52 protein-coding genes and 1 pseudogene (2 of these 53 cut by a window edge) are annotated in these 56,173 nt (G+C 72.1%); 29 read left to right on the forward strand and 24 right to left on the reverse strand.

What is annotated here, in order from left to right; genetic code table 11:
* Window positions 1–41: the 3' end of a TioE family transcriptional regulator gene (locus FHS37_RS15620; RefSeq protein ID WP_184821529.1), read on the forward strand. Its footprint begins 691 nt before the window's first position; 41 of the gene's 732 nt are visible here — the last part of the coding sequence; its start codon lies beyond the left edge, outside the window; the stop codon is at window positions 39–41.
* 238 nt (window positions 42–279) lie between these two features.
* Here FHS37_RS15620 and FHS37_RS15625 read toward each other — a convergent pair whose 3' ends face one another.
* The 3 genes from FHS37_RS15625 to FHS37_RS15635 form a co-directional block, all read right to left on the reverse strand.
* Window positions 280–465 (reverse strand): hypothetical protein, encoded by a 186-nt coding sequence (locus FHS37_RS15625; protein ID WP_229889871.1) that lies wholly within the window; start codon window positions 463–465, stop codon window positions 280–282.
* Entirely contained in the window at window positions 378–1,109 is a 732-nt protein-coding gene (locus FHS37_RS41045) for a helix-turn-helix domain-containing protein (RefSeq protein WP_375372305.1), read from the reverse strand. Before FHS37_RS41045 ends, FHS37_RS15625 begins: the two co-directional genes overlap by 88 nt.
* A gap of 73 nt (window positions 1,110–1,182) precedes the next feature.
* Entirely contained in the window at window positions 1,183–2,196 is a 1,014-nt protein-coding gene (locus FHS37_RS15635) for a LacI family DNA-binding transcriptional regulator (RefSeq protein WP_184821533.1), read from the reverse strand.
* A gap of 303 nt (window positions 2,197–2,499) precedes the next feature.
* Here FHS37_RS15635 and FHS37_RS15640 point away from each other — a divergent pair, with 303 nt between their 5' ends.
* The 4 genes from FHS37_RS15640 to FHS37_RS15655 all read left to right on the forward strand — a co-directional run bounded on the left by FHS37_RS15640 (window position 2,500) and on the right by FHS37_RS15655 (window position 7,367).
* The gene (locus FHS37_RS15640; protein WP_184821535.1) at window positions 2,500–3,804 is read left to right on the forward strand and encodes an ABC transporter substrate-binding protein; all 1,305 of its coding nucleotides are present in this window, start codon (window positions 2,500–2,502) and stop codon (window positions 3,802–3,804) included.
* Between the two features lie 94 nt (window positions 3,805–3,898).
* A complete protein-coding gene (locus FHS37_RS15645; protein ID WP_184821537.1) occupies window positions 3,899–4,894 on the forward strand; it encodes a carbohydrate ABC transporter permease in 996 nt (331 codons plus the stop codon).
* Between the two features lie 12 nt (window positions 4,895–4,906).
* Window positions 4,907–5,827: a carbohydrate ABC transporter permease gene (locus tag FHS37_RS15650; RefSeq protein WP_184821539.1), complete on the forward strand. Its 921-nt coding sequence runs from the start codon at window positions 4,907–4,909 to the stop codon at window positions 5,825–5,827.
* Window positions 5,828–5,927: 100 nt separating this feature from the next.
* Complete coding sequence (locus FHS37_RS15655; RefSeq protein ID WP_184821541.1) at window positions 5,928–7,367, forward strand: GH1 family beta-glucosidase; 1,440 nt, start codon at window positions 5,928–5,930, stop codon at window positions 7,365–7,367.
* A gap of 270 nt (window positions 7,368–7,637) precedes the next feature.
* On the opposite strand, the gene FHS37_RS15660 is transcribed toward FHS37_RS15655, so the two are convergent.
* The gene (locus FHS37_RS15660) at window positions 7,638–8,582 is read right to left on the reverse strand and encodes an aldo/keto reductase (protein ID WP_184821543.1); all 945 of its coding nucleotides are present in this window, start codon (window positions 8,580–8,582) and stop codon (window positions 7,638–7,640) included.
* Window positions 8,583–8,797: 215 nt separating this feature from the next.
* On the opposite strand from FHS37_RS15660, the gene FHS37_RS15665 reads away from it, so the two are divergent.
* From FHS37_RS15665 to FHS37_RS15675, 3 genes are all read left to right on the forward strand, one after another.
* Window positions 8,798–9,985 (forward strand): NAD(P)/FAD-dependent oxidoreductase, encoded by a 1,188-nt coding sequence (locus FHS37_RS15665; RefSeq protein ID WP_184821545.1) that lies wholly within the window; start codon window positions 8,798–8,800, stop codon window positions 9,983–9,985.
* A 139-nt stretch (window positions 9,986–10,124) separates the two neighbouring features.
* Window positions 10,125–11,039, forward strand: coding sequence for an AurF N-oxygenase family protein (locus FHS37_RS15670; RefSeq protein ID WP_184821547.1), 915 nt, complete (start codon window positions 10,125–10,127; stop codon window positions 11,037–11,039).
* 23 nt (window positions 11,040–11,062) lie between these two features.
* A complete protein-coding gene (locus tag FHS37_RS15675; protein ID WP_184821549.1) occupies window positions 11,063–12,610 on the forward strand; it encodes an FAD-dependent oxidoreductase in 1,548 nt (515 codons plus the stop codon).
* Window positions 12,611–12,635: 25 nt separating this feature from the next.
* Here the strand turns inward: FHS37_RS15675 and FHS37_RS15680 are convergent, their stop codons facing one another.
* From FHS37_RS15680 to FHS37_RS15690, 3 genes are all read right to left on the reverse strand, one after another.
* Window positions 12,636–13,373 (reverse strand): hypothetical protein, encoded by a 738-nt coding sequence (locus tag FHS37_RS15680; protein WP_184821551.1) that lies wholly within the window; start codon window positions 13,371–13,373, stop codon window positions 12,636–12,638.
* A 566-nt stretch (window positions 13,374–13,939) separates the two neighbouring features.
* On the reverse strand, window positions 13,940–14,746 hold the full coding sequence (locus FHS37_RS15685) for an ABC transporter permease (protein WP_184821553.1): 807 nt from the start codon (window positions 14,744–14,746) through the stop codon (window positions 13,940–13,942).
* Window positions 14,743–15,753 (reverse strand): ATP-binding cassette domain-containing protein, encoded by a 1,011-nt coding sequence (locus tag FHS37_RS15690; protein ID WP_184821560.1) that lies wholly within the window; start codon window positions 15,751–15,753, stop codon window positions 14,743–14,745. The genes FHS37_RS15685 and FHS37_RS15690 overlap by 4 nt, the downstream gene beginning before the upstream one ends.
* 480 nt (window positions 15,754–16,233) lie before the next feature.
* Here FHS37_RS15690 and FHS37_RS15695 point away from each other — a divergent pair, with 480 nt between their 5' ends.
* Both FHS37_RS15695 and glpK read left to right on the forward strand, forming a co-directional pair.
* Window positions 16,234–17,079 (forward strand): MIP/aquaporin family protein, encoded by an 846-nt coding sequence (locus FHS37_RS15695; protein WP_184821562.1) that lies wholly within the window; start codon window positions 16,234–16,236, stop codon window positions 17,077–17,079.
* Window positions 17,080–17,103: 24 nt separating this feature from the next.
* Window positions 17,104–18,621 carry a glycerol kinase GlpK gene (gene glpK, locus FHS37_RS15700; protein ID WP_184821564.1) on the forward strand — a complete coding sequence of 506 codons (1,518 nt, stop codon included), beginning with the start codon at window positions 17,104–17,106 and terminating at the stop codon, window positions 18,619–18,621.
* A gap of 198 nt (window positions 18,622–18,819) precedes the next feature.
* On the opposite strand, the gene FHS37_RS15705 is transcribed toward glpK, so the two are convergent.
* Window positions 18,820–19,959: a glutathione-independent formaldehyde dehydrogenase gene (locus FHS37_RS15705; RefSeq protein ID WP_184821566.1), complete on the reverse strand. Its 1,140-nt coding sequence runs from the start codon at window positions 19,957–19,959 to the stop codon at window positions 18,820–18,822.
* A 206-nt stretch (window positions 19,960–20,165) separates the two neighbouring features.
* On the opposite strand from FHS37_RS15705, the gene FHS37_RS15710 reads away from it, so the two are divergent.
* The gene (locus FHS37_RS15710) at window positions 20,166–20,357 is read left to right on the forward strand and encodes a hypothetical protein (protein ID WP_184821568.1); all 192 of its coding nucleotides are present in this window, start codon (window positions 20,166–20,168) and stop codon (window positions 20,355–20,357) included.
* Between the two features lie 109 nt (window positions 20,358–20,466).
* Here FHS37_RS15710 and FHS37_RS15715 read toward each other — a convergent pair whose 3' ends face one another.
* Window positions 20,467–21,612, reverse strand: coding sequence for an RNA polymerase sigma factor (locus FHS37_RS15715; protein ID WP_184822128.1), 1,146 nt, complete (start codon window positions 21,610–21,612; stop codon window positions 20,467–20,469).
* A gap of 8 nt (window positions 21,613–21,620) precedes the next feature.
* Window positions 21,621–22,028, reverse strand: coding sequence for a YciI family protein (locus FHS37_RS15720; RefSeq protein ID WP_184821570.1), 408 nt, complete (start codon window positions 22,026–22,028; stop codon window positions 21,621–21,623).
* Window positions 22,029–22,256: 228 nt separating this feature from the next.
* Here FHS37_RS15720 and FHS37_RS15725 point away from each other — a divergent pair, with 228 nt between their 5' ends.
* From FHS37_RS15725 to FHS37_RS15735, 3 genes are all read left to right on the forward strand, one after another.
* Window positions 22,257–22,559 (forward strand): ArsR/SmtB family transcription factor, encoded by a 303-nt coding sequence (locus tag FHS37_RS15725; RefSeq protein WP_184821572.1) that lies wholly within the window; start codon window positions 22,257–22,259, stop codon window positions 22,557–22,559.
* Complete coding sequence (locus FHS37_RS15730) at window positions 22,556–22,948, forward strand: VOC family protein (protein WP_184821574.1); 393 nt, start codon at window positions 22,556–22,558, stop codon at window positions 22,946–22,948. Before FHS37_RS15725 ends, FHS37_RS15730 begins: the two co-directional genes overlap by 4 nt.
* A gap of 510 nt (window positions 22,949–23,458) precedes the next feature.
* Window positions 23,459–26,251: an ATP-binding protein gene (locus tag FHS37_RS15735; RefSeq protein ID WP_229889869.1), complete on the forward strand. Its 2,793-nt coding sequence runs from the start codon at window positions 23,459–23,461 to the stop codon at window positions 26,249–26,251.
* 94 nt (window positions 26,252–26,345) lie between these two features.
* On the opposite strand, the gene FHS37_RS15740 is transcribed toward FHS37_RS15735, so the two are convergent.
* The 5 genes from FHS37_RS15740 to FHS37_RS15760 form a co-directional block, all read right to left on the reverse strand.
* Window positions 26,346–26,798: a hypothetical protein gene (locus FHS37_RS15740; protein ID WP_184822132.1), complete on the reverse strand. Its 453-nt coding sequence runs from the start codon at window positions 26,796–26,798 to the stop codon at window positions 26,346–26,348.
* A gap of 390 nt (window positions 26,799–27,188) precedes the next feature.
* Window positions 27,189–27,350 (reverse strand): DUF2267 domain-containing protein, encoded by a 162-nt coding sequence (locus tag FHS37_RS39375; protein ID WP_229889868.1) that lies wholly within the window; start codon window positions 27,348–27,350, stop codon window positions 27,189–27,191.
* Window positions 27,351–27,433: 83 nt separating this feature from the next.
* Entirely contained in the window at window positions 27,434–27,970 is a 537-nt protein-coding gene (gene grpE, locus FHS37_RS15750) for a nucleotide exchange factor GrpE (RefSeq protein ID WP_184821575.1), read from the reverse strand.
* On the reverse strand, window positions 27,967–29,841 hold the full coding sequence (dnaK, locus tag FHS37_RS15755; protein WP_184821582.1) for a molecular chaperone DnaK: 1,875 nt from the start codon (window positions 29,839–29,841) through the stop codon (window positions 27,967–27,969). Before dnaK ends, grpE begins: the two co-directional genes overlap by 4 nt.
* A 55-nt stretch (window positions 29,842–29,896) precedes the next feature.
* Window positions 29,897–30,262: a J domain-containing protein gene (locus tag FHS37_RS15760; protein ID WP_184821584.1), complete on the reverse strand. Its 366-nt coding sequence runs from the start codon at window positions 30,260–30,262 to the stop codon at window positions 29,897–29,899.
* Between the two features lie 579 nt (window positions 30,263–30,841).
* Here FHS37_RS15760 and FHS37_RS15765 point away from each other — a divergent pair.
* Both FHS37_RS15765 and FHS37_RS15770 read left to right on the forward strand, forming a co-directional pair.
* Window positions 30,842–31,231: a hypothetical protein gene (locus tag FHS37_RS15765; RefSeq protein WP_184821586.1), complete on the forward strand. Its 390-nt coding sequence runs from the start codon at window positions 30,842–30,844 to the stop codon at window positions 31,229–31,231.
* 209 nt (window positions 31,232–31,440) lie between these two features.
* A complete protein-coding gene (locus tag FHS37_RS15770; RefSeq protein WP_184821587.1) occupies window positions 31,441–31,593 on the forward strand; it encodes a hypothetical protein in 153 nt (50 codons plus the stop codon).
* 480 nt (window positions 31,594–32,073) lie between these two features.
* Here FHS37_RS15770 and FHS37_RS15775 read toward each other — a convergent pair whose 3' ends face one another.
* Window positions 32,074–32,496, reverse strand: a complete 423-nt coding sequence (locus FHS37_RS15775; RefSeq protein WP_184821588.1) for an Hsp20/alpha crystallin family protein — start codon at window positions 32,494–32,496, stop codon at window positions 32,074–32,076.
* Between the two features lie 402 nt (window positions 32,497–32,898).
* Between FHS37_RS15775 and FHS37_RS15780 the strand changes: the two genes are divergently transcribed.
* Window positions 32,899–33,321, forward strand: a complete 423-nt coding sequence (locus tag FHS37_RS15780; RefSeq protein ID WP_184821589.1) for an Hsp20/alpha crystallin family protein — start codon at window positions 32,899–32,901, stop codon at window positions 33,319–33,321.
* A 46-nt stretch (window positions 33,322–33,367) separates the two neighbouring features.
* The gene (locus FHS37_RS15785) at window positions 33,368–33,556 is read left to right on the forward strand and encodes a hypothetical protein (protein ID WP_184821590.1); all 189 of its coding nucleotides are present in this window, start codon (window positions 33,368–33,370) and stop codon (window positions 33,554–33,556) included.
* Window positions 33,557–34,494: 938 nt separating this feature from the next.
* Here the strand turns inward: FHS37_RS15785 and FHS37_RS15790 are convergent.
* The 3 genes from FHS37_RS15790 to FHS37_RS15800 all read right to left on the reverse strand — a co-directional run bounded on the left by FHS37_RS15790 (window position 34,495) and on the right by FHS37_RS15800 (window position 36,494).
* Window positions 34,495–35,157, reverse strand: a complete 663-nt coding sequence (locus FHS37_RS15790; protein ID WP_184821591.1) for a class I SAM-dependent methyltransferase — start codon at window positions 35,155–35,157, stop codon at window positions 34,495–34,497.
* A gap of 277 nt (window positions 35,158–35,434) precedes the next feature.
* Window positions 35,435–35,815 (reverse strand): VOC family protein, encoded by a 381-nt coding sequence (locus tag FHS37_RS15795; protein WP_184821592.1) that lies wholly within the window; start codon window positions 35,813–35,815, stop codon window positions 35,435–35,437.
* A 283-nt stretch (window positions 35,816–36,098) separates the two neighbouring features.
* On the reverse strand, window positions 36,099–36,494 hold the full coding sequence (locus FHS37_RS15800) for a RidA family protein (protein WP_184822134.1): 396 nt from the start codon (window positions 36,492–36,494) through the stop codon (window positions 36,099–36,101).
* Between the two features lie 135 nt (window positions 36,495–36,629).
* Between FHS37_RS15800 and FHS37_RS15805 the strand changes: the two genes are divergently transcribed.
* The 3 genes and pseudogenes from FHS37_RS15805 to FHS37_RS39380 form a co-directional block, all read left to right on the forward strand.
* Window positions 36,630–37,607, forward strand: a complete 978-nt coding sequence (locus FHS37_RS15805; protein ID WP_184821593.1) for a helix-turn-helix transcriptional regulator — start codon at window positions 36,630–36,632, stop codon at window positions 37,605–37,607.
* A gap of 225 nt (window positions 37,608–37,832) precedes the next feature.
* Window positions 37,833–38,393, forward strand: coding sequence for a GlcG/HbpS family heme-binding protein (locus FHS37_RS15810; RefSeq protein ID WP_184821594.1), 561 nt, complete (start codon window positions 37,833–37,835; stop codon window positions 38,391–38,393).
* A 230-nt stretch (window positions 38,394–38,623) separates the two neighbouring features.
* Window positions 38,624–39,140 (forward strand): annotated as a pseudogene (locus FHS37_RS39380) (YncE family protein); the annotation flags it as partial.
* An 89-nt stretch (window positions 39,141–39,229) separates the two neighbouring features.
* On the opposite strand, the gene FHS37_RS15815 reads toward FHS37_RS39380, so the two are convergent.
* Both FHS37_RS15815 and FHS37_RS15820 read right to left on the reverse strand, forming a co-directional pair.
* Window positions 39,230–39,892 carry a response regulator gene (locus FHS37_RS15815; protein ID WP_184821595.1) on the reverse strand — a complete coding sequence of 221 codons (663 nt, stop codon included), beginning with the start codon at window positions 39,890–39,892 and terminating at the stop codon, window positions 39,230–39,232.
* Complete coding sequence (locus FHS37_RS15820; RefSeq protein WP_184821596.1) at window positions 39,889–41,016, reverse strand: sensor histidine kinase; 1,128 nt, start codon at window positions 41,014–41,016, stop codon at window positions 39,889–39,891. The genes FHS37_RS15815 and FHS37_RS15820 overlap by 4 nt, the downstream gene beginning before the upstream one ends.
* 230 nt (window positions 41,017–41,246) lie before the next feature.
* On the opposite strand from FHS37_RS15820, the gene FHS37_RS15825 reads away from it, so the two are divergent.
* Window positions 41,247–41,621 (forward strand): DUF6223 family protein, encoded by a 375-nt coding sequence (locus FHS37_RS15825; RefSeq protein ID WP_184821597.1) that lies wholly within the window; start codon window positions 41,247–41,249, stop codon window positions 41,619–41,621.
* A 460-nt stretch (window positions 41,622–42,081) separates the two neighbouring features.
* Here the strand turns inward: FHS37_RS15825 and FHS37_RS15830 are convergent, their stop codons facing one another.
* Complete coding sequence (locus FHS37_RS15830) at window positions 42,082–45,117, reverse strand: 3-keto-alpha-glucoside-1,2-lyase-like domain-containing protein (protein WP_184821598.1); 3,036 nt, start codon at window positions 45,115–45,117, stop codon at window positions 42,082–42,084.
* A gap of 628 nt (window positions 45,118–45,745) precedes the next feature.
* Here FHS37_RS15830 and FHS37_RS15835 point away from each other — a divergent pair.
* The 6 genes from FHS37_RS15835 to FHS37_RS15855 all read left to right on the forward strand — a co-directional run bounded on the left by FHS37_RS15835 (window position 45,746) and on the right by FHS37_RS15855 (window position 52,505).
* Window positions 45,746–47,050, forward strand: a complete 1,305-nt coding sequence (locus FHS37_RS15835) for a beta-propeller fold lactonase family protein (protein ID WP_184821599.1) — start codon at window positions 45,746–45,748, stop codon at window positions 47,048–47,050.
* Window positions 47,051–47,464: 414 nt separating this feature from the next.
* A complete protein-coding gene (locus tag FHS37_RS15840; protein ID WP_184821600.1) occupies window positions 47,465–48,052 on the forward strand; it encodes a hypothetical protein in 588 nt (195 codons plus the stop codon).
* A gap of 215 nt (window positions 48,053–48,267) precedes the next feature.
* Window positions 48,268–48,474, forward strand: coding sequence for an e9imm peptide (locus FHS37_RS39385; protein ID WP_229889882.1), 207 nt, complete (start codon window positions 48,268–48,270; stop codon window positions 48,472–48,474).
* A 430-nt stretch (window positions 48,475–48,904) separates the two neighbouring features.
* Window positions 48,905–50,551 (forward strand): ribosomal protection-like ABC-F family protein, encoded by a 1,647-nt coding sequence (gene abc-f, locus FHS37_RS15845; protein ID WP_184821602.1) that lies wholly within the window; start codon window positions 48,905–48,907, stop codon window positions 50,549–50,551.
* Between the two features lie 738 nt (window positions 50,552–51,289).
* Window positions 51,290–51,724, forward strand: a complete 435-nt coding sequence (locus tag FHS37_RS15850; RefSeq protein WP_184821604.1) for a hypothetical protein — start codon at window positions 51,290–51,292, stop codon at window positions 51,722–51,724.
* 610 nt (window positions 51,725–52,334) lie between these two features.
* Window positions 52,335–52,505 carry a hypothetical protein gene (locus tag FHS37_RS15855; RefSeq protein WP_184821606.1) on the forward strand — a complete coding sequence of 57 codons (171 nt, stop codon included), beginning with the start codon at window positions 52,335–52,337 and terminating at the stop codon, window positions 52,503–52,505.
* A gap of 72 nt (window positions 52,506–52,577) precedes the next feature.
* On the opposite strand, the gene FHS37_RS15860 is transcribed toward FHS37_RS15855, so the two are convergent.
* On the reverse strand, window positions 52,578–53,999 hold the full coding sequence (locus FHS37_RS15860; RefSeq protein WP_184821607.1) for an amino acid permease: 1,422 nt from the start codon (window positions 53,997–53,999) through the stop codon (window positions 52,578–52,580).
* Window positions 54,000–54,594: 595 nt separating this feature from the next.
* Here FHS37_RS15860 and FHS37_RS15865 point away from each other — a divergent pair.
* Entirely contained in the window at window positions 54,595–55,134 is a 540-nt protein-coding gene (locus FHS37_RS15865) for a peptidoglycan-binding domain-containing protein (protein ID WP_184821608.1), read from the forward strand.
* Window positions 55,135–55,280: 146 nt separating this feature from the next.
* Here the strand turns inward: FHS37_RS15865 and FHS37_RS15870 are convergent, their stop codons facing one another.
* A protein-coding gene (locus FHS37_RS15870; protein WP_311136966.1) for a cellulase family glycosylhydrolase crosses the window boundary here: on the reverse strand, window positions 55,281–56,173 show its 3' end. The gene runs 1,195 nt beyond the window's last position; 893 of the gene's 2,088 nt are visible here — the last part of the coding sequence; its start codon lies off the right edge, out of view; the stop codon is at window positions 55,281–55,283.

Here is a 56,173-nt window from a genome sequence, read left to right on the forward strand (position 1 = left end):
GGGCCGCCGAGCTGGAGGCGTACCTCCGCGAGCGCGGATGAGGAGCCGGCCGTCAGCCGGAAGGACTCCCGGGACGGACACACCCGGCGGCCCGGCGACGGCGGACGCCGGCCCGGACGGCGATCGGCAGGTCAAGACGCAGGACATGACGGTCGGGCGCAGTGCGGGCCGGACCGCTGCCGAGGCGGCTTCACCGTCCCCCACGACCGCACCGGGTGGCGAGGGCGCGGAGCCGCTCCGAGCGGCCGGAGCAGCACGCGACGACGCCGTGGTGCCCGGTCAGGCCCCGTCACGGCCGTACGCGGGGCCCGGCACGAACAGGCTCAACCGGTAGGTGGTCGGCTGCAACCGGCGCCCGCAGAGCGTGTCGATCCGGGTCATCGTCCAGTCGATTCGCTCACCCCCCTCGCGCAGGCCGCGGAGGTGGGCATGCCATTCCGACTCGTCCTGGGTCTCGAAGACCACTTCCCACCGGCCCCTGTCCGAAGCGGTGCGGGTGGCAGCACGCAGCCTCGCGTCCTGCTCCTGACGTTTCCGTTTCCGTTGCCCCGGCACCACCCCAGCATCGCTGCCCCGGCGCTGCCGGGGCAAGGCCGACGGTGCCCCGGCAGCGCCGGGGCACCGTCGGCCGCATCGGCGGAGCGCAGCGGGCGCAGGGACGCCTTCACGCCCGCGACGATCTCCCGGCCGTCGGCGAGGGGTTCACCGTGACCCGAACTCCCTGCCCGGCGCGGCGATCCTGCGGTCCGCCCCCTTGATCCGCTCGTACGTGCTCGTGGCCGCCGCACCACGCGGGTGAGCTGCGGAAGAAGCGCCCCGGGACTGTCCGGAGGGTCACGCCGGGGACGCAGGGGGGACGCCGGACGTCGGCGGTACCTCCCCGGCGGGATGCCGTACTCGCGCCTGAACGCCTTGGCGAAGGCGAACTCCGAGGGACGGCCCAGGCGTTCCGCCACGACGCGCAGCGGCGTGTCGCCCGAGCGCAGCAGTCGGCCCGTCGCCGTCCCGCGCAGCCAGGCCGGGTGGGCCAGGGGCGGTCTGCCCGCCGGGGCGGTGAAGCGGCGCGCCCATGCGGCCCGGACGGGCCGCCACGGGAGGTGGCCCCCCACCGGCCAGGACCGGAGCCGTCGGCGGACCGGACGACGGCGGGAACCCGGCGCCGATCCCGGTCCGCGGCACGCTTCAGGACGACTCGCGCACCACCAGCTCCGTCGGCAGCGTCAGCTGCTGCCGCGGCGCGCCGTTCCGGGTGATGTCGGTGAGGATCCGGACCATCGTCCGGCCCAGTTCCTCCACCGGCTGGCGCACCGTCGTCAAGGGCGGGTCGGTGTGGCGGGCGAGGACGGAGTCCTCGAACCCGACGACGGCGACGTCCCCGGGCACCTGCCGTTTCCGGCGGCGCAGTTCGGCCAGGGCACCGACCGCCATGAGGTCGGAGGCGGCGAAGACGGCGTCCAGGTCCGGGGCGCGTTCAAGAAGCGAACGCATGGCGCGGCCGCCGCTCTCCTCGGTGAAGTCACCCGCCTCGACCAGGAGTTCGTCCGCAGGCACCCCCGCCTCGCGATGGGCGGTGCGCCATCCGGCGAGGCGGCTGCGGCCGACGTCCATGTCCTGGGGGCCGGTGATCGTGGCGATCCTCGTCCTGCCGCTGCGCAGCAGGTGCCGGACGGCCTCGGCGGCCCCTCCGGCGTTGTCGGAGTTGACGTAGCTCAGCCGCTCGCCCGCGTCGCGGCGGCCGGCCAGCACGGTGGGCAGCCCCATCTCCTCCAGCATGCCGGGCAGCCGGTCCTCGGCGTGGACGGAGACCAGCAGGACACCGTCCACGCGGCGCGTCGCCACCGACTCGGTCAGCTGGTCCCGTTCGGCCTGGTCGCGCACGAGCATGAGCTGCAGCTGGGTCCGGCTTTCGGCGAGGGCGCCGCTGACGCCCCGGATCAGCGCGGCGAAGAACGGTTCCGAACCGAGCCGGCTCTCCGATTCCGGGATCACCAGGGCCACGGCGTCGGTGCGGTTGGTCACCAGGCCGCGGGCGACCGAGTTGGGAACGTAGTTGAGTTCCTTGATGGCCGCGAGCACCCGGGCCCGTGCGTCGGCACTGACGAGGTCCGAGCCGTTGACGACCCGGGAGACCGTGGTGCGGCCCACGCCGGCGCGGGCGGCGACCGTTTTGATCGTGGGACGGCGGTTTCCGGTCATGCGTTCCCCCCTCGGCGACCGCGGCGGCGGTGCCTGCCGCGGAGGTGACCTGCGGCAATTCTTGCAGACGCGGCCGTCGGCGGAGCACCCCCCACGGCCCGGGAGGCGTGCGCCGGCTCCCGAACGCGGTGACGAGTTGCTTTCAAGTCATTGACAGATCCCTCCGCTCCCAGGAGTCTTCGATGCGTCGGTGGGAACGTGCCCACCAAAATTGGGCACGTTCCCACCCCTGAGTCAGAGCCGCTGTAGTCATCGCAGAACTCGTCACTCCGGTGTGTCAGCGCCGTCGCTAGGAGGAGATCCATGGGCAGTCTCGGTTCGTCGCGTACGAGGGCGGTGGCGGTCGCGGCCGTCGGCGCGCTGACGCTCGTCGTCGGCTGCAGCGGCGGTGACGACTCGGTCACCGGTGGCGGCAAGAAGGACGGCAAGACCGTCATCACCATGGGCCTGTACGGGGTGATGGGCATCAAGGAGACGGGCCTCCTCGAGAAGTACGAGAAGGAGAACCCCGACGTCGACATCAAGGCCGAGATAGCCGGTGACGAGCAGACGTACTACACCGCGCTGCAGACCAGGCTCGCCGCCGGCAACGGCCTGAAGGACATCCAGGGCATCGAGATCGGCCGGGCCAAGGAGATCACCGAGACCCAGGCGGACAAGTTCGCGGACTTCGCCGGCATGGCGGGCACCGACCACTTCCTGCCCTGGAAGGAGTCGCAGATCACCACCGAGGACGGCAAGGTGCTGGGCCTGGGCACCGACATCGGCCCGATGGCCGTCTGCTACCGCAAGGACTACTTCGAGCAGGCCGGCCTGCCCACCGACCGCGAAGAGGTCGGCAAGCTGTGGGAGGGCGACTGGAAGAAGTACGTCGAGGTCGGCCGCACCTTCAAGAAGGGCTTCAAGGGCGGCAAGGTGGCGTTCACGGACTCGGCCAGCGGCCTGTTCAACGCCATGGTCTACGGCTACCCCGAGCAGTACTACGACGAGAAGGGCGGCCTGATCTACGACAAGAACCCGGCCGTCAAGGAGGCGTGGGGCCTCGCCTCCGACGCCGCGGAGGAGGGACTGACCGCCAAGCTCCGCCAGTTCCAGCCGGGTTGGGACCCCGGCCTGGCCAACAGCACGTTCGCGACCGCCGTGTGCCCGGCCTGGATGCTCAGCCACATCAGCGAGAAGGCCGGTGGGGCCAACAAGGGCAAGTGGGACGTCGCCCGGGCGCCCAAGGGCGCCAACTGGGGCGGGTCCTTCCTCGGCGTGATCGAGAAGAGCCCGGTGAAGGAGGAGGCCAAGAAGCTCGTCGCCTGGCTGACCGCGCCGGAGCAGCAGGCCCACATCTTCAAGGAGATCGGCAACATCCCGTCCTCCGAGAAGGCCCTGGAGAACCCCGACGTGAAGAACGCCACGTCGGAGTACTTCGACAACGCCCCGATCGGCCAGATCTTCGGCGCCGCCGCCCAGGAGATCCCGGACAAGCAGGTCCTCGGCCGCAAGGACGGCACGATCAAGGACACCTTCTCCCAGGGCCTGGCCCTGGTCGAGCAGGGCACCCCGCGCGACGAGGCGTGGAAGACCACCGCGGAGCGCATCGAGAAGGCGGTCGGCTGACCCGACGCCTCCCGCAGCCGTCCGGGCCCGCTCGGCGTCCCGCCGACGGGCCCGGGGCCCGGCTCACCCATCTGCTCTCAGGAAGGAAAGTCCGGTGGCCACCTCCACCACCAAGGCCCTGACCGGCGAGGAGCCTCCCGGCCCGCCCGGCACGCCGGGCGGCGGGAAGACCGCCTCGCGGCGCAGCGCGCTGCTGCACCGACTGGACGTCAAGGGCGCGCCGTTCGCGTTCGTCGCGCCGTTCTTCATCGTCTTCGCCGCGTTCAGTTTCTACCCCCTCGTCTACACCTCGTGGATCTCCCTGCACGACGTGGAACTGGCCACCCTCGACGTCATGGAGTGGGTGGCGTTCGACAACTACGTCGAGCTCTGGGGCGACTCGCAGTTCTGGAACGCGCTGCAGAACACCGTCACCATCGGCGTCCTCTCCACGGTGCCGCAGCTGCTGATGGCCCTCGGCCTGGCACACCTGCTCAACTACCGCATGCGCGCCTCGCTGTTCTTCCGCGTCGCCTCGCTGGTCCCGTACGCCACCTCGGTCGCCGCCGCCGCGCTCGTCTTCACCATGATCTTCGAGCGTGACTTCGGCATGATCAACTGGGCGCTCGGCGCGGTCGGCGTCGACCCGGTGGACTGGGAGGCCGACAAGTGGCCCGCCCAGGTCGCGATCTCCACCATCGTCATCTGGCGCTGGACCGGCTACAACGCCCTGCTCTACCTGGCCGCCATGCAGGCCATCCCCGCCGACCGGTACGAGGCGGCCTCCCTCGACGGTGCCTCCCGGTGGAAGCAGTTCACCCACGTCACCGTGCCCGGGATCCGCTCCACCATCGTCTTCACCATCGTGCTCTCCACCATCGGCGCCACCCAGTTGTTCGGCGAGCCGCTGATCTTCGGCCAGGGCCCCAACGGCGTCACCGGCGGCGCCGACAACCAGTACCAGACGCTGGGCCTGCTGCTGTACGAGGAGGGCTGGAAGAACTACCAGATGGGCCGCTCGGCGACCGTCGCCTGGGTGATGTTCCTGCTGCTCGTCCTCGCCTTCGCGGCGCAGCGCCTGATCAGGCGCCTGCGTTCCCGCACGTCCTGACCTGGAGTCGCCATGACCACCCACAGCCTCCCGGTCCGGACGGACACCCCGGCCCGGACCCCCGCCGAGAAGCCGGCCGGCCGCGGCCGCCGGCTGCTGCGCCAGCGCGCCGGCCGTCAGCACCACGCGGGCCCGCTCGCCTACGTCCTGCTCGTCATCATGGCGGTGCTGTCGATCTTCCCGTTGTACTGGACGATGGTGGCCGCCTCCACCGACAACACCCGGGTCAGCCAGACGCCGCCGCCGTTCCTGCCCGGCCCGAACCTGTTCAGCAACCTCGCCCGGGCCTGGGACGAGGCGGCCATGGGCAAAGCCATGATCAACAGCCTGATCGTGGCCGGGGTGATCGCCCTGTCCACGGTGATGTTCGCGACGCTGGCCGGATTCGCCTTCGCCAAGCTGCGGTTCAAGGGACGCAACGTCCTGCTCATGCTGGTGATCGGCACCATGATGGTGCCGCCGCAGCTCGGCGTCGTGCCGCTGTTCATGATGATGTCCGAGCTCGGCTGGTCGCAGCAGCTGCCCGCCGTCATCTTCCCCACGCTGGTGAGCGCGGTCGGCGTGTTCTTCATGCGGCAGTACCTGTCCGAGGCGCTGCCGGACGAGCTCGTCGAGGCCGGACGCGTGGACGGGGCGCACTCGCTGCGGATCTTCTGGAGCATCGTGCTGCCCGTCGCGCGGCCCGCGATGGCGGTCCTGTTCATGATCACGTTCGTGCACGCGTGGAACGACTTCTTCTGGCCGTTCGTGGTGCTCGACATGACCAACCCGACGGTCCCCGTCGCCCTCACCCAGCTCAGCGCGGGCTACGTCCGCGACCAGTCGCTGATCATGGCGGGCGCGCTGCTGGGCACGCTGCCGCTGCTGGCGATGTTCGTCGTCTTCGGCCGCCAGATCGTCAGCGGCATCATGGCGGGCGCCGTCAAGGGCTGACCCACCGCCCCGCGGGCCCGGACCCGGTCCGCCGGACCCGCACCACCTCACCTTCCGGCCTTCGCGCGCTCGCGAACACCTCCGCTTCGAAAGGACTCACGTGGTCACCGCAGCACAGCAGACCGCGTCCGCCCCGGACGCCGCCCGTACCTTCCCCAAGGGCTTCCTCTGGGGCTCCGCGACCGCCTCCTACCAGATCGAGGGAGCCGCCGCCGAGGACGGACGCACGCCGTCCATCTGGGACACCTACGCCCGCACCCCCGGCCGGGTCCGCAACGGCGACACCGGTGACGTCGCCACCGACCACTACCACCGCTGGCGCGAGGACGTCGCCCTCATGGCCGAACTCGGCCTGGGCGCCTACCGCTTCTCCCTCGCCTGGCCCCGGATCCAGCCCACCGGCCGCGGCCCCGCCGTGCAGAAGGGCCTGGACTTCTACCGGCGCCTCGTCGACGACCTGCTGGACAAGGGCATCCAGCCCGTCGCCACCCTCTACCACTGGGACCTGCCGCAGGAGCTGGAGGACGCCGGTGGCTGGCCCGAGCGCGCCACGGCCGAGCGGTTCGCCGAGTACGCGGCCCTCGCCGCGGACGCCCTCGGCGACCGGGTGAAGACCTGGACCACCCTCAACGAGCCCTGGTGCAGCGCCTTCCTCGGCTACGGCTCCGGCGTGCACGCCCCCGGCCGCACCGACCCGGTCGCCGCCCTGCGCGCCGCCCACCACCTCAACCTGGCCCACGGCCTGGCCGTCCGGGCGCTGCGCGACCGCGTCCGCGCCGACGCCCAGTGCTCGGTCACGCTCAACATCCACCACGTCCGCCCGCTCACCGGCAGCGACGCCGACGCCGACGCGGTCCGCCGGATCGACGCGCTCGCCAACCGGGTCTTCACCGGCCCGATGCTGCAGGGCGCCTACCCGGAGGACCTGTTCAAGGACACCGCGGCGCTGACCGACTGGTCCTTCGTCCGGGACGGCGACCTGGGGCGGATCCACCAGCCGCTGGACTTCCTCGGCGTCAACTACTACACGCCCACCCTCGTGTCCGAGGCCGACGGCAGCGGCACCCACACCTCCGACGGACACGGCAGGAGCGATCACAGTCCCTGGCCGGGGGCCGACCGGGTCGCCTTCCACCAGCCGCCCGGCGACACTACCGCCATGGGCTGGGCCGTCGATCCCACCGGCCTGTACGACCTGCTGCGCCGGCTGGCGTCGGACTTCCCGAGGCTGCCGCTGGTCATCACGGAGAACGGCGCCGCGTTCGACGACTACGCCGACCCCGCCGGTCAGGTCAACGACCCCGCCCGGATCGCCTACCTGCGCGGCCACCTGGCCGCCGTCCACCAGGCCATCGTGGACGGCGCGGACGTGCGCGGCTACTTCCTGTGGTCGCTGCTGGACAACTTCGAGTGGGCCCACGGCTACAGCAAGCGCTTCGGCGCCGTCTACGTGGACTACCCGACCGGCACGCGCATTCCCAAGGCCAGCGCCCGCTGGTACTCCGAGATCGTCCGCTCCGGCGTCCTGCCCGGCGCCTGACCGGGCCCGGGGCGGTACCCGGCCGCCGCTTCCGCGGGCCCGTCCCCGCGCCCCGCACGCCGGGGGCGCGGGGACGGGCCCGTTCCTCCGCGCCGGATCCGGGCGCCGCCCCGGACGACGGGCACCGATGCGCGCGTACCGCGTGCGACCGGCCCCGGACGGCCGGCTCCGTCCCCCGCGGCCGGGCGCCGCCCGCGGGTCGTTCCGGCCCCGGAGGCCGGCTCCCCGGGCGGCTGGCCCCCACCGCCGTGCGGGGAACCGCGGAGGCCGTCAGGCGGAGGCCTCGGTGAGGACGGCGAGCTCGTCGTCCGTCAGCCGCAGCTCCACCGCCTTCAGCAGGGCCGGGAGCTGGTCGGCCTTCCTGGCGGAGGCGATCGGCGCGGCGACCGTCGGCCGGGCCGCGAGCCAGGCGAGGGCCACGGAGGCGACCTCGGCGTCGTGCGCCCGGGCGACCTCGTCGAGAGCGGCGAGGACCCTCCGTCCCCGCTCGGTCCGCAGGTGCCTGGCGGCGCCCTGGGCCCGCGCGCTCTCCACCGTGGCGCCCGGCCGGTACTTGCCGGTCAGGAAGCCGGAGGCCAGCGCGTAGTACGGGACGGCGGCGAGACCGGACCGTTCGGTGACGCGCTGCAGCTCACCCTCGTAGGTGTGGCGCGAGACCAGGTTGTAGTGGGGCTGGAGGGCCACGTAGCGGGCCAGCCCCTCGCGCTCGGAGAAGTCCAGGGAGGCCTGCAGGCGCTCGGCGGAGATGTTGGAGGCGGCGATGTGACGGACCTTGCCCGCCTTCACCAGCTCGTCCAGCGCGCCGACGATCTCCTCGACCGGCACGTCCGGCTTGTCGAAGTGCGTGTAGTACAGGTCGATGTGGTCGGTGCCCAGGCGCCGCAGGGAGGCGTCGGCCGCGGCCTTGATGTTGGCGGCTGTCAGGCCCTGGAACTCGGGATGCTGGCTCACCTTGGTGGCGATGACCACGTCGGAGCGGTTGCCGCGCTTCTTGGTCCACTTGCCGATGATCGTCTCGGACTCGCCGCCCCGGTTGCCCTCGACCCACGCCGAGTAGGAGTCGGCGGTGTCGATGAAGTTGCCGCCGGCGGCCGTGTACGCGTCCAGGACGGCGAAGGACCGGGCCTCGTCGGCGGTCCAGCCGAAGACGTTGCCGCCGAGGGCGAGCGGGAAGACCTCGAGGTCGGACGTGCCCAGTTTCCGTGCAGAAGTCATGCCGGACGTCAACGACGGCGCTGGATCGTTCCATTCCGTGGGCGGCGGCGAGGATCGCGCGATCGCCGCGTCGCCCGCTCACTCCCACACTTGCCGTCGCTATCGAATATCGATAGGTTCCCATCGTTATTCGATCGAGGTGGATGCGTGCCGCTGCCTTCGGCGGGAGCCGGGCGATGGCACGACGAGCACCCGCCGCGCACCGAGGGGAACCCATGACCGACGACGCGAGGGACGCGACCGTGCCGACCGCCGCCGACGACCCGCACCGCCCGGGGGCCGCGGCCCGTACCGACGTCCTGGTGGTGGGGGCCGGGCTGGCCGGCCTGCACGTCGCCACCCTCCTCGCCCGGCGGGGCCACGACGTGCTCCTGGTCGAACGACGGGCCACTCTCGCCGCCGCGATCCGCACCACCGGGATCTTCGTGCGCAAGACGCTCGACGACTTCCCGCTGCCCTCCGAGCACCTCGGCCCGCCGATCCGGCGCGTGGTGCTCTATCCCCCGGGGATGCGCCGCCCGGTCAGCCTGGTCAGTGACCGTGACGAGTACCGGGTGGGCGACATGGCGCCGCTCTACGAGGCGGCGGCCGCCGTCGCGACCGACGCCGGCGTGCGGATGGCGCTGGGCACGCGCTACGCGGGCCGGCGGGGAGGCGCCTTCCACCTGGTCGGCCGTGACGGACCGACGGAGGTCCGGGCGCGCTTCGTCGTCGGCGCCGACGGAGCGCGCTCGAGAGTCGCCCGCGACCTCGGCCTCGACCGCAACCACCACTTGTTGGTCGGCGCCGAGGAGGTCTTCGAAGTGCCCGCGAACGGCGAACCGCCGACCTTCCACTGCGTCCTCGACCCCTCGCTCGCCCCCGGATACCTGGCCTGGGTGGTCAACGACGGGCGGCACGCCCACGTCGGTGTCGCGGGCTACGCCGACCGCTTCCCGGAGGGCCTGCGCCGGGCCCTGGCGCGGTTCGGCGCCTCGGCGCCCGGACTGGCCGGCGTGGACCGTCCCGAGGCGGTGGAGCGACGCGGGGGGCCGATACCCGTGGGCGGCGTGCTGCGCCGTATCGGTTGCGCCGACGGGCTCCTGGTGGGGGACGCGGCGGGTGCGGTCTCCCCTCTCACGGCCGGCGGGCTGGACCCCTGCCTGCGGCTCTCGGAGTTGGCCGCCTCCGTCCTCGACGACGCGCTGCGCTCCGGGAGGACGGAGGCGCTGGCCCGCTACGGCGGAGCCGCTCTGCGCGCTCACTTCCGAGGACGGCTCGCGCTGCGCAGGGGATTGGCCCTCGTGCGGACGCCGGCCGCGGCGACAGCGGCGTTCACCCTGCTGCGCACGCCGTTCGGCCGGGCCGCGGCCGGCCGGATCCTCTTCGGCGACAGGTCCTTCCCCGACTCCGCCCGTGCGTGAGCGCGGACCGGTGGATCGCCCGAGGGTAGGCAGGCGGCGCCTCTTGCTATAAGGTCCGTCAGCAAGCAAAAGCTGTTACCGCTGGTAATGGCAGCCGATGGACGAGGTACTTCCCGGACTCGACTCGAGGAGCCCCCGCATGGCCACCAGCATCTCGCGGCCGGAGAGCAAGAGCCGCACCCCCGAGGACGGCATCGCGCGACGACTGCTCGACTCGGCCGCGCAGCTCTCGTACGATCCGCTCACCGAGGTCGACTGGGAGACCCCGCTCGACGAGGACTTCCACGGCGCCAGCCCGGAGTGGAGCACCCTCTACGGGACGCCGTACTGGGAGGAGTTGAGCGAGGCGCAGCGCAAGGCGCTGACGCGGCAGGAGGCCGCCTCGGTGGCCAGCACCGGCATCTGGTTCGAGATGATCCTGCAGCAGATGGTGCTGCGTGACATCTACGCGAAGGACCCGACGGACGACACCTTCCAGTGGGCGCTCACCGAGATCGCCGACGAGTGCCGCCACTCGATCATGTTCGCCCGCGGCGCGAAGAAGCTCCAGGCCCCGGCCTACCGCCCGCACCGGGTCGCGGTCGAACTCGGCAGGGTCTTCAAGACCGTCGCGTTCGGCGAGGCGGCGTACGCGGCGATCCTGGTCGCCGAGGAGGTGCTCGACGTCATGCAGCGCGACTGGATGCGTGACGAGCGGGTCGTGCCGTTCGTCCGCACCATCAACAACATCCATGTCGTCGAGGAGTCGCGGCACATGAAGTTCGCCCGAGAGGAGACGCGCAGGCACCTCGCGCGCGCCGGACGGGTGCGCCGCCAGGTCCACGCCCTCCTGATCGCCGTGGCCTCCTACGTCATCGTCACCAGCATGGTGAGCCGGAAGGTCTACGCGAACGCCGGACTGGACGAGGAACGCGCTGTCCGTGAGGCGAAGGCCAACGAGCACCACAAGTCGATGATGCGCTCGAGCTGTTCCGGCCTGATGGAGTTCCTGACCTCGGTGGGCCTGCTCACCAGGCCCGCACTGTACTTCTACAAGCGCGCCGACCTGATCTGACGACCTCCAGCCGAGCGGACGACATGGCCTTCGCGATCACCCAGACCTGCTGCACCGACGCCACCTGCGTGGCGGTCTGCCCGGTCAACTGCATTCACCCCACGCCCGAAGAGCGGGCCTTCGGCAGCACGGAGATGCTGTACATCGACCCGAAGGCCTGCATCGACTGCGGCGCCTGCGCCGACGCCTGCCCGGTGGACGCCGTCCTCCCGGTCGACGGCCTGACCGGCGGACAGCGGGAGTACGCCGACATCAACGCGGCCTACTTCGCGTACCCGGAGGCGAGGCCGCAGGAGGAGGCGGAGTCACCGACGGCGTCCGAAGGAGCCGACCTCGGCCCGAACTTCCACGCCTGGGGCAGGCCGGCCTTCGACCGCGTCCTGCCGTCGGACTTCCGGCCGCTGCGGGTGGCGATCGTCGGCACCGGGCCGGCCGGCATGTACGCCGCCAAGGACCTGCTGCTGCACACCCGGGCCGAGGTGACGCTCGTCGACCGGCTTCCGGTCGCCGGTGGGCTCGTCCGGTACGGAGTGGCGCCGGACCACCCGGCGACCAGGAGGATCGGCGACGCCTTCGCCCGCTTCCACACGCATCCCCGCGTGCGCATGCACCTCGGACTCGAGGTGGGCGAAGACGTCACGGCCGAGGAGATCGCCGCGCATCACGACGCGGTGGTCTACGCCGTGGGAGCCGCCGCGGACCGGCGGCTCGGCATACCCGGCGAGGACCGGACGCGCAGCGTCTCCGCGACCACCTTCGTCGCCTGGTACAACGCGCATCCGGACGTCGCACCGGACGCCGTCGACCTCTCGGCCGAACGAGTCGTCGTGGTCGGCAACGGCAATGTCGCCCTCGACACCGCCCGGATCCTGGTCTCCGACCCGGAGGCGCTGGCCGACACGGAGATCGCCGACCACGCGCTGGCGGAGCTGCGTCGCAGCAAGGTGCGGGAGGTGGTGCTGCTCGGCCGCCGCGGCCCGGAACACGCGGCGTGCACCAGACCCGAGTTGCTCGCCCTCAAGCACCTCCCCGGGGTGGACCTGCTCGTGGACGACCACGATCCGCGCGTCGGGGCGGCGATCGACTCCGCCGGGCCGAGGGACAAGGCGGGGGTGCTGCGGGGCGTGGCGCGGGAGGCCGTCGACTGGTCCGTGCCCCCGGGGGCGGCAGGGCGGCGGCGCATCGTGTTCCGCTTCCTCTCCGCACCCGTGGAGGTGTGCGGGGACGGGGACGTCCGCGCGGTGCGTGTCACCGGCGGCTCCGGTGAGCTGGAGATCCCGGCCGGCATGGTGCTGCGGGCGATCGGCTGCCGCGGAGTGCCCCAAGCGGGCCTGCCGTTCGACGAGGCCACCGGGACCGTTCCGCACGAGCGCGGCCGGGTGACCGGCAGGCCCGGGACGTACGTCGTGGGCTGGATCAAGCGCGGACCCTCGGGAGGCATCGGCGCGAACCGCACGTGCGCGGCCGAGACGATCGGCACCCTGCTGGCCGACGCGGTCGCGGGCGCACTGCCCGCGCCGACCGGCGGACCGAAGGCGTTCCGCCGCCTCGTACGCCGTCGACGCCGCTGAGTCCACGGCCGTAGGGGGGCGCCCCTCACTGCGGTCGCATGAGGTCGAGGTCCCCGCCCCATGCGTCCAGCACCTCGCCGTGTCCGGCCTCCCGGGCCGCTGCCTCGACGAGGGCGAAGAGGCGCCGCTGCAGGGATGCGCAGCCTGTCGCCGAGACGCGGTCCACGGCGCGGAGCAGTACGTCGGTGTCCCAGCCCGGCAGCGGGTACCGGGCGAGCTCCCACTCCAGGTACTTGTTGTAGGGGCAGGGGCGACGGTCGAGAGCGAAGAGCAGCTCGAGCAGGGACCGGATGCTGTCGGCGGCGTCGAGACGGGCGGCGAGGGCCTGGCCGTCCCGGTGGTTCTTGACGGAGCGGTAGAGCGAGTTGGCGTAGGCGTCGAGCCAGCCGCCGGAGCTCTGGAACGCCTCATCGGCATCCAGGCGAGCCTTGTCGGCGAGGATCCGGGCGATGCCTCCGTCGAGCCGGTCGAGGACGACCCGGGCACGGGCGAGGGCGTAGCGCTCGAAACCGGGCATCCCGGCTGCGCGGAACTCGGTGAGAGAGACGACGACGAGGTCGAGTTCGGGGGTGCGGTGGCCCGCGAACCGGGTGAGACCGGTCGTCGCGTCGTCGGCGAGGACCACGTACAGGTCGTGGTCGGAGTGCCGGGTGGCCATGCCGTCGTGGGCCCGGGAGCCCTTGAGGACGAGGCCGACGACGGCTGGATCGGCGGCGGCGAGTTCGACGAACGCGTCGTAGGGGAGAGGCTGCCGGGCAGTCATGGTGTGGATCTCCGTTGGGATGGTGACGGGCGTGCCTGCAGGGGCCACCCCCGTGACGGAAGGCGCCCCGCACCGTCTGCGGCTGCGCGTGGCGGCCGCCCGGAAGATCAACGCACACCCTGACCCTATCGCCCGGCCGGCCGTGAGGCAGGGCATTCGGCAGGGGGCGGGACGTCGCCGAAATCCACCCGGCCAAAGGGCTCCCAAAAGAACATAAAGCAGTCGTAAAGTACTCACCATGGAGAGCGACCGGAAACACAGGGCGGCCCGGTCGTCCACACATGTCTGCCGCTCCTGCAAGCAGCCGGTGGACACCGTGGTGGAACGGCACAAGACCATGGGCGTCTACGTCCCCGTCTGGACCGCAGGACCCTGCCACAACCCCCAGTGCGAGCGATGCCGGCCCGAGGAGGCGCCGCTCCGTCCGGCGCGCGGCGCGACCCGGTACGAGCCGGACGGACGGAAGGAGCCAGCGACCGACACCCCTGGGCGACAGGGCGGCGAGGAACGGACCGGCCGGCCCACCTGACCGACCGCCGGGAGGGGCGTCCTGCCGCAGTGAGGGCTCAGGCCTTCGACCGGTACGCCCGCATCGCCAGCGGGCCGAACACCGCCGCTGTGCCCACCGCCCACAGCAGCGACCACAGCGCCGGCTCCGCCACCGGACCACCGACCAGCAGCCCGCGATACGCGTCGGACAGATGGGTGACCGGGTTGACGTCGCTCCACGCCTGGAGCCAGCCCGGCATGGTGTCGACGACGAACGCGCTGCTGGTGAAGGTGATCGGGAAGATCACGGTGAACGAGAACGCCTGTACCTTCTCCGCGTCGCCGGCGAGCATCCCGATGAGCACCGCGCTCCAGGAGGCCGCCGCGGCGAAGACGACCAACAGCACCGCGCCCAGCAGGAAGCCTCCGAACCCGCCGGTGATCCTGAAGCCCGTCAGCAGCCCGATGCCGATCATCAGGAGCATCGCCCACACGTGCTTGGCGAGGTCGGCGGTGATCCGGCCGATGAGCGGCGCGGAACGGGCTATGGGAAGGCTGCGCAGCCGGTCGAAGACACCTTTCGTCAGGTCGGTGTTGAGCGCCATGGCCGTGTACACCGTCATGAACAGGGTGTTCTGGACGATGATGCCGGGCAGCGCGTACATCAGGTACGCGTCCGTCGACCCGGCCATCTGACCGCCCAGCACGTAGGTGAACAGGAAGACGAACATGATCGGCGTGACGCTGTAGTCGACGAGCTCCAGCGGGTTGTGCCTCACCGCCACCAGACTGCGCCACGCCATCGTCAGGGTCTGGCCCACCCACGCCAGGGGCCGCACCCGGCCCGACGCCGTGAGCGGAACGGCGACCGTCACACCGGTCACGGCGAACTCACCGCCTCCTCCGGTTCGGATGCGTCCCGGCCTCCGTCGTCCTCGGCCGCGCCGCCGGAGTCCTCCGGCTCCGCCCGGTGACCGGTCAGGGCGAGGAAGACCTCGTCGAGTGAGGAGCGCCGCAGCGCCAGCTCGCCGACCCGTATCCCCGCCCGGTCGAGCCCGCGCACGACCGCGGGCATCAGCTCGGGGTCGTTCACCGGGGCCGTGATCACCTCCCCCTCGATCCGGGTGCCCGGCCCGGCCGCCTCGGTGACCAGTCCGTGCGCGGCGGTGATGTCCCCGGGGGCGAGCGGGCGGACCTCCAGCACCTGGCCGCCCACCTCGGACTTCAGCTCGTCGGGCGTGCCCCGGGCGATCACCCGGCCCCTGTCGACGACCACGATGTCGTCGGCGAGCACATCGGCCTCGTTGAGGTACTGAGTGGTCAGCAGGGCCGTGGTGCCGTCGGCGACCAGGGCGCGCAGCATGTCCCACAACTCTCCCCGGCTGCGCGGGTCGAGACCGGTCGTGGGCTCGTCCAGGAAGAGGATGCTGGGCCGCCCGACCAGGCTGGCCGCGAGGTCGAGGCGCCGCCGCATGCCGCCGGAGAAGGTCTTCGCGGCGCGTCCCGCCGAGTCCGCGAGGCGGAACCGGTCGAGCAGCTCGCGCGCCCGTGCCCGTGCGTCGCGTCTGCTCATGCCGAGCAGGCGGCCGATGAGCAGCAGGTTCTCCGTGCCGGTCAGGTTCTCGTCGACCGCCGCGTACTGGCCGGTGAGGCCGATGAGGGCCCGCACGGCTGCGGCCTCCCCGACGACGTCGTGCCCGGCCACGCTCGCGCGTCCGCCGTCGGGCGGCAACAGCGTGGCGAAGATCCGCACGGCCGTCGTCTTGCCGGCCCCGTTCGGGCCGAGCAGGCCCAGCACCGAGCCGGTGCGGGCCGCCAGATCCACTCCCGCCAGGGCCTCGGTCTCCTTGAACCGCTTGACCAGGCCCTCCGCCTGGATCGCGTAGGTCATGGGATTCCCCTGGTGACTTCGCGGTGTCGCGGACGTCACGGGCCGGCGTCCACCTCTTCCCCCACTGTGACGCACACCACTGACATTCCTCCCGGTGCCGACCGCCACCGCCGGCCGGCGGGTCATGCGGCGCTCCCGGTCCGCGCTCGCCGCTTCGAGCCCGCCGGTGACTCGTCCTCCCCTGCGGGGTGCGCCTCCGCGCCGTCCGGGCGCAGCGGGAACAGGCCGGCTTCGACGCGGACGGCGGGGTGCGGCCGGCCCGAGGCCCGAGACGGTGGACAACCCCGGGCTGCCGCGGAAGAAGACGGTGCGACCGCGCGGCACCGTCCGAGCCGTCGGACAGTCGCGTGATGGATCCGGCGATCCGGGACATCGGAGTGAAAAGCTCTGTATATGCGGTTTGCCCAAGTTCCCCTTAGCCTGTCAGATGAACGGCTCGGGGAGTCGACGGTCGGTTGAACCGGCGGAAGGCGGGCCTCCATGGCTGAGCGGCGAACAGGGTCCGGATTGATCGGTGAGCTGTCGGCCGAATTCGCAGGCACGATGATCCTCATCCTCTTCGGCTGCGGCGTGGTGGCCCAGGTGGTTGCGGGCGGGGCCCTCACGGATCCGGCGGGCGGCCTCGGGGACCACGACAGCATCTCCTGGGCATGGGGCCTCGGCGTCACCCTGGGCGTCTACGTGGCGGCACGGTTGAGCGGCGCCCACATCAACCCCGCGGTGACGGTCGCCCTCGCCGTGTTCAAGGGATTCCCGTGGCGCAAAGTGGTCCCCTACGCGCTGGCCCAGACGGCCGGCGCCTTCGTGGCGGCCCTCCTCGTCCGCTGGAACTACACCGAGGCGCTGGCGAAGGCCGATCCCGGCCACACGATCAAGACACAGGTCGTGTTCTCCACACTCCCCGCCAACGGCAACCCCAACCTCCCGGTCCACGAATGGGGCGCGTTCCGTGACCAGGTCATCGGCACCGCCATCCTCATGCTGCTGATCATGGCCATCACGGACCTGCTCAACAACCCGCCGGGCGCGAACCTCGCGCCCTTCGTCATCGGCTTGGTCGTGGTCGCGATCGGGATGGCCTGGGGGACCAACGCGGGCTACGCGATCAATCCGGCGCGTGACTTCGGTCCCCGGCTGGCCAGTTTCCTCACGGGATACGGCGGAGCGTGGCGGGACCAGTACGGAAACTTCTACTTCTGGGTGCCGATCGTCGGCCCGTTGATCGGTGCTCTGCTCGGCGCGGGTCTGTACAAGGCCTTCGTCGGCCGGTTCCTGCCGAAGGCGGAGCCCGAGCCGCCGGGGCGCGTCCCGGCACCCGGGGGCTGACACCGGCCGGAGAGGCGGCGCATCATGGCGGACTTCGTCGGTGCGGTGGACCAGGGAACCACCAGTACCCGATTCATGGTCTTCGACCACGGCGGCAACGAGGTGGCCAGGCACCAACTGGAGCACGAGCAGATCCTCCCGCGCTCGGGATGGGTGGAGCACGACCCGGTGGAGATCTGGGAGCGGACCAACTCGGTGATGCAGACCGCGTTGCGCTACGGCGGCCTGTCGGGGACCGACCTGGCGGCCATCGGCATCACCAACCAGCGGGAGACCACGGTGGTCTGGGACCCGCGCACCGGCCGCCCCTACTACAACGCCATCGTGTGGCAGGACACCCGCACCGCCTCCATCGCGGCGGAGCTGGAGCGCTCGGGCAGGGGCGATGTCATCCGCCGCAAGGCCGGACTGCCGCCGGCCACGTACTTCTCCGCCGGCAAGCTGCAGTGGATCCTCGAGAACGTCGACGGCGTCCGCCGGGCGGCGGAGGAAGGTCACGCCCTCTTCGGCAACACGGACGCCTGGGTGCTGTGGAACCTGACCGGAGGTCCCGACGGAGGCATCCACGCCACCGACGTGACCAACGCGAGCCGCACCATGCTGATGGACCTGGAGACCCTCGACTGGGACGACGAACTGCTCGGGTTCTTCGGCGTCCCCCGGGCGATGCTGCCCGCCATCAACCCCTCCTCCCACCCGGAGGCGTACGGGGTGACCCGGACCTCCCGGCCGCTGCGCGCCGCCCTCCCCGTCAGCGGGGTGCTCGGCGACCAGCAGGCGGCCACCGTCGGACAGGTCTGCTTCGCGCCGGGCGAGGCCAAGAACACCTACGGCACCGGGAACTTCCTGGTGCTCAACACGGGCACGGAGCTGGTCCGCTCCCAGCACGGCCTGCTCACCACCGTCGCCTACCAGTTCGGCGGTGATCCCGTCGTCTACGCGCTGGAAGGTTCCATCGCGGTGACCGGGTCCGCCGTGCAGTGGCTGCGCGACCAGATGAAGATCATCAAGACCGCGGCCGAGAGCGAGGACCTCGCCCGCAGCGTCGACGACAACGGCGGGATGTACTTCGTGCCCGCCTTCTCCGGCCTGTTCGCACCGTACTGGCGCTCCGACGCCCGAGGGGCGATCGTCGGCCTCGCCCGCTACAACGACAACGCGCACCTGGCACGAGCGACCCTGGAAGCCATCTGCTACCAGAGCCGCGATGTCGCCGAGGCCATGGAACAGGACTCCGGAGTCCACCTCGACGTGCTCAAGGTCGACGGCGGTGTCACCGCCAACGACCTGTGCATGCAGATCCAGGCCGACGTCCTCGGCGTCCCGGTCAGCCGCCCCGTCGTCGCCGAGACCACCGCACTCGGCGCCGCCTACGCGGCAGGACTGGCCACCGGATTCTGGCGGGACACCGACGAACTGCGCACCCACTGGCGGGAATCCAAGCGCTGGCAACCCCAGTGGTCCGACGACCGGCGCGCAGAGGCCTACGCCGGCTGGAAGAGGGCGGTGGAACGCACCCTCGACTGGGTCGAGGTCCCCTGACCGGACACGTCCGACCGGACACGTCCTCGTGAACCGCGCGTCGCACGACGCAGTCGCCGGACCGGCTGAAGGAGCGGACGGGACCGCAGCCGACGCGGGGGAGGACCGAGCTCAGGACGCGGGAGGGCCGGGGCCGGGAAGGGGCGGGCGAGGAGGCACACGGTCGACGCGCCCGCCCCCGGAAACGGCGCGGCGTCCTCAGGCGTGCGGGTGCAGCACGACCTTGGTGTAGCCCTCGATCCGCTTGTCGAACTTCTCGTACGCCGTCGACGCCTGGTCGAGGGGCAGCTCGTGCGACACGACGAAGCTGGGCGTCGCACGCCCCTCGATGATCAGGTCCCGCAGCTGACGGTTGTACCGCTTGACGTTGCACTGCCCGGTGCCCATGCGCAGTCCCTTCTCGAAGAGACGTCCGACGGCGACGACCAGCATGCCCTGCTTGGCCTGGTCGTCGGGCCCGCCGGGATCGCGTGGCACGTACAGCCCCGGCACGCCGAGAGCGCCTGTCGGCCGGACCGTCTCGACGAGCTGGTTCAGTACGGTCGCCGGCTCCTCGCGGTCCTCGCCGTGCGCCTGTGCCTGGTAGCCGACGGCGTCGATGCCCTTGTCCGTGCCTTCGCCTCCGGTCTGCTCCCTGATCTGGTCCACGGCGCTGCCTTCGGTGAAGTTGATCGGCACGGCGCCTATCTCCTCCGCCTTCTGCAGGCGTTCCGCCACCCGGTCGACCACGAACACCTTGCTCGCGCCGCGCAGCATCGCCGAGTAGGCCGCCATCAGGCCGACGGGGCCACCGCCGTAGACGGCGACGCTCTCACCCGGACGGACGTCGGCCAGTTCGTTGCCGTGGTAGCCGGTCGGGAAGATGTCGGCGAGCAGGACGAAGTCGGTCTCCTTCTCGGTGCCCTCGGGGAGCTTCAGGCAGTTGAAGTCGGCGGACGGCACTCGCACGTACTCGGCCTGACCACCCACGTAGGGTCCCATCGCGACGTAGCCGTAGGCGCCTCCCGCGAAGCCCGGGTTCACCGTCAGGCAGAAGCCCGTGAGGCCGGCCGTGCAGTTCCTGCAGAAGCCGCAGGCCACGTTGAAGGGCATGACGACTCGGTCGCCGCTGCTGAGCGAGGTCACACCGTCACCGGTCTCCTCGATGACGCCGAGGTTCTCATGACCGAAGACGATGCCCGGCTCGGCGGCGGTGCGACCCTCGTACATGTGCAGGTCAGAACCGCAGATGGCGGTGGATGTGACACGGACGATCACGTCGTTCGGGTGCTGGATCCGGGGATCCTCCACTTGCTCGACCGCTACTTCGAACGGTCCCTTGTACACGACGGCCCTCATCCTCGGGCACCTCCACTCGTGTGTTTGCTTGCTCACGTCCGGGAAGGGCGGTGCCGGGGCCGCTGCGTGAGAGGGGGAGCGGGGCCCGGTCCGTAGCCCGACCGGTCTCGTGTGCTGTGCCTCATACTCCAGATTGCGGCATGATGAGACAGTTTGCGCGAGGGCTGCAATGACCCCCTTTGCGCATTCCGGAAGGACCCAGAACCTTGTCACGACGCCTCGGCACCCTGCTCGTCCCGGTCTCCGGCCTGTCCGGCGTCACGTATCCGGAAGGGACCCGCGTGGCCATACGCGGGACCGGCGGATCCGTCGACGGCTTCGTCGGCGGGGACTGGCTTCCGCTCGCCTGGTGGGAATTCGCCGACCTCCCCCAGGAGGACGCCGCCGACGGCAGGTAGACGGCACCGGCCGCATCCCGAGCGGTCAGGAGATCGTTCCGGGACGGGCGCCGCTCACCGTGAGGCGACCGTTCCGGCCACGGGCCACGGGGAGTCCGGACGTGACCCGTCAGCGACACCGGCGGGCGTTGAGCCGGGCGGCCCGGCGCGTCAGGTAATCGCGCTCGGCGAGGTCGGGTGCCTTGTGGGCCGCCTCGGCGTACAGCCGTGCCGCCGTCGCCAGGTCGCCGTCGCGCTCGTGGAGGTGCGCCGCCACCGCGGTGTGGCGGGGCAGTGAGTCGTCCAGTGCCGCGAGCGCCGCCAGGCCGGCGCGCGGGCCGTCGGCCTCGCCGACGGCCACGGCGCGGTTGAGCCGGACGACCGGGCTGTCGGTCAGGCGCACGAGCTCGTCGTACCACTCGACGATCTGCACCCAGTCGGTCTCCCCGGCGGTGGGTGCGTCGGCGTGGAGTGCCGCGATGGCGGCCTGGGCCTGGAACTCGCCCAGCCGGTCGCGGGCGAGGGCCGCCTGCAGGATCCCGACGCCCTCGGCGATCAACTCGGTGTCCCACCGGCCGCGGTCCTGCTCGGCGAGCGGTACCAGGCTGCCGTCGGGTGCGGTCCGGGTGGCGCGCCGGGCGTGGTGGAGCAGCATGAGGGCGAGCAGCCCCGCCACCTCGGGGTGGTCGATCGCGGCCGCGAGCCGCCGGGTGAGCCGGATGGCCTCGGCGGCGAGGTCGACGTCGCCGGAGTAGCCCTCGTTGAAGACCAGGTAGAGGACGCGCAGCACGGTGGCGACGTCGCCGGGCCGGTCGAACCGCACGTCGGAGACGGCGCGCTTGGCGCGGCTGATGCGCTGCGCCATGGTTGCCTCGGGCACCAGGTAGGCCTGGGCGATCTGGCGGGTGGTGAGCCCGCCGACGGCACGCAGCGTGAGCGCGACCGCGGACGACGGCGTCAGCGACGGGTGGGCGCACAGGAAGTAGAGCTGGAGCGTGTCGTCCGCCGCGGGCGCGGGGCCGGGCACCGGTTCCCTGTCGACGAGGTCCTCACGCCGGCGGCGGGCGGCGTCCGCCCGGGTCGCGTCGAGGAACTTGCGCCAGGCCACGGTGATCAGCCAGCCCTTCGCGTCCCGCGGCGGACGGGCCGGCCAGACGCGGACCGCCTCGACCAGTGCGTCCTGCACGGCGTCCTCGGCCGCCGCGAAGTCGGCTCCGCGGCGGACGAGGACGGCGAGGACGCTCGGCGTGAGGCTCCGGAGCGCGGCTTCGTCCATCGAAGGGGTCACTCCGTGATGGTGGGCGGTGCGGTCAGGAACGGGCGCACCTCGAGCCACTCGTGGATCGGCTTCCCGCCGGCCCCGGGGGCGGCCGAGAGCTCCCCGGCCAGCTCGACGGCGCGTTCCTGACTGTCGACGTCGATCACCATCCAGCCGGCGATGAGGTCCTTGGTCTCGGCGAACGGTCCGTCGGTGACCGGCGGGCGGCCCTCGCCGTCGTACCGGACGAACGTTCCCTCGGGAGCGAGTGCCTGGCTGTCGACGAACTCGCCGGTCCTCTCGAGCCGGGCCGCGAAGTCGTTCATGTACTGCACGTGGGCCGAGATCTCCTCCGGCGTCCACCGGTCCATGGGCACGTCGTTGACCGGGGCCGGGGCACCGCGGTAGTGCTTGAGCAGCAGGTACTTGGCCATCGTGTTTCTCCTCGGTGCTGGTGCGACCCATTGTGGTCGCGTTCCTTGCGGGGACGGAGCCCATCACCGGTTCTCGACATCGCCGTCCGATCTTTTTCCGGGACTCCCGCAGGTGAGCCCGGGCGGGGCCGTCCCGCGGTGTCCGGGTCCACGGCGTGGCGCGGGGCGAGGCGGAACCCGGACCACCGTGACTTGATAGGCAAGTGAATACTTGCCTATTCTGTGGCCGTGGCCGACGACCTCTTCAAAGCCCTGGCCGACCCCACCCGCCGCACCATCCTCGACGAGCTCACGGAGAGGTCCGGACAGACACTGTTCGAGATCTGCTCGCGGCTGAGCATGAAGCACCGGCTCAGCATCTCGCGCCAGGGTGTCTCCCAGCATCTCGCCGTGCTGGAGGCCGCCGGTCTCGTCGAGACCAGGCGGGAGGGCCGCTACAAGTTCCACGACCTCAACACGGCCCCGCTGCGGCAGATCGCCGAACGATGGCTCGTGCCCCACACATCCGGACCGGAGGACGACACCCCATGAAAATCCATCTGACCAGCGTCTTCGTCGACGACCAGGCCAGGGCCGAGCACTTCTACACCGACATCCTCGGCTTCGTGAAGAAGCACGACGTCCCGGTGGGCGAGAAGGACCGGTGGCTGACCGTCGTCTCGCCCGACGAGCCCGACGGCACCGAACTCCTCCTGGAGCCCGCCGGCCACCCGGCCGTCAAGACCTACCGCGACGCACTCGTCCAGGACGGCATCCCGCTCGCCCAGTTCGCCGTCGACGACGTGCGGGCGGAGTACGAGCGCCTGCGCGGCCTCGGCGTCCGCTTCGTCCAGGAGCCCCTGGAGACGGGCCCCGTCACCACCGCCGTCTTCGACGACACCTGCGGCAACCTGATCCAGATCGCGACCGAGCCGCAGTAGGCGGCTGCCCGCGCGCACAGCTCGACCACGACCCGGCCGGGCTCCCCTTCCGGGTCCTGGCCGAACGCTTCGACGGAGGCCGCGGCTGCGTGGAGGACCCCCGGCCCGGGCTTCTCGCAGCCGGCCTCCTCGGAGACGACCCGGCCCTGAACGAGCCGGTGGAGTCCCGTACGGCGGATCCCGGCTTCCTGCCGGGCCGCGCGGCCGTGGGTGACGTTCACGCGAGCCCAGCCCCCGGTCAGGGCGTTGCCCACGACTTCGCGGGAGGCGTCCGCCGGCACGACACGATCGGCGGCGCCGCGGTCGAGCAGGGTACGGACGGCCGTGACGGGCACCGCATCCCCGTGTCGGTCGGTCATGGCCGCGGCGACATCGGGACGGGTCGGTTCTGAGTCCGGCGTCGACGGGGTCGGCGAGGCGGACGCCGCGGATCGCGCGGGCGGGTGCCCGCAGCCGCAACTCCGGCTCACCGCAGGCGGGATGCCGGGAGGAGGCACGGATAATGACCCGGTGCCCACTCCGATGATCTCGGCTCGGGAAGCCGAAGTGCTCGCGCTGCTCGGGGAGTACCTCAGCAACGCGGAGATCGCCGCGCGGCTGTTCATCTCCGTACGCACGGTCGAGTCACACGTCTCCTCACTCCTGCGCAAACTGGAGCTGCCGGACCGGCGGGCGCTGTCCCGGCGCGCGGTCGAACAGGCCTCCGCCGGACAGCCGCGCCCGGCACACGTCCTGCCGTCACCGTTGACGGCGTTCGTCGGCCGGGTGCGTGAGCGCGGTGAGCTGGCCGAGGCGGTGAGAGGACACCGGCAGGTGACCGCGGTCGGTCCGGGCGGGGTGGGAAAGACACGGCTGGCGCTCGCGGTGGCCGCCGAGACGGCCGGCGGCTTCCCCGACGGGGTGTGGTTCGTCGACCTGGTTCCGGTCACCGACCCGCGGCGCGTGGGCGCCGCGGTCGCGGCGGCCGTGGGCGTGGGCGAGCAGCCCGGACGCGACATCGACGACGCGGTGCTGGCCGCGCTGGCGGATCACCGGGCGCTGCTGGTGCTGGACAACTGCGAGCAGGTGCGCGACGGGGTGGCGCCGTTCCTGGAACGGCTGCTGACGGGCTGTCCGCGGGTACGGGTGCTCGTGACGAGCCGGGCCCGGCTGATGGTGCCGTTCGAACGGGTCTTCCCCGTCCCGCCGCTGTCCCGGGCCGGCGGTGACGAGTCGGATGCGGTGGCCCTGTTCATGGACCGGGCCGCGGCGGTCGGCTGGCCGCCGGGTCCGGCGGTGAGCGAGGGGGTCGTGGCCATCTGCGAACGGCTCGGCGGCATGGCGCTGGCGATCGAACTGGCGGCGGCACGGTGGCCCACGCTCGGCCTCGACGGCCTGACCGCCGGTCTCTCCGATCAGCTGCGGATCCTCACCGGCGGGGTCCGTGCCGACGACCGGCACCGATCGGTGCGGGCGGTGCTGGACTGGAGCCACGACCTGCTGCAGCCGCAGGACCGGGCGCTGCTGCGCCGGGTGTCGGTGTTCGTCGCGCCGTTCACCGCCGAGGCGGCCGCCGAGGTCGCCGCCTTCGCCCCGCTGGACGCGTCCGCGGTCGCCGACGGGCTCGGCAGGCTCGCCGAGCAGAGCCTGCTCGCCGTGGCGCCGTCCGCCGCCGGCACCCGCTACCAGGCGCTGGAGACCATCCGCCAGTACGGGACGGAGCGGCTCGCCGACACCGGTGAGCTGACCGTCGCCCGCTCCCGGCACGTGGCGTGGTGCCTGGCCGGCGCGACCGCCCTCACGGGAGCCGCCGGCGGGGACTGGCGCGCCCGGTTCGACGCGCTGGCCGACGACCTCCGATCCGCTCTCGCCTGGGCCGCCGATCAGCCGGAGCGACGTGCGGACGCCTGTCGTCTCGCCTCGTCGCTGGCCGGACTGGCCTTCACCCGCAACCTGCTCGGCGAGGCCCAGCAACGGTACGAGCAGGCGGCGGAGCTCGCCGGTGACGCTGCCGGTGCCGCGGCGCTGCGGCACGCCGCGGCGGTGGCAGGGTGCCGCAGGCTCGGTGACGACATGTACCGCCTGCACCGTGCCGCCGCTCAGGCCGCCCGCCGTGCCGGGGACGACGTCGGGGCCGGCCGTGACCTGGCGGCCGCCGCCACCGTCGCGTACCGCTTCTCCACCTCGTTCACGCGGATACCCCCCGTGGACGAGGTGGCGGCCGTGCTCGAGGAGGCGCGGAAGCTGTCCGGCGACGCCCCGGCGGCCGAGGCGGCCGTGGCGCTGGCCGAGGCGGCGGTGGTCACGGACGCCTTCGGCGCGCTCCAGGCGGACGCCGGGAACACCGTGCGGGAGGCGGTCCGGAGTGCCGAGCGGGCCGTCGGGCTCGCCCGGCGCACCGGGGACCCGGTGGCGCAGTCCGCTGCCCTCGACGCGCTCTCCGGCGCCCGCAGCTGGGCCGGCGACGCCTCCTCCGTCGCGGCCGCCGCCCGGTGCCGGATCGACGTCCTGGCCTGCGCACCGGCCACTCCCGCCGGCACGCACGAGCTGATGGACGCCCTCGCCATGGCCGCCGCGACCGCCCTCGGCGTGGGCGAGCTGCCGGAGGCCCGACGGTGGGGCGGACAGCTCGCCGACCACCCGCTGCTGGCCGAGGCGGGCCACCACGCCACGTCCTGGGTCCTGGCCGCGGACGCCTTCGCCGGCCACGCCGACGACGTGCTCGCCCGCAGCGTGCGGTTCCTCGACGCGTGGGAACACAGCGGCCGTCAGCGGTCGCTCTCCCTCGGAGCCGCGGCCGCGTCGGTGGCCATGGTCCACGGGCTGCGCGGCGATCACGACGCCCGGGCGGCCTGGCTCGCGGTCGTCGGCCGGGCGGACACGGCAGTGCAGCACCGACACGGCTACGGCGCGGTCCTCGACGCCATGGTCCTGCTCCACCACGGGGACGTGAACGCGGCGCTGGAGCGGGTCGCGCCGGAACCGGACCAGGTGTGGAAGTGGGTGTGCTGGATCTGGCTGCACTGGTACGTGGCACTCCGCGCGGAGACGGCGGTGCTCGCCGGGCACCCGGACGCCCGAGCCCGCATCGGAGCCGCCCGGGCCGTGGTCACCGGCAACCCGGTCGCCACCGCCCAGGTGGACCGCGCGGAGGCGATCCTCGACGGCGACCTGCCGCGCCAACTCGCCGCCGCGAAGGCATTCGACGCGGCCGGCTGCCCTTACCAGGCGGCGCGCACGCTGCTGCTCGCCGGGGGCGGGCACACGGCCGCCGGCACGACCGCGCTGGCCGCCCTCGGCCTCGCGCCCCGGGCCGCCCGGTAGCCGCAAGGCGGTGACCGCGCAGGCGGTGTGACGGACCGCCGGCGGAAGGGTCCCCCGCACCCGGTGGACCCATCCGTTCGCCGCACGCGCCGCCCTAGCTGACGGCCTGCTCCACCAGCGCGGTGATCCGCTCCTCCACCTCGGCCGTCACCTCGGTCAGAGCGAAACCGGCTGCCCACATCGTGCCCTCGTCCAGGTTCGCGTGGTCGCTGAACCCGAGCGTCGCGTAGCGGGCCTTGAACTTCGCCGCGCTCTGGAAGAAGCAGACGACCCTGCCGTCCAGGGCGTAGGCGGGCATGCCGTACCAGAGCCTCGGCGCGAGCGCCGGGGCGGCGGCCATGACGGCGGCGTGGACACGCTCGGCCATGGTCCGGTCCGAGTCCTGCATCCCGGCGATCTTCTCGAGCACGTCCCGCTCCGCCTCCGCGGCCTTCTCCGCACGCGAACCGCGCCGCGCCGCCGCCCTGCGCTCCTGGGCGTGCTCCTTCATCGCGGCCCGCTCCTCGGCCGTGAACCCCTCGTGGGCGCCGCTCCTGGTGCTGTTCATGGTTCCTCCCGTAGCCCGTGGGTCACGATCGGCCCGTGTGTCCGGCCGGGCCCGACCCCCTGTGCTCACAGCCTCTCCCGCCCGGGGCGCGGACCGCCTCCGTGCCCACCACGGAAACCACCACTGACTTCCGCACCGGGGTGGGAGGTGGGCCTGCCCACCGCACGTCGTCACGTCTCGCCGGCCAGGAACCGGATGAGGAAGTGGCGTAGCAGGTGACCAGCGCAGCCGGAGAGGCCAAGAGACGGCGCCGGCCAGGGTGGTCAGGACCGCGCCGGCGTCCCACTCCGCGGTGCGCGGCCGGGCACCGGCGCGCTCGGCGACCCTGCGGTGGAACTCCTCGATCCCGAAGCCCTCGGCCCGGGCCGGCCCGGCCTCGGCCGGCGCCTGTCAGAGCGGGCCGGGCAGCCGGGAGGCAAGGTCCTCGACCTCGCCAGGGCTGATCCGCCGGGCCGGCACGCTCGGCACCGCTTCGGTGATCTTCGCGGCTTCGTCCTGGCTGTCGTATGCGCCGAGCTCACGTACGCGAGCGAGGGACTCGTGGTGCTGCATCGTTTCGTCACCTCCGCTTGCCGGCGATCCCAGGGCGTCGAAGGCGATGCCCTCCTCCCCGGCACCCAGGTGGGGCGAGCCTGTCAGCTGCGTGCGACAGGCAGGGGTGCCGGGGCGGATGCCCCCCGTCCGCCGCACTCCCGCCCCGAGGCACTTCTCGCGGGCGGGGCCGGCCCGGTGACCTCGACAGCGGCCGGGCGCAGCAGGTGCTCGCCGAGTCGGTAGCCGGGCCTGAGGATCTGCGAGCACACCAGGCGGTCCGACGCGGAGGCGACACGGTGGGAGAGGGCGTCGTGGCAGGCGGGATCGAACGGGTCGCCCACCTCGCCGAACGAGGTGACGCCCAGCGAGCCGAGCTGCTCCTTGAGGCTGTCGGCGATGTCCTTGAGACCGGGCGTGGGCGGTTCGCCGGCGCACGTCCGGTCGACGGCGTCCAGCACGGGCAGCAGCGCCTTGAGCACGTTGACCACCGCGATCTCACGCACGGCCAGACGGTCCCGCCGCACCCGCTTGCGGTAGTTGTCGTACTCGGCCTTGACCCGCTGCAGGTCGGCGGTCCGCTCCTGAACCAGACGCCGCAGCTGTTCCAGCTCGGTGCTCTGCGGACCGCTCCCGGTCATCGTCGGCCTGCCTCCGGCTTGTCGTCGTCGACGATCTCGGCGTCCACCACGTCATCACCGGACGAACCACCGCTCGGGCCACCTGCTGCGGACGCGCCGGCCGCGCCCGCCGGCTGCTCGGCCCGGGACCGCTGGTACAGGGCCGTGCCGATCTTCTGCGCGGCCTGTGCGGTGCGGTCGATCGCCTGCCGGATCGTGGTGGTGTCCTCGCCCTTCAGCTTCTCCTTCAACTCGGCCAGCGCCGTCTCCGTCTCGGACCTGGCGTCCGCCGGGATCTGCTCGGCGTTGTCCTCCAGAAGCTTTTCGGTGGAGTGGACGAGCTGCTCGCCCTGGTTGCGGGTCTCGGCCGCCTCGCGCCGCTTGCGGTCCTCCTCGGCGTGCTGCTCGGCCTCGCGGACCATGCGGTCGATGTCGTCCTTGGGCAGCGCCGAGCCGCCGGTGACGGTCATCTTCTGCTCGCGGCCGGTGGCGAGGTCCTTGGCGGAGACGTGCATGATGCCGTTGGCGTCGATGTCGAAGGTGACCTCGATCTGCGGCACTCCGCGGGGCGCCGGGGGCAGGCCGGTCAGCTCGAACATGCCGAGCTTCTTGTTGTACGCGGCGATGTCCCGCTCGCCCTGGTAGACCTGCACGGTCACCGACGGTTGGTTGTCCTCGGCCGTGGTGAAGACCTCCGAACGCCTCGTCGGGATGGTGGTGTTGCGCTCGATCAGCTTGGTCATGATGCCGCCCTTGGTCTCGATGCCCAGGGACAGCGGGGTGACGTCCAGCAGCAGGACGTCCTTGACCTCGCCCTTGAGGACACCGGCCTGCAGCGAGGCACCGACGGCCACGACCTCGTCGGGGTTGACGCCCTTGTGCGGGTCCTTGCCGGTCAGCTCCCTCACCAGCTCCGTCACGGCCGGCATCCGGGTCGAGCCGCCCACCAGGACCACGTGGTCGATGTCGGACACCTTGATCCCGGCGTCCTTGATCGCGTTGTGGAACGGCGCCTTGCACCGCTCCAGCAGATCGGCGGTCAGCTGCTGGAACTGGGCCCGGGTCAGCTTCTCGTCCAGGTGCAGCGGGCCCTCGGCCGAGGCGGTGATGTAGGGCAGGTTGATGGTCGTCCCGGTGGACGACGACAGCTCGGCCTTCGCCTTCTCCGCCGCCTCCCTGAGGCGCTGCACGGCCGTCTTGTCCTTGGACAGGTCGGCGCCGTAGTGGTTGTTGAACTGCTTCACCAGGTGGTCGACGATCCGCTGGTCCCAGTCGTCGCCGCCGAGGTGGGTGTCGCCGTTGGTGGCCTTGACCTCGATGACGCCCTCGCCCATCTCCAGCAGCGACACGTCGAAGGTGCCGCCGCCCAGGTCGAAGACGAGGACGGTCTGGTCGTTCTCCTTGTCCAGGCCGTAGGCCAGCGCGGCGGCGGTCGGCTCGTTGATGATCCGCAGCACGTTCATGCCCGCGATCTCACCGGCCTCCTTGGTCGCCTGCCGCTGGGTGTCGTCGAAGTACGCCGGCACGGTGATCACCGCGTCGGTGACGTCCTCACCCAGGTAGGCCTCCGCGTCCCGCTTGAGCTTCTGCAGCACGCGCGCGGAGATTTCCTGTGCGGTGTACCGCTTGCCGTCAACGTCCCCGTGCTCGGGGAACCGCCAGGCGCGGTCGCCCATGTGCCGCTTGACCGAGCGGGCGGTGCGGTCGACGTTCGTCACCGCCTGCCGCTTGGCGACCTCGCCGACCAGCACCTCACCGTTCCTGGAGAACGCCACCACCGACGGGGTCGTCCGCGCGCCTTCCGTGTTGGTGATGACGGTGGGCTCGCCACCCTCCAGGACCGAGACCACCGAGTTCGTCGTTCCGAGGTCGATACCGACCGCCCGTGCCATCTGTCCTCCTCCTCGTCCTCACCTCGTTCCTCGTCTCACCGGGTCTCACCGGGTCTCACCGGCCGGGGACCCACCGGACCGGACTCGCACGCAACGGCGGCTCACGGGGGACCTCCCCCAGCACCACGACGTAAGCCCCCACGGGCCGCGCGGGCGCGGCGCGGGCAGGCCCCCGATCGGACGCCGACCCTGGCGTGCGCTCGCAGCGCTGGTCGTAGGCGGCCCGTAGGACCGGATCGCGGAGCGTCTCGTACGCCGCCCGCACCTCACCGAACCGGGCGGCGGTGGCGGCGTCCACGCGGGTGTCGGGGCGCAGTTCCCGCACCCGGGCGCGGAAGGCCGAGGTGATCACCTCGGACGTCGCCGAGGACTGCACCCCCAGCACCGCGTACAGGTCCGATTCCGGTTCCCGCGTCGGCACGTCCGACCACCTCCCCCCATCCTGAGCTGATGCTTTTCCGATAAATTGCCCACGTTCCGATATAAAACTTGAGTGTTGCCCTGTCAAGGCTGGCGAGGTATAGGGGAGGTGTCCGCGGTACTCCGTGACTGCGGAACGCGGAGCGGTGCCGTGGGCGAAGGAGTTGAACCAGGGATCCGAGGCCGCCGACCGTGGGCGGCTCGCGCGGGCACCGGGAGGCAGAGAGCGGGGTGCGGAGCATGGCGCTGTTCCTCGCGGCGCACCGGTACGACGGCCGGGCCGTGATCGAGATCAAGGACGGCCCGGACGGGGCCGTTGCCCGGGGGCTGTGTGACTTCGTGCCCTCCGCCACCGCGCAGCACCGGCATCCGATCCGGGACCCGTCCGAACCGGCCCGTGCCGACGCCGACGGCCTCGACGCTCTGATGTCCGTGCGGACGCTGCTGGACCGGGGGAGGCTGCGCCTGGTACGCCCACGAGGACGGGCGCTGCTTCCGCCCCGCCCGTGTGTCCCTCTCCCGATGCGGCCCTGTCAGCGCCCCGAACCGTACCCGTACACCGGACGGGAGGTGCAATGCAGTGATCACCGAACTCGCTGTCGAACGTGTGGGGTTCACCTGCGGCTCGTGCTGGCACCGCTGGAGCGTCGACTACGACGTGCAGCGCTACCGAGACGCTCTCGACGCCGAGTGGGAGGTCTTCTACCGCGACAACGCGGCCGTTTCCTCGCCGTACACGCTGCAGGGCGCGCCGCCCTGCGAGCACTGCGGCCGCCGCTGGGTCGGACGTCTGGTGGCGCGCCGGCCCGTGCCGCTGCCCGGTGACGCGGAGGCGCCGCGCAGCCGTGTCCCGGCCGAGGGCGCCGATCGCCCCGAGCGGCACGACGCGCCGATGCTGCACGCCGCCGGTCACCCGCAGCCGTCGTCCGGCACGCGAGCAGCCCAGCCGTCCACGAAGCCCTCCGGGTGACCCGGGCGGAGCGCGCCCGCCCCTTGAAGGCGGGTGCGCACCGTCCGCCGGGGACTTCGGCGCGCCGACCTCCAGGACGCTGCGGCGGAACCCTGCGGACGGAGGGCGGGCGTCACGATCGACTGTCAGGTGTGAGCTGCGGCATTGCCGGTTCGTGCGGTCGGCCTCCACGATGACCGGATCAGGGACGTCGAGGAAGGCAGCTCCTCATGGGTGATCATGTGCACGTGCGGCTCAGCCAGGGGTTGAGCGTGTCGGCCGACGGCGAGCTGATCGAGCACTCCCGCTGTCGGTGCGGGGCCACCTTCACCAAGGTGTTCGAGGCCGACGGCGGGGAGCCGGAACGCCGACCGGGGTCCTGATGCCGGCCCCACCGCCGTGCGGTCGGTGTGCAGGTCGGTCGCCGCGACTGGTGTGTTCGGACACCCCGGACCGGGCAGCGGTCGTGGCTCGGTCGAGGGCTTGGCGTCCGCGTTAGCCGTGGGTGGCCTGGCGCACGGCTTCCTCGGTGCCCCGGTCGGAGCCGGGAGCGCCGGCCGGCAGATGCCGGGCACCCAGCTCTTCGCTCTTGTCGGCGGCAGCGACGCCGCGGGTCCCGAGCGCCGGCTCCCGGGCGCGCTCCGACAGCAGGCTGCCGATGCCGACTGTTGCACCCCTTTCCTGGTCACGCCGCCGTCAGGCTGCGTCGCAGCCGCGCACACTGCCCACCCCGCCCCACCTGCCGCAGGCGGACGAGGGACCGGTGGATGTGCAGCGGCCGGCGCGCCCCCGGAAGCCAGGGACGGCGTCGGGGCCTCGGGCCGATGCCCGAGACCCCGGAGAAAGGGGGTAGCGCTGTAGCGTCAGCTGCCCAGTTCCTTGCGATCGCTGCCGCCGCTGATGGCGATCTTGCGTGGCTTGGCCTGCTCGGCGACCGGGATCCGCAGCTTCAGCACACCGGCCTCGTAGGAGGCCTCGATCTTCTCGGTGTCGAGGGTCTCGCCGAGGAACAGCTGTCGGCTGAACGTCCCCGCGGGCCGCTCGGTGACCACCGTCTCGGTGTTCTCGCCGTGCGCCGGCTTGCGTTCGGCCTTCACGGTCAGGACGTTGCGCTCGACGTGGAGGTCGATGGACTCAGGCTCCACGCCCGGCAGGTCCAGCTCCACGAAGAACGTCTCACCCTCGCGCCAGGCGTCCAGCGGCATGCCCGCCGGGTGCGCGGCCGTGCCCCAGACCCGCTCGACGAGCCGGTCAAGCTCACGGAAGGGATCCGTCCGCATCAGCACCTGTCATCCCTCCTTCAGGGTCGTTCCCGCGTCCGTTCGCTCTACTTCTGATGTACCACTACGCCGTAAAGTTGACAACTGTCGACTCAACTTTTTCGAGGCAATCGGCGATGGCCTGCCGCAGCCGGACCGCGTCGGCCTCCGGACCGGAGGTGGACACCGCCCGGCGGGCTCCGTCTCTTCCGTCACCAGCAGCCCCTTCCGGCCTTCCGTGCGCCGACGACCCGGACCGCCCCGGACGGCCGAATTCTCACTGTGCGTAAGAGGGTATTGAGTCTCCTGCTGTCAACTTCGTGCAGTCGCAGCTTGTCAGTAATCCTTCGGTCGGCTATATGGATAGGCGTACTCGATCGTCGGGCCGCGGTCACCTGCGGCCTGCTTTCAGGGAGGGAGAAGTTGGACATGCTTGCGCGTACGGGCGTTCTGGGCGATCTCGACCGGCTCACGCATCAGCTCACGCATGCCGACGCCTCGGTCGGCACCGTCATCCCGGCAGACGCCTGGCGCGACGACACCGCGCTCTACCTGCAGTTCGACCTGCCGGGTATGGACCGTTCCAGCATCGAGCTGACCACAGAGCGCCGCACGCTGACCCTGACCGCCGAACGGCCCTCCCCGATCCCGGCCGACGCCCGTCCCGTCCTCACCGAGCGGCCCACCGGCAGGTTCACCCGCCGCCTGGTCCTGTCCGACGCTCTGGACACGGCTGCCGCCGAGGCGGCCTACGACAACGGCGTCCTCACGCTGCGCATTCCGCTGGCCGCACACGCCAAGCCCCGAAGGATCGCCATATCCGGCGGCGCACCCAAGCAGCTGACCTCCTGAGCCCCGCCTGCCCGTCCGTCCCGTCGCACCGAAGGAGGCCCGAACCATGGGCGCCCTACTGTGGCTGCTCATACCCCTCTTCGCCGGTATCACCGCCAGCGCCTGGGCCTGGCGCACCGGACGCCGCAACCCCAGTCCGCCTGACCACGACACCTGGGAAGACCTCGACCGTTACCAGCGACTGCGCACCGTCCTGAGCACCAACGAGCACGCCAGGACGGCTTGGACGAGGTGATCTCGGGGCGGCCGGATGAGAGGCGTGCGCACCGCGGGCGCCTCTCCGCGGTCGAGGCTGCCGCACCTCCGCCGCGCCACGGGAAGGCGGCTGCCCGCTTGCCGCGGCTCGGCACGAGCGGCGTTCTCACCAGGGCCCCCCGGCGCTCATGCGCGCACCCTGACCGGCTGACCGCAGCGGACAGGAGCGCCCCCCGGGCTGCCCGGAGGGCGGTCGCCGGCGCCGAGACGGTGCCGGCGAAACGCGCGGGCCCTTCGACGTCCCCGGCGGACGCCGGCCGGCCAGGGACCGGTGGGGAGCGGTGCGGGTGGGGAGGTCAGAGTGACGTCGTGGATCCAACCGGCCAGATCGTCGTCGCCTTGGACGGCAGGAGATCTCGGCGTCTCCATGGTGACCGTGCACAGCATGGGGGCACCGGCATCATGGCTGCTGCCGTCGATGCGGCCGGCGACTTCCCGGAGCTTCGCGTCCTCGCTCTGCCCGGTGACTCCCCTGTCGAGCACGCCCGTCCCGGCACACCACGGGCCGCCATTGCCGCGGGCGCCTCACATGTCGTCGTAGGGCGGAAGGTCACACGCGCCGTGGACCCGGCGTCCGCGTTCCGCCTCGTCCGCGGCGGCCTGCGGTGCGGTGGCGGAGTCCGCCGCCCACGGTCGGCCAGGCTGCGGCGGCAGGTCACCGGCAGGCGGTCGGGCTCGCCCCGCCCTGCCCGGCAGGAACCTGCGGCGGGCCGGACACCCGGTCCGTGAGGCGTTCCAGCACCCGGTCGATACGGTCGAGCCCGGCGTCGCGTCCGGGCCCGCGTCACTCCTTCCGGGGCCTGACGTGCCGGAAGGTGATGCCGCGGCGCAGGAACGGGCGGTGAGCCCTGACCAGGAGTCGGCGCCCGGAGCACGACGGCGCCCCGTCCGGCAGGCTGGGCGCGGCCGCGTTCCCGATCAGGCAGCCCCTGCCCGGACTTTGCGGGCGAGCAGGTGGATCTCCTTGAACTGCCGCCGGTCGGTGGGCTGAGGCTCGCGAACCATCCGGGCCACCTCGACCAACCCGGCCGTGCGCAACAGCGCGGCGAGGTGATCCGGCGACCAGCGATAGGCCGGCGCGACCGCGTGATCGAAGACCTGCGTCGGGTGAGACGGACCGTCGCTGGCCGAAAAGCCGACCAGGAGGTGGCCGCCGGGCGCCAGCACACGGTGGAACTCCGCCAAGGTGGCGGGGAGTTCCCGCGGCGGAGTGTGGATGACGGACCAACGGGAGAGCACGCCTCCCAGCACGCCGTCAGCGATGTCCAGCGCGGCCATCGAGCCCACGTCGAACCGCAGGTCCGGGTAGGCCTCCCGAGCCGACCCGACCATCGCAGGAGAGGCGTCGACGCCGAACGCCGCCAGCCCCAGCTCATTCAGGTGAGCGGTGACATGACCGGGTCCGCACCCCAGGTCTGCGACCTGACCGTTCCCGCTCGCGCTGACGACCTCGGCGAAGGCGCTCAGAACCGCGCGGTCCAAAGGCCTGTCGCGCAGCTCGTCGCGGAACAGCTGCGCGTACACGGAGGCGGCAGCGTCGTAGGCCTCGCGGGTGGCGCTGAGGGCGTCGTGTTCGCTCATGCCCACGACCGTAGTCCCTGACACCGAGGCGAGCCAGAAGATCACGATCTTCCCTGCCGCCCGTTCGACCGGGCCACCGGTCATCTCGCCGGGACGCGCGGGCAAGGCCGGCGCCCGGCCCGGGGCGGGCACGTCCGGTGCCGGCGGATCCCGGTGAGGACCACGTCGGGTGACGTGCCGGCCGCCGGCGGCAGGGGCCCCAGGGACGCGGGCGCCCCGCATCGCCGACAGCACGTCGCTGCCGTCGTCCCCCGGCCGCACCGGGGACACAGAGCCGTCAGAGCGGGTTGAGGCGGGACCTGAGCAGACAGAACTCATTGCCCTCGGGGTCGGCGAGAACATGCCACTGCTCCTCGCCGGTCTGGCCGACGTCGGCCGGGCGCGCCCCGAGCTTCAACAGGCGCTCGAGCTCGGCGTCCTGATCGCGGTCGGTGGCGTTGACGTCGATGTGCAGCCGGGACTTCCCCGGCTCCGGCTCGTCCCTGCGGCTGAGGACGATCGTCGGCTGCGGGCCGCCGAACCCTTCACGCGGCCCGATCTCGATGCAGTCGCCCCCTTCGCGATCGAGCACCACGAAGTCCAGGACCTCGCACCAGAACCGCGCCAGCACCTCGGGGTCGCGGCAACCGAGCACGAGCTCACTGATACGACATGCCATCGACGAAACCTACTCTCCGCGCGAGAACCGCCGGGGCGGCCGCGCGTGGGACTCTCGGGCTGCCCGCAGTGGGAACGTGATCGAGACCGTACCGGGCGAGGCGAGCAGGCGTGAAGGGTTCTTCGAGGCCCTGTTCTCGCCCGGCCGGGCCGACGGCCGAGGACCGTGGGTCCGCAGGCCGCGCAGTGGTGCAGCCGAGTTCTGGCCCCGGTGCCACCTCTCGATCCGGTCGATCACCCCGCGGGCGTCGCGTTCGGGTGGGAGCGGAGGCGGTGAGACCGCATCACGCGACGGCGGCCCCCTCGAGCTCGACCATCAGGGTGGGGAGCGCCAGCCGCGTCACCCCGAGCATCGTGGTGGTCGGTGCCACCCCGGCGGCGCCCAACCGCGACGCCAGCACGCCGTAGTGCTGGAAGAGCAGATCGACGTCGGTGGTGTAGACGTTGAGGCGGACGAGATCCACGAGGGACATGCCGGCCTCGTCGAGAACGGCCTCCAGGTTGTCGACACTCAGCGCCAACTGCGCCGCCATGTCACCGGCGTGCCGGGGCTTGCCGTCGCGGCTCATCGCGGTCTGTCCGGCGCAGTACAGGGTCCGGGTGTGCCCGGAGACGATCTCACCCTGGCTGTAGCCCATCTCCACCGACCACGTCCACGGATTGACCGCCGTTCGCTCCACAGCCACATCAGCTCCATTCGATTCGACGACAGCACGTACGTCCAGCGGCCCGGTGGCCGCCCTCTTCGACGTCGTGTGGAAAGCCTCCCAACGAACCACGACATCCTGTGTCACGTATTTCGGTAGGGTTTTCGCATGCGCGCCAACCGGTTGGTCTCGCTGGTCCTGCTGCTGCGCCAGCGCGGTCGGCTGTCCGCGGCCACGCTGGCCCGCGAGCTGGAGGTGTCCACCCGCACCGTGCTGCGCGACGTGGAGGCGCTGTCCGCAGCCGGAGTCCCGGTCTACGCCGAACGCGGTCGGCACGGCGGGTTCGCGTTGTTGCCCGATTTCCGGACAGACCTCACCGGACTGAACCACGACGAGGCGCTCGCCCTGCTGGTCGCCGGATCACAGCGCGGCGCGCAGGTGTTCGGCCTCGGCTCGGCGCTCGCTTCGGCCATGCTCAAGGTGGTTGACGCGCTGCCCGAAAGCTACCGGGACACGGCGGCCGGCGTTGCCGAGCGATTGCTGGTCGATCCGGGGACCGACCTCCTCTCGCGCCGGCTGGTCACTGAGGAGGTACCCGACACCGTGGTGACCGAGGTCCGGCGCGCGGTGCTCGCCGGACACCGGCTGCGCATCCACTACGCGGCTGTGGACCAGGCCCCGAAATGGCGCACGGTGGACCCGGTCGGTCTGGTCACCGTACGCGACCAGGGCTACCTGCTGGCCACGAGGTCCGGCGAGGACCGCACCTACCGGCTGTCCCGGGTACTGGCCGCCGAGGAACTCGACGAACCCGCACAGCGACCGGACCGGGTCGATCTGGACCGGGCCTGGCGGGAACGCAGTACGCGGTTTCGGACCGGCGGGGACCAAGTCGCCGTGCTGGTACGGGTGGACCCGGCGCGGCGGGAGGACCTGGTGAGCACCGCGCTGTCCGTCCGTGCCGAAGAAGCCGACCCGGACGGTTGGCTGCGGCTGGACGTGACCTTCCAGGACTCGAGGCACGCCGAATGGGCGCTGTGGCAGCTCGCCACGAGCGCGGAAGCCCTGACCCCGCAGTGGTTGCGCGACTCCCTGCGCGACCGCGCCGCCGCGATCGCCACCCGCTACGGAGCGTCATCCACCTGACGGTGCCGGGCCCCTGCGGGGTCAACCGATCGGATGACCCGGGCATCGGCCGCTCGGCGCGCCGTGTCCAGCCGGTCCGCCGAGGGGACGGGGCCGGTTCCGGGCCCAGGATCGATGCCGGAGCAGGACGGCGGGAACCGGGGAGCACCGGACGCCCGAGCCTCCTCGACACACACCGGTGACCGGTGCCCCGGCCACCCTTCACATCCTTGGGGATCGATTCTGATGAAGCACGTCAAGAAGGCCTCGAAGCGCACCCGCGCCATCACCGGCGCCTCCCTCGCCGCGGCCGTCGCCCTGGGCGGCTTCGGCGCCTACTCGGCGAGCGCCTCGGACACCGCGCGGGCCGTCGCCGCCCCGGCCGCCAACGTCAAGGGCAACGCCACCACGACGACCACTCACCTGACGATCGACGCCGCCGTGAAGGCCGCGCAGGCCGCGCTCGACGCCGCCGGGAAGGAGGGCCAGAAGGTCACCGTCGCCGTCGTCGACCGCAACGGCAACACGATCGTCACCCTGCGCGGCGACGGTGCCGGCCCGCAGTCCCCCGAGTCGGCCGTGAAGAAGGCGTACACCGCCGTCGCCTGGAACGCGCCGACCTCCGAGCTGGTCAAGCGGCTGGACAACGCCCCGACGCTGAAGGACATCCCGGGCACCCTGTTCCTCGCGGGCGGTGCTCCCGTGACCGCGAAGAACGCCCCGATCGCGGGCATCGGCGTGGCCGGCGCGCCCTCCGGCGCCCTGGACGAGAAGTTCGCCCGGGCCGGTGTGGACGCCCTCGACTGAAACCCGCCCGTGAGCGTCCGGTGGCGCGAGGCCCCGCCCCGGCGCCACCGGCAGTCGTACCGGCGCCCGTCCCCGGACGGGCGCCTGTCACCTGGGAAGGCCGTCGTCGTGCCACTGCCCCGCGCCGTCAAGGCCGCGGTCACCCGGATGCGCGCGACCCGGCTCCACCTCGCCGCGGTCACCGCGGCCGGGACGTCCGGGACCCGACCGACCCTGGCCGGACTGCCCCTGACGGGGGCGCCGACCGTCTCGACGTGGACGTCTCGCGGGACGGCCGCGAGGTCTACGTGACCGACCACGACTCCGTCGACGTCACCGTCGTCGACGCGCACACGCACGGAACCCGCCGCGTCGAGGTCGCCCCGTACGGCACCGAGGGCGGGTTCGGCTCCTGGCTGAAACCGCACTACGGGCCCGGTCGCCCCCTCCCGGGACGAGGGCCCGTCGCTGACCGTCCGCACGAAGGACGGCAAGGAGAAGGCGACCCCGCTGGAGGGCCCGCACGAACACGTCGCCGTCTCCGCGGACGAGCGCACCGCCCACGTCACCGGCGGCTTCACCCGCGACGGCTACGGGAACGGCATCAGCGTCGTCGACCTCGACAACGGCGGGGTCCGCCGACTGGCCGCCGGTGAACGGCCGTTGGGCATCGCCGTTCTCCAGCAGGGCGGCGGGTCGCGCAGTGCGTGCACGCTGTTCCTCCTGCCCCGTCGCCGTGAGGAGCGGGACATCCTCATCCGTCCCTGAGCGGACGGGCCGGTTCGCCGTCGTTCAGGGCGCGGTCCCGGGACGGTCCGAACGGACGTCGTCGCTGTACGTCCTGGCGGCGCGCGGGGTCACGGGGTGCGCGGGGTCACCAGACCGGATTCGTAGGCGAGGACCACGAGCTGGGCGCGGTCGCGGGCGTGGAGCTTGGCCATGGCCCGGTTGATGTGGGTCTTGGCGGTCGACGGACTGATGACCAGGCGGTCGGCGATCCCGTCGTTGGACAGGCCCTGTGCGGCCAGGGCGACCGCCTCGCGTTCGCGGCTGGTCAGCTCCTCCAGCCCGCTGCCGGCACGGGAGAGGGGCGGCTGGGTGACGTACCGGTCGATGAGCTTGCGGGTGATCGCGGGCGCGAGCAGGGCGTCGCCGCGGGCGGCGACGCGTACGGAGTGCAGGAGGTCTTCCGGCACGATGTCCTTGACGAGGAAGCCGGCGGCGCCGGCGCGCAGCGCGTCGAAGACGTACTCGTCCAGCCCGTAGTTGGTCAGGATGACGACGTGCACACCGGCCAGGTCCGGGTCCGCGGCGATGCGCCGGGTCGCCTCGATGCCGTCCATGACGGGCATCTGGACGTCGATGAGAGCGACGTCGGGCAGCTGCTCCTTGACGAGTGCCAGGGCCTCTTGGCCGTCGGCGGCCTCGGCCACCACCTCGATGTCGTCCTCGAGGTCGAGCAGCGCGCGGAAGCCGCTGCGGATGAGCGGCTGGTCGTCGACCAGCAGGACACGGATCACGGCGCTCCGTTCGTGGGGAGTTCGGCCTGGACGGTGAAGCCGCCCGCGTGGTGCGGTTCGGTGCGCAGCCGGCCGCCCAGGGCCGTGACGCGTTCGCGCATGCCGAGCAGTCCGAGGCCGGGCGTCGGCACGGGGCGCGGGGTGGCCTTTCCGTTGTCGTCGACGCGAAGGGCGAGGGCGTCCGGACGGTAGTCGATCAGCACCGAGGCGGTGGTGGCGGCGGCGTGCCGGGCCACGTTGGTGAGCGACTCCTGAACGATCCGGTAGGCGGTACGGCCCACTGCCGCCGGCACGGCGTACGGATGTCCCTCGACCGCCAGTGTCGTCTCCAGGCCGGTCGCCTGGAACCGTTTCACCAGGTCCGGGATGTGGTCGAGTCCGTGCGGCGGGGTGGTGTCGTCGTCGCGCAGAGCCTCGAGGGTCGCGCGCAGCTCCCGGCTCGCCTCCCGGCCGGCCTCCTGGATCGCCAGCAGGGCCTCCGGCACCTGCTCGCCCCGCCGCCGGGCCACGTGGACGGCGACCTCGGACTGCACCTTGATGACCGAGATCTGGTGGGTGAGCGAGTCGTGCAGCTCCCGCGCGATGCGCAGCCGTTCCTCGTCGGCCCGGCGTCGCGCGGTCTCCTCGCGGGTGCGCTCGGCTTCGTCCGCCCGCCGTTCGGCCTGCCGCACCGCCTCCCCGGCGGCGAACGCGGCGATCAGCCAGGCGAGCTCAAGGGTGTTCCGGGCCTGCGCCACGACCTCGCGCACGGCCCCGTCCCGGGAGACCAGGGCGGTGAGGTGGAGCACGGCCAGCAGGCCCAGGGAAGCCGCCAGCGCGACGGCGCGGTGCCCGGCGCGCACCGCGCCGTAGACCGCGACCAGGTAGGAGACGGCGAGCACCTCGAACCCGGCCGCCTGGTGGCCCACCGCGAACAGTCCGGTGACGGACAGGACCGCGAGCGGTGCCCGGCGTCGCGCGGCCAGCGCCAGCCCGCCGGCCGCCAGCAGCGCGGAGCCGAGCAGCTCGCGGTCCCCGGCCGGGTGCGGCCCGGACAGCCCCGTGCCCAGCAGCAGCGCCGCCACGCCCACGGCGATCGCCCAGTCGGTGACTCCGGCCGGGACAGCGAACCGTCCTTTGTCCATGGGTGCACCGTAGCCGGATGCGGTGGCGGACGAGTCCGGCTCCCGGACGAGTGATCGGCTACTGCGTGTGCGGTACCAGCGCGCCGTCTGCGGCGTCCGCGGTATCCGGGTGCCGCAGCGGCGGCAGCGGGAAGTGCCTGCGCCTGCCGGACGACCGGCCGGGGGTCCGGCTCGCATGCTCGAGGCACATCGGACCGCGCAATCAGCGACGGAGAAGAGAGGAGAGCGGCATGAGCGCTTCAACAGCACTGGTGGCGGCCGCCGAGGGCGGGATCATCGGCGACGGGCGGACCGGCGCCAACCTGGCCCTCGGAGCAGGGCTGCTCGGGCTGGTCATCGGCTGGCTGGCCCTGGCCCGTGCCGACCGCCGGATCAACACCGGCAACGCGCGCACGGCAGGGACGGCGGCCGTCGCAGTGGGGACGGTCGGCACGGTCCTCGCGGTGCTGCACCTGGCCACCTCCAGCGGTGGTCCCGGCACCGGCAACGGGCTCGTCGGCGCCGTCGCGGCCGTCCCGCTGGGGCTGGGCGCGGTGCTCCTCGGCCGCCGGGCGCTGACCCGCTGCCACCGCGCCGACCGGCCCGCCGGTCGGATGCCCGTCTGACCGCCACCGGGTCACGGCGTGCGTGCGGCCACCGCACGCCGGGTCCGGTAGGCGGTGCCGGGGGCCAGGACCGCGGCGCCCCGGATCGCCCGGGGACACCGGGAGGGTGAAGGCCGGGGCGAGGCAGCCGACCGGCCCGACGGCCGGGACGATCCGCCGGACGGGCCGGGCCCGCGGTGGCGGGCGCACGCGCCCGGCGGTTGTCGAGCCGTGCCCGGTCACCCGGGCGCCCCCTGTCACCTTGAGCGCTCGGTGCGGGATCCGGAGCACCGTCGCCGGGCCGCCGCCCGCACCGTCGCCCGTCCGAGCGCCCTTCGCCGGTCGCGGCCCTGCCCCGTGCACTCGGCACTCCCGGCGGGCGGGCCCGCCGGCGCGGGGGAGCACCCGGCGCACTCCGCGCACGGGACGGCCTGACGGGGGTGGCCGTCCCCTGCGCGACCGGGTCGCGGCGTGCGGTCGATCAGCTCAGCGGTTCGACCCACACGTTGCGGTAGCGGACCTTGTTGCCGTGGTCCTGGAGCTTGATCGGTCCGGTGGCCGGGCCTTCGGCGATGCCACCGCCGGTCGGCCCGTCGATGACCACGTCGTCGTGGACCGTCCTGCCGTTCCACACCACCGTGACCCGAGCCTTCTCGGTCACCTCTCCGGCACTGTCGTAGCGCGCGGCCCGGAAGACGATGTCGTACGACTGCCAGGTCCCGGGCGGCGACGACGCGTTGCTGTCGGCCGCCTTCTGGTTGTAGATGGCGCCGGCCTCGTTGTCGGCGAGGGCGGGCACTCCGTAGGAGTCGAGGATCTGTATCTCGTAGCGGTTCTGGAGGTAGACGCCGCTGTTGCCGCGGTCCTGGCCGGTGACGTCGTCGGGGAGCTCGGGGACCCGGAACTCGACGTGCAACCTGTGGTCGCCGAAGTTCCGCTTGGTGCGGATGTCCCCGCAGCACACCTCGACGGAGCCCCCTTCGGTCCGGGGCCATTCGACCGCGCGGCCGTCGGTGTGCTGCCACTGCGACAGGCTGCCGCCGTCGAACAGGTCGATGCGTTCTCCGGGACGGTTGAGGTGGATCATGTCGAGGTTGACATGGCCGTCGTCGCCGTCGTCGTACCGGTAGGCGATGGTGTTGACGCCCTTGCGCAACGTCAGCCTCTCGCTCCGCGTCGCCCAGGTGTCCCAGTCGGCGGTCGGCGGCAGCACCGTCTGGCGGACCTTGTCCCCGTTGACGTAGAGGCTGATCTTCTTGTCGCCGTGGAAGGGGTGCGGGCCGTTGGCGTAGCGCAGCCCCACGTCGTACGTGCCCTTCTTGGCGACGTCGACGCGGAAGGCGGTGGTGGCGCCGGGGGCGCCGTAGCGGTCGACGAAGCCGCCGCCGGAGTAGCCCTGGTGGTCCTTGTTGATGCCGGCGCCGCCGCTGAGCTTGGCCTCCTCCGCCTCGTAGGCGGTGACGGGCGCCTCCTTGCCGGGGATCGAGTTGAGGGTGTACCAGGCCTCGGTGCTCCACAGGGTCTCGCCGTCGTCCGCGGCGAAGGGACGCGGGGAGCGGACGTGCACCACGCGGTCGGTCCTGAGCCCGGGGATGTCCAGCCGGACCTGCTTGCGGTCGTCCGAGACGACGGCGCGGGACACGGTCAGCGGCTCCTCGTCGATCTTCGGGCCGCCGTACTCGGGCGTGGGCGAGTAGCGCCACTGGCGGACCTGGTAGCTCTGGGCGATCCTCTCGACGGTCTCCTGGGAGAGGGGCCGGGTGTACTTGAGGACGAAGCCGTTGCGCGTGGCGCGCATCGAGTGGATGTCGAAGGCGTTGGTGCCGTTCGGGGTCAGCTTCTGGAGACCGAAGCGGAGCTTGCCCTCCTGGCCCCAGTTGCCGTCGGCGCCGAGGCCGCCTGCGTAGATCGCGCCGTCGGGACCGACGCTGATGCGGTTGACGCCCGCCTCCAGGCCCTGGGTGTGACGGAAGACGGCGCCCTGGTACTCGCCGTCGACCTTCTCCAGGCTCGCGCGCTGCAGTCCGCCGTAGGTGACGTCGCCGAAGAGCATCTGCCCGGCGAAGGGCCCCTTCTTCAACATGAGCGGTGTGCTGGGCGAGTTGGCGATCTCGTTCTGCGGCAGCCACAGGACCGGCTTGGTCACCGGACGGTCGTCGAAGGGGCCGGGCCGGAAGGAGACGTCCTCGCCCGTGCCGTCCCGGTACCGCGTGTAGTGGTTGAAGAAGCGGTCCCGCTTGATGTGCACCAGCTTCGAGGAGGGCAGCCAGCCGCCCTGGTTGTCGGTGACGAAGATGCCCTTGTCCGGGCCCCACCCGATGCCGTTGGGAGTGCGCAGGCCTCCGGCGACGTAGGAGACCTTTCCGGTCGCCTTGTCGACCTTGATGGTCGTGCCGCGGCCGCCCTCGGCCGGCTGCGGGTCGGTCGTGGCGCCGCCGTAGTTGATGGAGACCGACAGGTTCAGGTAGAAGCTGCCCTTGTCGTAGAGCAGGCCGAAGGCGAACTCGTGGAAGTTGCCGCCGTAGGGCCAGGAGGCGATCTTCTTCTTCCCGTCGGCGACTTCGTCGCCGTCGTGGTCGTTCAGCTCGGTCAGCTGGTGCTTCTCCGAGACGTACAGCTTGCCGTCGACGTACTTGATGCCCATGGGCTCCTTGAGCCCCGAGGCGACCTTCTTGACCGTGACCTTCTCCGGACCGGTGTCCCCGGTGACGTTGTCCAGGAGGTAGACCTCCCCGTCGGTGGTCTCGCTCTCTCCCCAGGTGGACACGGCCAGTCTGCCGTCCGGCAGCCAGTCCATGGCGGAGACCTTGGGTTCGAAACCGGCGGGACGCAGGTCGGTGAGGGTGTAGTTCGGATGCACGTCGGCCAGTGGCAGGCCGTCGCCCGGGCTGTCCTGGCCGCCGACGCACTCCTTGCGGCCGGGCGCGGTGACGCGCACGACTCCGGCGTCGGTGCTCAGCGCCGAGTTGGGCACGAGGGTGAAGTCCGCGGCGCCGGGTGGCTTCCACTGAAGGGTGAGCTGCTGACCGCCGCCCGCCTCGAAGTGCTCGATGCGCAGCGGGTGCGGACCGGCGGTCAGGTCGACGGTGCCGTCCTTGGGATCGGCGCCGTGCAGGCCGTCGTGGTCGATGACCTCCCGGTCACCGATGTGCAGGCGTGAGCCGTCGTCGCTGATCAGACGGAAGGCGTACGTACCGTCCTGCGGTACCTGGAGGTTCGCGATGACGTGGGAGACGAAGTTGCCGGCCATGCCGAAGTCCGCGTCCGTCGTCCAGTCGACGGTGGGCATCAGCTTGTCGATGTTGGGCGTCTGACCGCCCTTCAGCTCGCAGATCTTCTTCAAGGGCACCTGCACGTCGAAGACGCGCAGGGTCACTCCGGGTTCCTGCGGCGGGACGTCCGCGGCGGTCCGGGCCGCCGACTGGGCGGCGGCGGGGGTCCAGCTTCCGACGACGACTGCGGCGAGTGCCAGCCCCGCAGCACGTCTGCGAAGCCGGCGAAGCGGCCGTTGACTCACTCTTCCTCCTGGCGCTCGGGGGCACGGACTGCGGACGCCTGGTCAGGGGTGAACGAGCCTTCGGCCTCGGACGAACGGCGAAGGCGGGTGTCCGCGGTCCAGCGATGGCGGGTTGCGCTGTGCATGGGGGAGTGGTTGCGACCAAGACGGTATGGACTTTCGCTCTCACCGTCCACATTTTGTCCTCGGAAAGTTGAAAGATCTGGCCTCTCGGAACCAAGTCGTCCCGGCGGCAACCGGGGTGGCCCCCCGACCCTGCGCGGCTCGGGGAGCCGCCGTCGCAGGTGGGAGTGGTGTGGTTCGGCCGCTGGGAGCATGTCTGGGGGAGCCGCCGTCGCAGGTGGGAGTGGTGTGGTTCGGCCGCTGGGAGCATGTCTGAGTGACCGTGTCCCCGCCGTACGGGATGGGCCGGGGGCTGCTGTCCGTCCCGTCGGTGTCGCTGCGCCGTGAGACCACCAAGGACGCGGAACTGCCCGTGCCGCGGCACGAGAAGGCGGTCCCGCTCCGCCGCGATCGCCCTCCCATCCCCGAACACCAGGAATTACACGGGGTGTTGTCGGTACCAAGCTCTATGGTTGACCTCTCGACCGCATAGGCGGCCGACGTGTACCAAGGGGAGATCACGCACTTGCGCATACGAAGATTCGCTGGGGGAACGGCACTCGCCACCATCGCCGCGTCGGTGACCTTGCTCGCCGGTCCGGGCACCGCCCAGGCCCAGGACAGCATCGTGCTCCCGGTGACCTCGCACTGGCAGACCCTCGTCGACAGCCGGCACGTCTACGTGTCTGCTCCCGGTCAGGACGCCGTGGTGGCCACCGATCACAACGGGCAGGTGATCAGGACCGTCGAAGGGCTCGACGGAGCTCGCGGCATGACACAGACGGCTGATGAGTCCCGCCTGTACGTCGCCCTTCCCGAGGCGGACGCCATCGCGGAGATCGACACCACCACCCTGACCGAGACTCGTCGCTTCCCCACCGGGACGGACACCGAGCCGGAAAACCTCGCCTTCGCCGGCGGGCGCTTGTGGTTCTCCTACCAGGCGACCGTCTTCGACGGCGGCATCGGCTCCGTCGCCGTCGCCGAGACCACCCCGACTGTCGATCTGGACGACAACCCGGTCTGGTACGGCAAGCCCCGGCTCGCCTCGTCACCGGGCGCGCCCGACCGGCTGGTCGCCGCGGAAAGCGCGGGCGGGGCCGGGATGCGGGTGTACGACGTGGCATCCGGCAGCGCCGAGGAGATCGCCCACACCGACGGCGTCGGCGACGTCGAGGACCTGGCCGTGGCGCCGGACGGCCGCAGCGCGATCACCGCGAACGGCGGCACCTACTACCACCAGCGGTGGGCGCTGCCGGACCTGGCGGAGGAGGGGACGTACGACACGGGGGCGTACCCCAACGCCGTCTCCATCGCCCCGGACGGCACCGTGGCCGCGGGTGTGAGGGCCTCCGGGGACTGGGACATCTTTGTCTACCGGCCCGGTGAGACCACCCCGTTCCGCACGGTCTCACTGAACCACGGCCACATGGAGCTCCTGGAGCGGGGCGTGGCCTGGACCCCTGATGGCAGCCGCCTGTTCGGCACCCGTTTCCCCTACTCCGGTGAGGTCGTCCTCGACATCATCACCGACGTGCACAAGGCGAACAGCAACATCGCCCTCACCGCGCCGCGGACCCACCCCCACGGCCAGCCGGTGACGGTCAGCGGGAAACTCACTTCCCCGGTGCCGTTCCCGAGGCACAAGGTGGTCACCGTCACGCGGCACAACGAGCCCATCGCGACGGTCAAGGTGAAGCCCGACGGTAGCTTCGCCTTCACCGACCTGCCGGCCGACTACATGAGATACCCGGAGTACGTCGTCACCTACGCGGGTGACGCCACGCACGTGCCCGGCACAGCCACCGTGACGGTGGAGATCGTCTCGTAGGCGGGCCGGGCCGTCAGAAGCCGGACGGCCGACACCTCGGCCAGCCCCTGCGGGGGGAAGAGCCCGTCCGATCCGCCGGATCGGACGGGCTCTCTCGAGGAGCGCTGTGCTGGGTGCCTCCCGGCAGCCCGCGGTTCCTGAGGAGTCCGCGTAAGCCCCACCGAGTGCGACCCCGCCACCGCGCTGCCCGCTGCTGTCCGTCGCACCGCTGCGAGGAGTGCGAGGAGCGGGGCAGTCAATCAAGTGGCCCTGTCCCGCATTCGGTGTACGAGCTCGTCGGAACGGTTCAGGTGACGTCGGCACGCCCGCGGAGCGGGGCGAGACGTATCGAGGGGTGGCGCCGGTGACGCCACCCGCCCCGCGGTGGGGAAGGGCGCTTACCGTGAGCTGCGGGGCGGTGGATAGCGTGCGGGCATGGTGATGACGGGGAAGCGACGGGTCCTGTACCGGCAGGGCAGCGGATTCTGGCGGATGACGGCGAAGTGGGTTCTGGTCTTCGGGGCCCTGTACCTGCTGGACGGCGGGCTGATCCGGTCGTGGGGCGACGCTCTGGTCTGGCCGATGACGGGGATCCTGCTGTGGGTGCCGTTCGGGGTCGGCGTCGTCTGGTACCCGAAGAAGGACCAGCGCGTCGAGCTGACGACGCGTGAACTGCGGGTGCGGCGCAAGCGGCTTCCGATGGAGAAGGTGAACCTGCTGCACGTGGCGCGGCTGTGGCTGGAGGGACGGTCAACCGCGGATGACCAGCCGGTGCTCGAATGGACACGGGCCGACCGGGTGGTGTGGGTGCCGCTGCGGGACGGCCGGGCGTTCGGGGTGGAGTTCCGCGACCCGGCCGCGTTCGCCGAGGTTTTCGGCGCCTTCGCGGTCGCGGCGTGCGGCGGGCCCGACGTCGTCCGCGCGAGGGCCGCAGCGGAGACCTACCCGGATCCGCTCCCGATGCGGTCCCGCCCCGCCGACGACGCAGGCTCCTGGCCGGACCTCCTGGACATCTTCGACTGACAGCCGGAAACGCCGGCGAAGGGCAGCGCTCCGTCAGGGACACGGGGAACCGCACAGGGCCGGCACTCTCGACCGGATCCCCGCACGTGGCGAGCCCTCGGCCAGGAACTGTCCGGGCGATCACGCGTTCCGTCAGGGTGACTTCTTGGAGGAGGGACCTGACGAGTGCCGTGGGGACGAGTCGCGCGGACGCGGTCGCGCTCGTGCAGCGGATCATGGACGCGGACTGCGCCTCGGACGACGAGGCGGGCGGCTGGCCGGACAGGCTCGACGGAGCCCTGGGCTGCCCGCCCGGACATGTCAGCGACTTGATCTTCTGGCCGCCGGGGCGGGAGCTGTCGGCTGATGGGGTGGTCGATCAGGCCCTGGCGTGTCGGCCAGTCGCTCCGTGGAGCCGGGAATCGGACTCCGAAGCCGGATGAGCAGAGCCGCGACGGCGGCAGCGGCCTGGACCTGCTGCAACAAACGCTCCCGCGTTCCGTCGGCCGACCGGATCCGGTGGCGTTCGCAGACGGTCGTCGAGGCCCCTCCAGGGACCGAACCGCTCGGGAGGATCCCGCCACTGCACCCCGCCCACGCTCACGACAACGACCCGGGCACGGGGCGGTCGCATGATCGACCGGGCAGCTCCCGGCGGCGCGGCTCGGCCGCGATCGGCAGACCGTCCGGTGGGCGGGTTCCCGGTCCGACGGCACGGGGCGGCGCGGATCACGGACTCCGCACGGGTAGAGACGATACGCATCGTCTTGTTATGGTGGACGCATGGCTTTCCTCTTCTTCGTCTGAGTACGGGCACGGCCGATGCCGCCGTTTCCGCTGCCCGTAGACCTTTCTCATGCCAAGGAAAGCCACATGCGCGAACGCGCCCGTACCGCTGTGCCCGCTGCCGTGGCGCAGCTGTCCGTCAAGGACGTCACCAAGTCCTACGGCACCCGGACCGTCCTCGACCAGGTCTCCTTCACCGTCCGCCCGGGCGAGAAGGCCGCCGTCATCGGTGAGAACGGCTCCGGCAAGTCCACCCTGCTGCGGCTGCTCGCCTCGGCCGAGGCCCCGGACGCCGGGGAGATCACCGTCGGTTTCCCCGGCGGCACCGGTCACCTCGCCCAGACCCTCGACCTCGACCCGGACCGCACCGTGCAGGACGCCGTCGACCTCGCCCTCGCCGAACTGCGTGACATGGAGCGTCGGCTGCGCGCGGCGGAGGAACGCCTCGGTGAGGCGCCCAAGGACGAACTCGCCGCGTACGGCGAGCTGCTGACCGCGTACGAGGAACGCGGCGGATACGAGGCGGACGCCCGTGTCGACGCCGCCATGCACGCACTCGGGCTCGCCGGGATCACCCGCGACCGCCTGCTCGGCTCGCTCTCCGGCGGCGAGCAGTCGCGGCTCGCGCTCGCCTGCGTCCTGGCCGCCGCCCCCGAGCTGCTGCTCCTCGACGAGCCGACGAACCACCTCGACGCGACGGCCGTGCGCTGGCTGGAGGAGCACCTGCGCGCACATCGCGGCACCGTCGTCGCGGTCACCCACGACCGCGGCTTCCTGGAACGCATCGCCACCACGATCCTCGAGGTCGACCGGGACGCGCGCACGGTGCACCGGTACGGCGACGGCTGGGCCGGCTACCGCGCCGCGAAGGCCGCCGCCCGACGCCGCGCGGAGCAGGAACACGCGGACTGGCTCCGGGAGGTGGCCCGCACGGAGGAACTCCTCGAGGCCGCCGGGAGGCGGCTGGCCACCACCGGCAAGGACCCGAGGCAGGGCTTCGGCAAGCACCGCCGCTCGCACGAGGCGAAGCTCGGCGGGCAGGTGCGGGCGGTCCGGGAGCGGCTGGCCCACCTGCGGCGCAACCCGGTGGCACCACCACCGGAACCACTGCGGTTCACGGCGGCGCCGCCGGCGACGGTCGGCGGGCATCCCGCCGACCGCCCGCTCGCCGAACTCGACGGCGTGGGCGTCGGCGAGCGGCTGCGTCTGGACGGGCTGCTGACGATCATGCCCGGCCGGCGGCTGCTGGTCACGGGCGAGAACGGGGCGGGCAAGTCGACGTTGCTGCGCGTCCTCGCGGGCGACCTGGAGCCGGATGCGGGCGCGGTACGCCGCCCTGCCCGGATCGGGTACCTGGCGCAGGAACTGCCCGCGCGCTCCACGCGGCTCCCGTTGCTGGCCGCCTTCGCCGCCGGGCGGCCCGGGCTGCCGGAGGAACATGCCGAACAGCTGCTGGCGCTGGGCCTGTTCCGTGCGCAGGACCTGCACGTCCCGGTCGCGGCGCTGTCCGCGGGGCAGCAACGGCGGCTGCAGATCGCGAGTCTGGTGACCCGGCCCGCGGACCTCCTCGTCCTCGACGAGCCGACCAACCACGTCGCGCTCGACCTGGTCGAGGACCTGGAGGCGGCGCTCGCGGCGTACCCGGGCGCGGTGGTCGCGGTCTCGCACGACCGCGGCTTTTGCGGGCGGTTCCCGGGAGAGCGGCTGGAGTTGTGCGGCGGCCGCAGGTGCTGACCCTGCCGGGGCGGGGCGTCCCACCGCAGAGGCGAGTTCCGCCGTGTCCCGCCGCCGGCCGGTCTCTTTCCGAGGCCAGGTGGGTGATCGACGTGAGTGACACGGTCCGGGAAGTGATCACTGTCGGCTCCGGTCCGGCCGGACACACCGCTGCGCTCTCCGCAGCCCGTGCGCCGCTGCGTCCGATGGCGTTCGAGGGGGTCCGTCACCGCCGGCGGCGCGTTGACGAACACCACCGGCGTGGGGAACTGCCCAGGGGTTCCCCGACCCGGTGTGGGGCCGGACCCGATGGGCGGGACGAGGGACCGAGCGGGGCGGTCCGGTACCGAGTCGGTCCCCGACGACATGACGGAGGCCCGTTTCGAGGACGGGGTCAGGGAGGGGAGGTCGTCGAGGCGGACAGCAGCGCCCCGGTTCAGCAGCGCCGTCAGCGAGTTGGCCTCCTCGCCGAGAGCGTGCCGGTGGCGGGATCGCGGAGGGATGTCACCGGTGGTGGTCCGCGCCCCGGCTTCCACCGGCTGGCGTGGGCGGACCTCGCGGGTCGGCACCGAGTGAGATTCGCGTCGAGGACGACCGGGCGGTCCTCGTCGACGTGACGAAAGTCCGGAAGACCGGCGGGTCCACCTGCACTGGCCTGGCCGGGGCTTCGGGACCTACCGGGGGGAACGGCGCCCGATTTGACATGCTCCGGGTGGATGACACGCTGGTAGGTGGGTCAACGTCATGAGGGGATTCGGCATGGCATCCGCATCGGCATGGCGCTCCGCAGCGCGGCAGCTTCCGCTCAGGCTCACGGTCGGCACGTTCTTCCTGAACTCCGGACTGTCCAAACGCGGTGCCGACGAGGCCACCGCTGAGGGGCTGCAGCAGTTCGCCGCCACCACGTACCCGTTTCTGGGCAAGTACGACGCCCAGCGGTTCGTCCGGCTGCTTTCCGCCGGGGAGATCGCCGTTGCCGCCACGTTGCTCGTGCCGGTCGTCCCCGCCGCCGTCGCCGGGGCCGCGCTGACCGCGTTCTCCGTCGGCACCCTGGGCCTCTACCTGCGCACCCCGGGGATGCGTCAGGAAGGCAGCCTGCGCCCGACCGAGCAGGGCATCGCTCTGGCCAAGGACGCCTGGATACTGGGCGTCGGCCTCTCCCTCATGGCCGAGGGCGTGAAGAACCACCGGTGACGGCCACGGGTTCGCCGCCCCTGCCCGCCGCGGGGCACGGCATGGTGAATGGTTCGTTCTGGGGGTGGCGTGCGCGCCTTCGGTCTTCCGTCACTGGTGGACGCCCTGTCGGCGGGTGGCCTTGCGGACTCGGTGTGCGACGTGGCAGAGCGCGGCCCGGAACCGGAACAGTCGTCCCGGCACAGCAGCGGGCCGGGAGGGCAGGAGTGGTACGCGGTCACCGCGGCCGAGTTCCGTGACGCGGTGCCGGGGTCGACCGAGGGATACCGGCCGGAGGCATCCGGTTCGGTGACCGCGTCGCTGTGACGTCCCGGACCCGCTACGAGTGGACGTTCTCCCGCTATGCGCCGTGGTCGGTCGGCGCGCAGGTCGCGGCCCTCGTGGCGGAACACGAGGGCCGCGCCATGACCACGGGAGCGGTCTTGCGACCAGTTGCCGCTGCCGGGCGCGACACGGCCGTCGGACGCGGACCGCGTCCGACGGACCTGGGCCGGGGCGTCCCCGACCACGCGGTGCACCGGCACCGCAGGGCGGTGGGCCCCACTGGGGCACCGCCATCGCCTGCACCGCGGCGATCGACGAGGAGCTGCGCACCGGGACCCAGCGGACCGTGACCATGGCGAACGCCGCGGCTCCCCGGGCTGAGGCGATCCGCGCGTTCCGGGCCGTCCCGAACGGGTTCGGCACGGTCGGCGGCCTCATGACACCGTCGCCCGGGCTGCGCCGCGCCGCGATCGTGAAAGCGTACGCGGCGGACGTCGAGGAGCCGTACGTGTCCTGAGGCGCCGTCACACGGCCCGCTCGTCGGTCCTCTGAACGGGTCCCGAGGGTCAGGGTGTCGTGCGCGGCTGGATCACCGTCCGTCGGCCGGGGCCTCTGTCCGCTGCCTGCGGGCTGCCATCACCGCGTAGACCAGCACGCCCGCGAACAGGAACAGCACGCCCTGGTAGACGGCCGCGTACCCGGCGCCCGCGACCAGCCACAGGGAGAACGCGGCCGCGGTCGAGGCGATCACGGTGTCGCGTGCCAGCCGGGCGCGGTCGACGCGGTCGCGGCGTCCGGAGAGGAGGTGGAAGATCTGCGCGGCGGTGGCCAGCAGGTAGGGCACGGTCGCGGTGAAGGTGGTGACGAGGACCAGGATCTCGAAGACCTTCGCCGTGCCGGAGGCGTAGTTGTAGACGGTCAGCAGTGAGGCGAGGACGACGGTGACGCCGACGCCGACCGTGGGCACTCCGCGCCGCCTGCGCGCGAACGCGGCGGGGAACAGCCCGTCCTTCGCCGCCGCGTACGGGGTCTGGGCGCTGAGCAGCGTCCAGCCGTTGAGGCAGCCGGTCATCGACACGAGCGCGGCGAGCGCCACGGCCCAGCCGCCCCAGGCGCCGCCGAACATGGCGTCGACGGCGTCCGAGAAGGGCGCGGTGGAGTCGACCAGGCGGTCGTGGGCGACCGTGCCGAAGACGGAGAGCGTGCCCAGCAGGTAGACGAGGGCCGCGCCCGCGGTGCCGATGACGGTGGCGCGGCCCACGGTGCGCCGCGGGTCCTTGACCTCGCCGGCGCTGACGGCGGCGGACTCCACGCCGAGGTAGGAGAAGAGCAGGATCGCGGCCGAGGCGGAGACCGCGCCGATCGCGCTGCCGTCGCCGGAGTGGAAGGGGCCGAGGTTGTCCGGGTCGAAGAAGAACAGTCCGCCGACGGCGACGAGCAGCAACGGCACGAACTTCAGCACGGTGGCCACCAGCTGCACGGCGCCGACGTAGCGGGTGCCGGCGAAGTTGGCGAGCGCGGGCAGCCACTGCAGGGCGAGGGCGGCGAGGCAGGCGGTCCAGCGGTGGTCGTTCACCGGGATCAGCACGTCGAGGTAGCCGACGGCGGCGACGGCGAGGGCCGCGTTGGACACCCAGGTGGTGATCCAGTACGCCCAGGCGGCGAGGAAGCCGGCGAAGTCGCCGAAGGCCTCGCGGGCGTAGACGTAGGGGCCGCCGGTGCGCGGGTCGCGTTCGGCGAGCCGGCCGAACACCAGGGCGAGGGCGATGGCGCCGACGGTCAGGACACCGAAGGCGAGCAGGCTGATCGTGCCGTACGGGGCGACGGAGGCCGGGAGCAGGAAGATGCCGCCGCCGATGATGTTGCCCATGACCAGGGCGGTGGCGACGGGCAGCCCGAAACGGCGGGTGTGCCGGCCCGGGTCACCGGTGGTGCCGGCGGGGCGGGTGGGGGCCGCGGGGGTCTCCTGCGGGGCCGGAGCCGGTGGGGGGACGGTTCCGGTGACGTGCATGGGGTGGTGCGCCTTTCTTCGAACTGCTGTCCGGGATCGCCGGGACGGCGCCCATGGTCCGGCATGGCCCGGGGTTGCTCCAAATCGGGCTATTTTGTCCTGTACGGACCCGTCCGGCGCCGTAAAAGGTGCGCCGTGGCGGGTCCGGGGCCGGGAATCGTCCCGCGGTGCCAGGGGCTGGACCCGCTGCACCGGCGCCCGTGGCCCCTGGGCGGGCGCCGGGTTCACGTGGAGTGATCGGGCCCGTTCGGGGCCGGTGCGGCGGGGCCCGCCCGGGCGGGCCCCGCCGGTCAGGGAGGGCGTGGGGTCCCGTCGGGCGGACGGAGGGCGATCCCAGCGGTCCGGGCGCCGTCGCGGGTCTCGTCGGCCGAGCGCGCACCAGGCACGCGCTCCGGTGGCGGTCCGCAGCGGCACCGGCACCGTGCGTACGGCGGGTGTCCCGGGCATGCCTGCGGGACGGACGGGAGGATGTCAAGCCCCGGAATCACGTGGCTGTCCCCCGCCCGCCCTTCTCACGGATGGTCGAGTCAGTCGATTCGGCGGCCCTCCCGGTCTCGCGGGAACAGCGGGGCGAGGGCCCAAGGAAAGGAAGAAGATGAACACGTACACGCGTTTTCGCAGGGCGGCGATGGCGACCGTGCTGGCCGGGGGTGCCGTTCTCGGAGGATTCGCGGCGACGGGCGCGGCCCACGCCTCCGAGGACACCGGCGTCGTCGACGGCAGCGGCAAGACCCGCAACGACTGGGGCGACGAGGGAACGCTCCAGAAGGGCGACGAGAGCAACGCGGTCGCCCTGTGGCAGACCGTCCTGATGGCCGACGGAGCCTACTGGAAGGACAGCGGAGGCACCCTGCACCAGTTCACCGAGGACGACATCAGCGGAGAATACGACTCGCGCACCGTGTCGGCCACCAAGTACTGGCAGAAGAGCAGGGGCCTGAGCCAGACCGGCAAGGCGAACCCCAAGTGCTTCTCCCACGCGGACAACAACCTCGGCCCCGTGAACAAGAAGGGCTCCGTCGTCTACGAGGGCGACGTCGACGACGTGACCTTCAAACGGAAGACCGTGGCCGGTTACGACGAGCAGGTCTACTACGTCAAGTTCGACGGCTCCTACGTCCCGGCCACCTACTGATCACCCGCCGCGGGCACGGGAACTCCTTCCCGTGCCCGCCGCTCCCGTCGTCGGTCCGGGCGTCCCGCTCGGCTTCGACGGTGCATGCACCGTCCACGGGACACGTCCTGTTCCGGAGGTCCTGTCGTGCGTCGCGCGGTGGTGGCTCAGGCCGGGGGCGCGCCCCAGGCGAGGCCGGCGCCGGTGTACGCGGGGACGGCCGGTGCGTCGGCGTAGGCGGTGGCCGTCGTGCGGCTGTGGTCGTCCGTCTCGTCGAAGTTCGACCAGTCGGCCTTGCTCATCCTCAGCTGGATGTCACCGGTGTCCCTGCCCGCGGCCAGCGAGCCGCCCGTGAAGGTGACCTCCAGGTACGCGTCCGCGCCCGTGACCGGCGTGGCCAGCGGCACGACGCGCAGCTTCACCCGCGCGCAGTCCACCGCCGCGTGGTCGCACCACGCGCTGACCGCGGCCGAACCGTCCCGCGTGAAGTAGTAGCGCATCGAGACGGTGCCGAGGTCGAGGGCGGAGCCGCCGGTGTTGACCACCTGGAACGAGGGCCTGATGGCGTTGTCCGTCGCGGACGCGTCGTTGTTCTTGTACCGCACCCTCACCGCCCCGGACGGCGTGTCGGACGACTCCGTCGTCACGTTCAGCGTCGCCGAGGGGGCGGAGACGTTGCCCGCCGCGTCCCGGGCCCGGACGGTGTAGCCGTACGCCGTGGAGGGCGAGAGGCCGGTGTCGGTGTACGTCGTGCCGCTCACCGGCGCGGCGTTCGCCTTGGTCGCGCCCCGGTAGACGTCGTACCCGGTCACGCGCGTGTTGTCGGTCGACGCCGTCCAGGAGAGCGAGACGCTGGTCGACGTCTTCGCGGTGCTGGTCAGTCCGCTCGGGACGGTCGGTGCCCGCGTGTCCTCCGGACCTCCCGGACCGTCGTGGACCTCGCTCAGGCTGATGCCCGTGGTGCTTCCGGCGCCGCCCAGCGGGACCTCGTGGTCGAGGCTGACGAACTTTCCGTCGTGTTGCCACAGGGCGGGCTCGAGCAGGGCGTACTTCTCCTCGT

The organism is Streptomyces griseomycini, from assembly GCF_014203535.1.
GTDB classification, from domain to species: Bacteria; Actinomycetota; Actinomycetes; order Streptomycetales; family Streptomycetaceae; genus Streptomyces; species Streptomyces griseomycini.

Excerpts from the sequence above, each read along its gene's own strand:
- glpK (WP_184821564.1), top strand. The coding sequence starts at position 17,104 with ATGGCGGACTTCGTCGGTGCGGTGGACCAGGGAACCACCAGTACCCGA.
- FHS37_RS15730 (WP_184821574.1), top strand. The coding sequence starts at position 22,556 with ATGAAAATCCATCTGACCAGCGTCTTCGTCGACGACCAGGCCAGGGCC.
- FHS37_RS15695 (WP_184821562.1), top strand. The coding sequence starts at position 16,234 with ATGGCTGAGCGGCGAACAGGGTCCGGATTGATCGGTGAGCTGTCGGCC.
- dnaK (WP_184821582.1), bottom strand. The coding sequence starts at position 29,841 with ATGGCACGGGCGGTCGGTATCGACCTCGGAACGACGAACTCGGTGGTC.
- FHS37_RS15780 (WP_184821589.1), top strand. The coding sequence starts at position 32,899 with ATGCTTGCGCGTACGGGCGTTCTGGGCGATCTCGACCGGCTCACGCAT.
- FHS37_RS15635 (WP_184821533.1), bottom strand. The coding sequence starts at position 2,196 with ATGACCGGAAACCGCCGTCCCACGATCAAAACGGTCGCCGCCCGCGCC.
- FHS37_RS15825 (WP_184821597.1), top strand. The coding sequence starts at position 41,247 with ATGAGCGCTTCAACAGCACTGGTGGCGGCCGCCGAGGGCGGGATCATC.
- FHS37_RS15680 (WP_184821551.1), bottom strand. The coding sequence starts at position 13,373 with ATGACTGCCCGGCAGCCTCTCCCCTACGACGCGTTCGTCGAACTCGCC.
- FHS37_RS15650 (WP_184821539.1), top strand. The coding sequence starts at position 4,907 with ATGACCACCCACAGCCTCCCGGTCCGGACGGACACCCCGGCCCGGACC.
- FHS37_RS15660 (WP_184821543.1), bottom strand. The coding sequence starts at position 8,582 with ATGACTTCTGCACGGAAACTGGGCACGTCCGACCTCGAGGTCTTCCCG.
- FHS37_RS15785 (WP_184821590.1), top strand. The coding sequence starts at position 33,368 with ATGGGCGCCCTACTGTGGCTGCTCATACCCCTCTTCGCCGGTATCACC.
- FHS37_RS15805 (WP_184821593.1), top strand. The coding sequence starts at position 36,630 with ATGCGCGCCAACCGGTTGGTCTCGCTGGTCCTGCTGCTGCGCCAGCGC.
- FHS37_RS15705 (WP_184821566.1), bottom strand. The coding sequence starts at position 19,959 with ATGAGGGCCGTCGTGTACAAGGGACCGTTCGAAGTAGCGGTCGAGCAA.
- FHS37_RS15810 (WP_184821594.1), top strand. The coding sequence starts at position 37,833 with ATGAAGCACGTCAAGAAGGCCTCGAAGCGCACCCGCGCCATCACCGGC.
- FHS37_RS15770 (WP_184821587.1), top strand. The coding sequence starts at position 31,441 with ATGGGTGATCATGTGCACGTGCGGCTCAGCCAGGGGTTGAGCGTGTCG.
- FHS37_RS15820 (WP_184821596.1), bottom strand. The coding sequence starts at position 41,016 with ATGGACAAAGGACGGTTCGCTGTCCCGGCCGGAGTCACCGACTGGGCG.
- FHS37_RS15665 (WP_184821545.1), top strand. The coding sequence starts at position 8,798 with ATGACCGACGACGCGAGGGACGCGACCGTGCCGACCGCCGCCGACGAC.
- FHS37_RS15865 (WP_184821608.1), top strand. The coding sequence starts at position 54,595 with ATGAACACGTACACGCGTTTTCGCAGGGCGGCGATGGCGACCGTGCTG.
- FHS37_RS15840 (WP_184821600.1), top strand. The coding sequence starts at position 47,465 with ATGGTGATGACGGGGAAGCGACGGGTCCTGTACCGGCAGGGCAGCGGA.
- FHS37_RS15690 (WP_184821560.1), bottom strand. The coding sequence starts at position 15,753 with ATGACCTACGCGATCCAGGCGGAGGGCCTGGTCAAGCGGTTCAAGGAG.
- FHS37_RS15790 (WP_184821591.1), bottom strand. The coding sequence starts at position 35,157 with ATGAGCGAACACGACGCCCTCAGCGCCACCCGCGAGGCCTACGACGCT.
- abc-f (WP_184821602.1), top strand. The coding sequence starts at position 48,905 with ATGCGCGAACGCGCCCGTACCGCTGTGCCCGCTGCCGTGGCGCAGCTG.
- FHS37_RS39375 (WP_229889868.1), bottom strand. The coding sequence starts at position 27,350 with ATGCAGCACCACGAGTCCCTCGCTCGCGTACGTGAGCTCGGCGCATAC.
- FHS37_RS15675 (WP_184821549.1), top strand. The coding sequence starts at position 11,063 with ATGGCCTTCGCGATCACCCAGACCTGCTGCACCGACGCCACCTGCGTG.
- FHS37_RS39385 (WP_229889882.1), top strand. The coding sequence starts at position 48,268 with ATGGACGCGGACTGCGCCTCGGACGACGAGGCGGGCGGCTGGCCGGAC.
- FHS37_RS15670 (WP_184821547.1), top strand. The coding sequence starts at position 10,125 with ATGGCCACCAGCATCTCGCGGCCGGAGAGCAAGAGCCGCACCCCCGAG.
- grpE (WP_184821575.1), bottom strand. The coding sequence starts at position 27,970 with ATGACCGGGAGCGGTCCGCAGAGCACCGAGCTGGAACAGCTGCGGCGT.
- FHS37_RS15860 (WP_184821607.1), bottom strand. The coding sequence starts at position 53,999 with ATGCACGTCACCGGAACCGTCCCCCCACCGGCTCCGGCCCCGCAGGAG.
- FHS37_RS15850 (WP_184821604.1), top strand. The coding sequence starts at position 51,290 with ATGGCATCCGCATCGGCATGGCGCTCCGCAGCGCGGCAGCTTCCGCTC.
- FHS37_RS15715 (WP_184822128.1), bottom strand. The coding sequence starts at position 21,612 with ATGGACGAAGCCGCGCTCCGGAGCCTCACGCCGAGCGTCCTCGCCGTC.
- FHS37_RS15640 (WP_184821535.1), top strand. The coding sequence starts at position 2,500 with ATGGGCAGTCTCGGTTCGTCGCGTACGAGGGCGGTGGCGGTCGCGGCC.
- FHS37_RS15720 (WP_184821570.1), bottom strand. The coding sequence starts at position 22,028 with ATGGCCAAGTACCTGCTGCTCAAGCACTACCGCGGTGCCCCGGCCCCG.
- FHS37_RS15740 (WP_184822132.1), bottom strand. The coding sequence starts at position 26,798 with ATGAACAGCACCAGGAGCGGCGCCCACGAGGGGTTCACGGCCGAGGAG.
- FHS37_RS15795 (WP_184821592.1), bottom strand. The coding sequence starts at position 35,815 with ATGGCATGTCGTATCAGTGAGCTCGTGCTCGGTTGCCGCGACCCCGAG.